Below are 57,671 nucleotides of genomic sequence, written 5' to 3'. Positions count from 1 at the left end.
TCGAATCCTTACCTTTCGGTCCTTCCCATGCTAGAAGTAGGAGGCATGCGAGAAGCATTGCACCAGGCGCCTGGATTGAAGGTGGCAGTCTCGCCCCTGATCGGAGGACGCGCGATCAAGGGTCCACTTGTGAAGCTAATGAGCGATCTCGGGGTCGGCTCATCGAACTCCGATATCGCCGCCAGCTACTCCGACTTGGTGAACGTATTCGTCCTCGACGAGGGCGATGCGCAAGATGCGGCAAACGTTTCGCACCGGTGCGCATTGCAGGTGGAAGCCATGCACACGCTGATCCCAGATGGAGCTCGTGCCGAGGTACTTGCCAGGCGACTCATCGCACTTGCGAGCACACGCCGAACAACGGGAGCCGCACGATGAAGACGGTAGTTGCGATCCCAATGAAGGGTCCGGCGGAGTCAAAGTCCCGGCTTGCAGAGGCCCTCTCGGCCGCTCAGCGCGAACAGATGGCTCTAGCGCTGTTCGGGAGGGTACAGACGTTCTTCGCTACGCAGTTTCCTGATTTCGAGCGTCTGGTAGTGACACCTTCACCTCGCATAGCCACCGAAGCCGCTGCGCGCAGCGCTGTAGCCCTGGTCGAAGAGAGCACGCGCGGCTTGAATAAAGCTGCCAAAAGCGCATTCATTTGGGCGAAGACGCGGAGGTATGACCGGCTCCTGATCGTCCCAGCAGACATCCCAGTATGGCTGCGATCAGAGCTCGATGAGCTATTGGATGAGGGACGACGCTTTGACGTAGTCGTCGCACGAGCTCATGATGGCGGCACCAATGCGCTGCTGATCGACCTGATGCGAACGGATCGATTCGACTTTTGCTACGGCGTCGATTCGGCCAGACGCCACGCCGACGCGGCTTCTGCCGCCGCCCTGAGCTCGATAACAAGGCAGTGGCCGTTCCTTGGCCATGACATCGACACGGTGGGTGACTGCCTGGTCCTGAGCCAGAAACTCTCCTCTATGACGGACGCCAGCTAGAACCATGCGACTTGAGCTCTTCGCGATTCCGGGCATTCCCGAGGTACAACCGGGCGATGATGTTGGCGCCATTCTAGCGCAGGCAGCGCGTGCCTCGGGCGAGGAGCTGCGCGAGTCCGACATCATCCTCGTCGCACAGAAGATCGTCTCGAAGAGCGAGGGACGCTTTCGCGTGCTCTCGGAGATCGTCCCCTCCGATGAGGCGCTCGATATCGCCAAGCGGTGCGGCAAGGACGCTCGGAAGGTTCAGGCAATCCTTGATGAGAGTTCGGCCATTCTTCGAGTTTCAAATGCGACCCCCGATGGAATCATCATCGCGCGTCATAAATCCGGTTGGGTTTCTGCCAACGCTGGAATCGATGAGTCGAACCTAGGCTCGACAGACGGTCAGTTGTTGCTTCTGCCGATTGATCCGGACGAGAGTGCGTCGCGGATCGCCGAAAGCATTCTTCGCTGCACTGGAGAAAAGCCCGGCGTGATCGTGACTGACACGTTCGGACGGCCCTGGCGCAAGGCCCTTGTCAACGTTGCTTTGGGCACGTCCGAGGTGCCTCCCATCATCAGCTGGGTAGGGAAGACGGACGCTTATGGCCGGCGGCTGAATGTGTCCGAACAGGCCTTGGCGGATGAGCTGGCTGCCGCCTCGGGGCTGCTAATGGTCAAGAACGCCGGTAAGCCGGCCGTGGTCGTTCGAGGATTGCAATGGGATCGTGCGAGCAGAGCCACTTGCCGCGAGTACGTTCGGCCGGTCGAGCAAGACCTCTTCACTTGATGAGACCTGATGATGCACACAGCTAAGGTAGGCGTTCGGGCCATTTCCCTCATCCCGCTCGACGGTCTGACCCGGCCGGCCAGGTTCTACACCTTCGACGGTCTGTCCCGGACCGATCACTTTGCGATCAAGGTCGGCGACCCTTCGGGCGTACCGCTCGTACGAATCCACTCGGAGTGTCTAACGGCGATGTCTTTGGTTCTTTGCGGTGTGATTGCGGCTCGCAGCTCAAGCGGGCACTGTCGACGCTCGATGTTGAGCAGGGATGGATCATCTACCTGCGCCAGGAAGGCCGCGGGATTGGGCTAGCGTCCAAGATTGACGCGTACGTCCTGCAGGAAGCTGGACTGGATACGTTCGCGGCAAATCGCATGCTGGGATATTCAGACGATGAGCGGGACTATTCCGATGCAGCGAGGATGCTCTCGGTTCTCGAGATATCCTCGATCAGGCTCATGAGTGCTAATCCCGCGAAGGCAGCGGCGTTACGCAGCGCTGGGGTACAGGTGACGGAATTGGTGCCTTGCGTCGGGATTGGTACTCCGTTCAACAGAGAGTATCTTGAGGCCAAGGCGGCACGTATGTGCCGCGATACGACGTGGCATCGGCGAGGTGCCGAACCGAAGACGGCAGCAACGCAGATATAGGAAAGCGCGACCTCGAGACCCGAAGCTGGAGTGATGGGGGGCGCCCGGTCAATACTTCCAAGCTGAACTTTGTGGCGCGGATGTTTCGCTGATTGCGTAAGCCAACGTCCTCTTCAATCGTACCGGCCTGCGATCGGGATGCTCGAAAGGAGATGGCCATTACGAGCTCTTGTTGGCGACGAGACGGTTAGCCTCGGCGCGCTCGTCGTTCTGATATCCCGATGACTCGCACGTTGGCACCGCCGCGGAATCTCTTAGACCCTGTTTTGCGACACCAACTGGGACATGCGGATCGCGGCAAGCGGACCGGGCCCAGCAGGCGGCATATGCGAGCGAGCGGCCAAAGAGTGCCCCTCAAGATCACGATTACATCGCGACTGCGTTGTGCCTCTCCGGTTGTCCGGTGGTGTTCGCGCTGAGCTACACCGGAACGCTATCGTCGGAGAGCAATGGGAGCCATCCCACGTGCCTTGCTCCTCCTCGACCATCGCTAGCAGGGCGGTTTGCGCGCTGATGTCCAATAACTGCTTGATCAGCGAAGCGTCACAGCGCATGGGCGCATCACCGGCTGGCTATGATAGGGCCGGATAGCCTGCAGGACCGCCAGCGTTTTTGCGCAGGTGGTGGGCGCGTCGATCAGCAGCCAGTCGAAGCCGGCGGTTACCTCATTTCGGTGAACGAGGGATTCGTCATGCAGAGCCACGAACCGATCTGCTTACGGCCCACGGTGCGGGCGACCTTGAATGGGATTATGGGGCGGGTCACTCGAGTGCATCCTGGCAGAGGTACTTGATGTTCTGGTAATCATCGAGGCCGTGCACCGAGCCTTCGCGGCCGTAGCCCGACTCCTTGACGCCGCCGAAGGGCGCGGCCTCCGCGGAGAAAACACCTTCGTTGATGCCGACAATGCCGCATTCGAGCGCCTCGGCCAAGCGCCAGATGCGCGCAGGACTCTCGGTGTAGAAGTACGCAGCAAGTCCGAATGGAGTGGCATTCGCCTGCGCGACCACTTCGGCTTCATCGCGAAAGCGGGTGACAGGTACGATGGGGCCGAACGTTTCTTCGCATGAGCACACCATCGACGGTGTTGCACCCACAAGGACCGTCGGAGCGAAGTAGGCGGCTCGCGGCGCGTCGGGATTGCGAATGCGCTCGCCGCCGACGACGATCCGCGCGCCCTGAGAGACTGCGTCTCGCACATGCCGCTCGATCTTCTCCACTGCGCGGTCGTTGATCATGGGTCCAATCTGAGAGGTCGGATCGCTTGCGGGGCCGACCTTCAGCGCACTGACGCGCTCCGCGAGTTTGGCCACAAACACGTCATGAACGACGTCGTGCACGTACACGCGATTCGGGCACACGCAGGTCTGCCCTCCGTTGCGGAATTTTGCGGCCATCAGGCCCTCTACAGCGGCGTCGATGTTGGCGTCATCGAAAACGATAAAGGGGGCATTGCCGCCGAGTTCGAGCGAGAGCCTCTTCAACGTGGATGCAGAGTCCCGCGCCAGATGCTTGCCAACGGGCGTGCTCCCCGTAAAGCTGATCTTGCGCACTCGGTCGTCGCCGAGCCATACGTCGACCACAGTGGGCGTACGTTCCCGCAGTGACGATGTTGATAGCACCGGGAGGGACCCCCGCCTCTTGCGCCAATTTCACGAGAGCGAGAGCGACGAGAGGCGTGTCTTCGGCGGGCTTTGCGATCACGGTGCAGCCCGCGGCGAGCGCCGGCGCGATCTTGCGCGCGATCATCGCGGCGGGAAAGTTCCAGGGTGTGACGACCGCGACCACGCCGACAGGATCGCGCACGGCAAGCATCCGCTTGTTGCGGAACGGGCTAGGGATCACTTCGCCGTTCGCGCGCGTCGCCTGTTCGCCGAACCACTCCACATAGCTGGCCGCATACAGCACTTCGCCCCGGCCTTCGGAAAGCGGTTTACCCTGTTCGCGCGAAATGAGGCGTGCCAAATCATCCCGATGCGCGAACGATCGCATCGTTCCAGCGCTTGAGAATCCCTGCGCGATCGCGCGCCGGCATCCCGCGCCACGCTTTGAAGGCGGCCTGCGCGGCATCGACGGCGGCCTTCGCCTCGGCCGCGCCGCTGTCGGGCACGTTCGAGAGCAGGCTGCCGTCGCTCGGGTCGGTGACGGCGAGCTGTCGGCATTCGACACCTTTGGTCCAGTTGCCATCGATGAAGTTGTGGGACTCGACCAAGTCGCCGCGCGAAAGTTCCAAGGAGATACGAGACACTGATCAGCTCTCAATTGCAGGCCGCCATGGCACAAAACGTCGCCGAGCAGTACGCTCCAAGTCGACTCGCCGACAGCATTCTGAAGGGGTGGGTCCGAAGATGCATTGGGGATATTATGGGCTTCGCCGAGTTGAATTTTGGCGAGGATCGCTGTTGGCCGAAATCCTGCATTTGTTTGAGGCCGGCGGCAGATTCGAGCATCCATGTTTCGGTCAGCAATCCCCGCGATACTCCGCCCTTGGGGCTTTTGCCGACCGGTGTGGACCTGCTCCGCCAATCTGGTCCCTGATTTCCGTCGCGATCCTGACGCCTGCACACTGGGGAATAGTGTCCTCCGATCCGGGATTTTTTACTTCCCGATTCGGCTCGATAATCTCTACATCTACCTAGCCGACGCTCTTGCGTTTGAAATCCGGCTCAGTAGCGTAAAAAATAGCTGAATTTCTGCGTAAAGCTCCAAGCTTGTCGCGCGTTCGCAGCGTGCGTCCGGACTATAATCTTCTCGAAAAGTTAGGAGATTACAGATGAAGGTCGGTGTTCCCAAGGAAATCAAGACGCACGAATATCGCGTGGGCCTGACGCCCGGTGCTGTCCGCGAATATGTGGCCGCCGGCCATAGCGTACTGGTCGAAACCAATGCCGGCGCCGGTATCGGTGCGGCCGACGACAATTATCGGAAGGCCGGCGCAACGATTCTGAGCTCCGCGCGCGAGGTGTTCACCTCGAGCGAAATGATCGTGAAAGTCAAGGAGCCTCAGCCGTCCGAATGGACCTGGTTGCGCGAGAATCAGATCCTTTTCACCTATCTGCATCTCGCGCCAGACCCCGAACAGGCGAAAGGGCTTCTGAAATCGGGGTGTACCGCGATCGCCTACGAGACAGTAACCGATGCGCAAGGAGGGCTGCCGCTGCTCGCGCCTATGAGTGAGGTCGCAGGCCGGCTGGCAATCGAAGCGGCCGGTGCGGCCCTACGGCGGTCTGCTGGCGGACGGGGGCTCTTAATCGGCGGCGTGCCTGGCGTCCAGCCCGCCCGTATCGTCGTGATCGGAGGCGGAGTCGTCGGTACGCATGCGGCGCGGATGGCGGCGGGCCTCGGTGCCGAGGTCACAATTCTCGATCGCTCGATTCCCCGACTCCGCGAGTTGGACGAGCTGTTTGAAGGTCGCGTTCGTACCAGGTTCTCGACAATCGATGCCGTCGAGGAAGAGGTATTCGCGGCGGATGTTGTCATTGGAGCGGTGCTTGTCCCGGGCGCGAGCGCGCCGAAGCTTGTCACACGCGGGATGTTGGGCTCGATGCGCAAAGGCTCCGTGGTTGTGGACGTCGCTATCGACCAGGGCGGATGCTTCGAGACATCGCGTCCCACCACGCACGCGGAGCCAACGTACGAGGTCGATGGTGTCATTCATTACTGCGTGGCAAATATGCCGGGAGCCGTCCCGCTTACCTCAAGCCAAGCCTTGAACAACGCTACGCTGCCGTTTGGTTTGGCGCTTGCCAACAAGGGATTTGGTGCCGTGCTGGTAAATCCGCACCTGCGCGCAGGTCTGAACGTCTATCGAGGCCGACTAACTTATAAAGCCGTCGCCGAGAGCCTCGGCCTGCCATTCTCACCGATCGAACAGGCTGCGGCCTGATCCCAGAGGCTCCCTAGTGGGGCGTTTCCTCCCTGACTTGTGGGGCCACTCTCTCGGAGTGGCCCCCCTTTTTCAGTGGGCTCAGCTCTGCTGAGTTGGATGGAACGCCAAGATCAAGTCGAGCAGGGGCCCAGACAGGCTCGACTCTCTAGGAGTGGAGCGCGCCAGACGGCCACCCTAAGGTGCAGGAACCTGTGCGCGTTTCCCGCTGCTCGACCGACGATCTCGCGCAGGCGTTAGGCCTGACTTACATTTCGGAACGCTACGTGAGCTGCTCGGACATCGATAAGGCCCTTTCTCGGCCGCAGGAGCGTCCGCTGGAGTCATCATGGTCGCCTCATCGAATCTACCTGGAGGTGTCCCTTAGCTGCGCCCGCAGCCAACTCAGAAAACTGCGGGCTCTTCTATTCAGCGATTTGCTCTTTGGCCACGCAACGTAGTGTGCGAGCTTTCTTTCGAAAGGAGCACTGAATAGCGGCACAAGCGTCCCACTGTTCAACTCATTCTTAAGAAGATGAATCTGTCCGATTGCAACGCCAACACCCTCGATGGCCGCCTGATAGGTCAGAACAGATGACGAAAAGCTGACTTCATTGTTGTTGGGCAGAAGGTCCGTGCGACGAACCGCCGCGAGCCAATCATGCCAATCGGTGCGGCGATAGTGCGAATGAAGCAGCTGTACGTTCTTGAGGTCATCCAATTCGGCAAGCCGAACCTTCTTTAAGAGTTTTGGACTGCAGACGGGTTGTATTAGGTCTTTGAACAAAAGTTCAGATTCGGCAGCGGGCCAACGTCCGCTCCCGAACTGAATTGCTAGATCGATTCTGTCCCTAGCAAAATCAACGGGCGCAACGACGTTGCTGATGTCCAATTTGATGTTCGGATATGCAACGTAGAATGATGGCAGACGTGGGATGAGCCACTTGGACGCGAAGGTCGTATACGCGCGGACTCTGAGAGGTTCGGTCTGTCGCATTTCGGTAAGATTTGTAGCTGCTCTTGAAATGATCTGGAATGCAGGGGTGATCTGGCGGTGAAACTGTTCGCCGATCGGCGTGATTCTCGCGCCCTGCCTGTCGCGATCGAAAAGCTGAACACCGAGAAAGTTCTCGAGAGTCCGGATTTGTCGGCTAATCGCTGGTTGAGTTACCCGCATCTTCTGCGCCGCTTTGGTAAAGCTTCCAAGGCGGGCGGTGACATCGAAGACATGGAGCGGATTTAGGGGCGGCATCAATTCGGTCATAAGTCCACCAAGCATTACTAAATGTTATTAGGACATAACCTTTATAGAGTTGCGGGTCAAACGAGCATTTGTGAAACCGGGGTCGAGCAGATCTGACATGGCAGGCTTAACCGATGAACCGCGACCTTACTGAAGAGCAGCTAGCCTTTGCCGACTCTGTCCGTCGTTTTGCAGAAGCCAAGCTTGCCGCCGGAGCCGTCCGTCGCGCTCACGATCCTCGATTTCCGTTTGAGGTGGCCCAGCTGCTCGCGAAACAGGGCTTGCTGGGAATTGCGTTCAGTGAGACTGACGGCGGTCAGGGCGGATCGCTCATGGATGCCGTTATCGCGATCGAGCAGATCGCTTCTGTCTGTCCGCGAAGTGCCGACGTCGTGCAGGCGGGAAACTTTGGCCCCATTCGCACATTCGTCGAATACGCAAATCCTGAACAGAAGCAGCGCTTTCTTCCCGATCTCTTGGCCGGCCGTACAGTCATCAGCCTCGGCATGACCGAGCCGGATGCCGGATCCGCCCTCACTGAATTGAAGACATCCGCGCGAAAGGATGGGGACCACTATATCATCAGCGGAACGAAGATCTTCGGGACGCACAGCCCCGACGCGTCGGTGTTTCTGGTCTATGTGCGCTTCGGGCCGGGTGTGGGCGGTATCGGCTCCGTGCTTGTGGAGCGGGGCACGCCAGGATTCACGATTGGCAAGGCTTCCCCGTTCATGAGCGGTGAGGAATGGAGCCAGCTCTACTTTGAAGAATGCCGCATCCCGGCCGAGAACGTCCTCCTCGGCGCGGGAGGCTTCAAAAAACAAATAGCTGGGTTCAATGTCGAGCGTCTGGGCAACTCGTCACGATCGCTCGCGCTTGGACGCTTCGCATTCGAGCTGGCGCGAGATCACGCTCAAACCCGAAAGCAGTTCGGTCGCCCCCTCTGCGAATTCCAAGGCTTGCAGTGGAAGTTTGCCGATATGGCGCTGAAGCTCGAAGCAGCACAACTTCTGCTTTATCGCGCGGCGCGCGTCCCCAATGGCTTGCCGAGGGCGTTAGATACGGCGCTGGCAAAACTTGCCTGCAATCAGGCTGGATTCGAGGTGGCCAACGAAGCCGTGCAGGTCATGGGAGGGCTGGGCTACAGCCAGGAGGCGCTCGCCGAATACTGCATGCGCAGAACGCGCGGCTGGATGATCGCAGGCGGCTCGACGGAAATTCTGAAAAACCGGATTGCGGAAGAGCTGTTTGACCGCAGGTTCGATCAGCGAGGGACACAGGTCCGTGATGCAGAATAAGGCGTCGCCAGATCCTGCTCCCCTCTACCGCGCGCTTTTAGCTCCGAAAAGCATTGCCATCGTCGGCGCGTCGGGCGATCGCACAAAGGTAACGGGGAGGCCGCTGCAATATCTCCGGCAGGCCGGGTACAAGGGAAAAATCTATCCCATCAATCCACGGCACGAGACGGTGTTTGGGGAACGGGCTTGGCCGTCATTGTCCTCGTTGCCGGAGGCGCCGGAACATGCATTCATTCTCTCGCCGACGCTCGATGTTATCTCAGCGGTAGCGGAGTGTGCGGCATGCGGCGTGCGCGTTGCCACAATTCTGGCAACCGGCTTTTCGGAAGGCGGGCCTGAAGGCCTGCGACGCGTCAGACAACTCCGGGACGTCGCGCAGACTTCCGGCCTGCGCATTCTCGGGCCGTCCAGCATTGGAGTCGTCAGCCTCCTCGATGGGGTTGCTCTAACCGCAAACGCCGCTTTTGCAGAGTCCGATTTGCCAGCAGGCGGTACCTTCGTTGCCTCTCATAGCGGCAGCATGTTGGGCGCGCTGGTTTCCCGGGGAAAAGCGCGTTCGATCGGGTTCGCTGGGCTGCTGTCCGTCGGTAATGAGATTGATTTGACCCTCGGAGAGATTTGCGCGGCGACGCTCGATAACCCCGCGGTGACAGGGTATCTCTTGTTCTTAGAAAGCCTGCGCCATGCCGAGGATCTGCGGAGTTTTGCCGTCGAGGCAGCCCGTCGCAAGAAGCCGGTTGTCGCATACAAGCTCGGCCGCTCCGAGCAGGCCGCGGAGCTCGCGCTATCCCATACCGGGGCGCTCGCAGGCGAAGACGACATTGCGGCCGCTTTCCTGGCTGACTGCGGAATTGCTCGGGTTGAAAATTTCGAAACGTTAATCGAAGCGTTGCCGCTTCTGAGTCGTGTTCCGATAGGGGCCGTTAGGAACCGGGCGCCGCGGGTCGGCGTGCTGACCACAACGGGCGGCGGCGCAGCAATGGTGGTCGATGGCCTGGCACTACGCGGCATTAATGTCGTCAAACCCAGCGAAGAGACGCTCCAGCAGCTGACGAATGCGGGCATTAACGTCGGTCACGAGCGGATCGTAGACCTCACCATGGCGGGGACGCGGCCCGACGTGATGAAAGCGGCCCTGGATACTGTGTTGTCTGGGCCGGAATTCGATCTCGTTGTCGCTGTCACGGGCTCTTCGGCGCGGCTCCAACCCGAACTTGCGGTCAAGCCGGTGATTGAAAGTGCAGCCGCCGGCAAGCCTCTTGTGTCATTTCTCGTGCCCGATGCTCCTGAGGCGCTTGCGATGCTTGCAAGAGCTGGCGTTCCGAGCTTTCGAACGCCGGAAGCTTGCGCTGACGCAGTAGCCGCGACCTTTGCCCGTCATGAGCCGAAGGCTGTGCTGGCGCGCCCTCGGGTTTTCAAACGTGCCGGTCCCGCCCAACTCAACGAATGGGATGCCTATAAGCTCTTCGAAAAGCTCGGCGTGCCTCATGTGACCTCTGCGGTAATCCCGGTCGACGCTGCAACAATCGATCTGCCGTTTGCCTACCCGGTGGCCGTCAAGCTTCTGTCTGACACGATTGCGCACAAGACGGACGTCGGCGGAGTCGTTCTTGGCGTCCAGGACGAAAACGCCCTGAGGGCTGCGATCGCATCCATTGTAAGAGAGGTCGCTAACAGGTGCCAGGACTCTTCCGTGACGCACGTCCTCGTCCAACCGATGACTTCGGGTCTCGGTGAACTTCTTCTTGGATACCGTAAGGATGCAGATGTAGGTCCAATCGTACTGCTCGCGGCGGGAGGGACCTTTACAGAAGTATATCGCGACCGAAGTATTCGCCTCGCGCCGGTGTCTCTCGAGGTGGCCCGGCAAATGATCGCGGAGCTTGCCATCTCGCGCGTTCTCAATGGCTATCGTGGCAGGGCAGCCGGCGACCTGGGAGCGCTTGCGAATGCAATTGTCGCCTTGTCGCGTCTTGCCATCGAGGAAGAGTACAGCGTTCTGGATGCGGAGATAAATCCACTGATCGTCCGGCGAGCCGGTGAAGGCGTTGTCGCGCTGGATGCGCTCGTGAGGCTGGATGGGGACAGCTAGCTGCATCATCAACCTGTCGGCCTAGTCAAACTCGGCAACACTTCCGTTTGCGGACAACTGCCCGTTGGTCCGAAACACTGAATATCATAGCGTACTCTGGTGCCCGAGACAGTTCTTCAGTATCCGAATAAAAGGAAAGGCAAATGGAAATGTCCAAGAGGATCGAAACACTAGGGTTCGTCGGACTGGGCGTCATGGGCGAGCCGATGTGCCTCAATCTTACGAAGAAGTCGAGAATGCCGGTCTATGCTACGGATGCCCGCCCAGACCCACGCAATCGTCTCGGCGAAGCCGGCGCGAAGCCCTGCGCGTCAATTGTCGAAGTCGCGGAAAATGCCGATGTTATCTTTCTGTCGCTTCCAAGCATTGCGGAAGTGGCGGAGGTCTGCTTGGGAAAAGAAGGCATCCTGGCGGCCAACCGACGGACCCATACCGTCGTCGACATGAGCACAAGTTCGGTCAAGGGAACGCGGGATCTTGCAGACAAGCTGCGTAAAGAGGGCCTCACTTTGATCGATGCGCCGGTCGCTCGAATGCGCCAGGCGGCCTGGGACGGGACCTTGAGCATTATGGTCGGCGGCAGTACTGAAGACTTTGATCTCGTCAGGCCGTTCCTGTCCCATATGGGGTCGGACGTGACTCATTGTGGCGGCACAGGTAGCGGACAGGTCGTCAAGATACTCAATAACATGGTTGTCTTCATGACCGTGAATGCTCTGGCCGAAGCGCTGGCGATCGGTCGCCGGGCTGGCGTCGATGGCGCTCTCCTTTTCGATGTGATGTCGAAGGGATCGGCGGACAGTTTTGCACTCAGAACACCGGGTCTGAAGGCGCTAGTTCCCGGAAACTTTCCGGAAAACACGTTTCCAACGGACTACGCTATCAAGGACATCAAGCTGGCGCTCGAACTTGCCGAGCAAGGCGGCATCGATGCGGCCTCAGCCGCCTTGACTTACGATTTGCTGCAGAAGACCAGCGCTGCTGGCTACGCTCAGAATTACTATCCAGCGATGATTAACCTCATCGAGGCCGATCGACGGTCGCACTAGTTGGCAAGTACCGCAGCCTCGCAGTGAGCAAATGAAGCTGGAGGGTTCGGTTCCGGTCCTCGGAGGGACCTTCAGAGCCGGTGGCCTTGACGCTGCGAGTTCGGTCGGCATGGGGAAACCGGGAATAGAGCTCGAGGATGGATGCCGGCAGCGCTTGTGTCGCTTAGTACGACAAAAGGCATCGTTGTCCACGAGTTCGACGAAGCGGCGTCGAGTGACATGCTAGTCGATGATGCCGTCCTGGACCGCAAGGTTCATTTTCCCGTGCTTTGAAAGGACGCTGCCGGTCGGCTTCATTCCATTCTCTGGAAGATCGACCGTTCCGACGCTGTAACGCCTTTGATCGACGCTGCCGCTCGCCAGGTGAGATAAGCCGTCATCATTTTCTGACAGTTGGAGATTCCATGCGATTCGAGTATCCCGCTCTTGAACTCTTGATTGCCGGTCGCCGGATCGGCGTAGAGGGACGAAAAACCGAACCTGTACTCAATCCGTCGACGGGTGAGGCGCTTGCGCAGTTGCCCCACGCAACTCGCAGCGACATTGAAGAGGCTGTCGCCGCCGCGGCGAAGGGTTTTCAACTGTGGCGTGGCGTGGCGGCGAATGAGCGAGCGCGCGTCTTGAGGCGCACAGCTGATCTGATGCGCGAGCGGCGCGAACTTCTTGCGCGCCTGATCACCTTGGAGCTTGGCAAGCCAATTGGCGAGGCCAGGCTTGAAGTCGAGCAGGCCGCCGGCATGTTCGAGTGGAATGCCGAGGAGGGAAAGCGGACTTATGGTCGCGTTATTCCCGCAAGGGCAGAGAACATACAGCAGATCGCAATCAAGGAGCCAATTGGGCCAATCGCCGCGTTCTCACCGTGGAACGCCCCGGCGATTACGCCCTCCCGGAAGATTAGCGGTGCGCTCGCTGCCGGATGTTCGGTGATTATCAAGCCTTCCGAAGAAACCCCCGCCACCGCGCTGGCCATCGGCGGGATGCTTCTTGAGGCGGGGCTTCCGGACGGAGTACTAAGCATTGTATTCGGCGACCCAATCGCCATCTCCCGGCAACTCATTGAAGCGCAGGCTATTCGCGGCATCACCTTCACCGGTTCGACCAATGTCGGCAAGCAGCTGGCCGCGCTCGCAGTTCAGGGCATGAAGCGCATGACGCTTGAACTCGGAGGGCATGCGCCTGTTATCATCTTCGATGACGTGGACATCGATGCCGTCGCCAAATCTGCCGCGATGGCCAAGTATCGCAACGCTGGCCAAGTTTGCACCTCGCCGACCCGATTCTATGTGCACGAGTCGGTCCATGACCACTTTGTGGAGAAGTTCGCCGAGCACGCAAACGGCATTAAGATCGGCGACGGCTTCGATTCCGCAACCGTAATGGGTCCGCTTGCGAACGCGCGGCGGGTCGAATCCATGGATGCGTTTGTCGGTGACGCGCGATCGCGTGGGATCCGTGTTGCGGCCGGTGGGGAGCGTACAGGCAATAGAGGATTTTTCTATCGTCCGACATTGCTTGCGAACAGCGACAACGATTGTATGGCTGCAAATATCGAGCCGTTTGGGCCACTTGCCATGACGGCTCCGTTTGGTTCGTTCGATGAAGCAATCGCCTTGGCCAATCGCTTACCATTTGGACTTGCGGCGTATGCGATGACCAAAGATATCACGCGCGCGAAAGCAGTCGCAGGGGCGATCGAAAGTGGAAATGTCATCTTGAACCATTGGCAGGTGTCCCTGCCGGAGACACCGTTTGGTGGACACAAGGAAAGCGGAGTGGGTCTGGAAGGTGGCGTCGAGGGGCTGCTTTCTTTTCAAAATACCAAGTTCGTTAGCCAGGCTAGTGTGTGAAAGCGACCATGCCTATTGCGTGCGTGCGCTTCGCAGCTCACAAAGTGTTAATCACTGATTTCCACTTGTAACACTTGAGCCCGCCTTCGTCACCAAAAGGGTCAAGGGTGCCTCGCAGAGTTCGCCGCACGGTGATTCCGCGCGCTGCTGCCGGACTGCCTTGCAGCCGTGCGGCGGCTAGTCGAGCGAGCGCCGATGTCATTGGCTTTCGTCGGCGTTGCTCGCTAGCTACCGCCGAGACAATGTCGCCGTCGTTACTTCCGACTTGTCCCGCTTTCGCGAAGAATTGCCCAACGATCACCGACCCAATCTGAGAGGGCGAGAATAGTTTGCAGCTCAGGGAGCCAACCATGTCGCGAATTTAGGCGATGATTCCGCCGCTGGGCAACTGAGCCGGGGAGATTAAGGAAAATGCCGCTGCGCGCGTGGCGCGGCAGCGCTGCTGCCCACGTGCATAGGGTCTCGAGCGATCACGCCGGCGATTTGCTGCATGACCGAGCTATCCCCGACATAACGGGTAACGCTCGACTCTGCTGATGCCCATCGAGCTTGGCGATCCAATCGCTGTCGTTCCCCTTCCTTATCGAAGCCAAGGCCAGCTCCCGGCGTCTAGTATTGAAACAATGCTTGCGGTCCACGAGAATGAAGTACGGCAAGTGGGGTGCTTTCATCGGACCCCTCCAGTCGGACAAGTGGAAATTGCTCATTAACATTGAAGCTGCGAAGCGCGCGTGTCGGACCATGCACGTATCCGGATCCACGAGGAAGCTGGAACGCGGCACGGTCCGCACACAGCTTGTCTCAATCAGCTTGCGTCAGATCGAAGTCCGCCGAGAAAGGCGACTTGGTCACCATCCACGGCGAACTTCGGTTAGCTGGCAATCCAGCCTGCCTCTTCCATCTGACTCGAGACAGTGTGACGGCGGGCGGCCGCGTTGGCTCTCACTATTCGAGCGGAAGCTCTATTTTTCCCGTGCCACTGCACTGCAGGAGACCATCCTGGTTAACGAGGTGGTAGCTCACATGAACCGTTCCGTGACCTGCAGGGCCCGGTGAAAGCTCCGTCACCTCAGCGTCGATATAGGTTACGTCACCGCTCCAGATTGAGCTATTGAAGCGCATCGTTAAATGACGCAGGAAGCCCCATTCGCCTGCCCAATTCGCAAAGTGATCAGTGCCCCAAATAGTCATGACGGAGCCGATCGCGAAGGAGCGGGGCAGGCCGCCGCGAATGGCAGCCTTATCATAGACATGTCGGCCGCGACCCTCGTTCATGACAAAGCGGGCTCTGTTGAGCGGCATCTCAGGAAGGTCAGGGATGTCGTAACCGAAATTTGAATTCCTAGGTAGGAGCGGCGGCTGATCGGGCACGTGCGTTAGTCCCCACACGTCCTCTGGGCAGCAGGCATCCGAGTAAAGGAACGTGAGACCTGTGTGGGGTCCGAGCACCGCACGTGGCAACTTGTCCCCGACTTTTACCGATTCAAATAGCCGCTTCTCGTGTGTCCGAAAGGTCCGAATGTACGCGAGCTTCGCTTCGCGCAACTCGTCGATTTGAGCGTCGGTCCACTCCGGCTCCGGCGGAACCGGGGCGGCAGTATCGAGCTTGCCTTTCCCAAGGACCAACCCGTTCTCCTTCGGATGAAGCATGACCGTAGACCGCTTCTTGACAACCATCCCGCGTTGCGTCGCGAAGGTGGTCCCGAAGTTGAGGAAAACGCTGGGGCCGTAACGCGTGTTTGTCGGGCGTGCCGACGAGAGCACCCGGTCGATGAACAGGCGGTCTTCCGCGTATATTCGCGGCCCGTAAAAGAAAAAGTCGTCGCTGACATGAAACCCCGCCATAAGGGTCTTGCTCATAAAAATTGCATCATCGCCAGCCGCACGGATACCCGTGAATGATTGAGGCGCGACGATCTGCTCAAATCGACTCGCCGCCGCCCAGCTCTCATCGAAATGGAGCGGATTGTAGTTGTCGGTGTGCGTGACCCAGCGCTGGAAATCCTGTTGGACGAAGGGCACCTTCATCTGGAGTCCTCCGTGCGGAACACCGATCCAGGGCTCGAACTCCTTCATGTCGATCTGGATGAGCTCGGAATGCTTTGAATCCTGCGTTCCTGACATTGCTTGAATCTCCTTCCTTGCGCTTATCGATTGCAAGACGGTGGTGTCTTGTAGGATGGAACTCCGCGAGAAAGCCCGCTAGACGTGTCGGCGCGGTTGTCCTTCGATCAATTCCTGCTGATTTCCTTACTGTAAAGACAGTCCAGTATCGATTGCTGCGATAAGCGGCAGTTTCCGACCGAATCCAACGGTCGGCGCCTTCTTTCCGACTTTTCTCACCTACGCGGCGATTTACGGCGTTCGGATGAGGATGATCTGTCCGCCGACGAGGCATTCGGAGCGGTACCTCATGAGCGCTTCGACGCGCTTACCGCTCCTCTTTCGCAGAATTGCTGCAGCCGCAGACCACACTACGCCGTCTTTAGGCACTCTGCCCATTCTAACTTTGACTGGCTCACCTTTAGCCCTCGACTCGCTTCGGTGGATTTTCTGTCGCGGCAAATCCAAAGTATGGCGGCGGTCAGCAAATCGAATCAACCAAATTCGAGGACATATCTATGAACGATTACGCGAAGCTCGCGGCCTCTCGTACTCAAATTGTTACCGAGGGCGAATTCAAAGGCTGGCGGTTTTACGACGATGAGGGCTTCGAGGTTAACGCAGGCCCCTTCTTTTATCGGCAAGAGCCGGATGGCAACATGCGCTGCGCCTTCCGAGTCGGAAAGAAGCACGTCAGAGATACCGGTATCGTTCATGGCGGCTGCCTGGTGGCGTTCGCTGATTTCTGCGCAGGCGTCATCCCCATTCCGGTGAAGCAAGGAGGAGACAGCGTGACTGTAACTCTCGGATGTGAGTTTCTAGATGGCGCGCGCGAAGGCGATCTGATCGTAGGCACGGGCGAAGTCACCCGCGCCGGCCGCTCGATGGTCTTCGTGCGGGGGCAATTGACGTCCGGAGAGCGTAAATTGTTGACCTTCTCGGGCACGCTTAAGCGGTTAAAGCCGAAGTCTGCTTAAGCTAGCGCTTAGCTCGCGGCCTTGGGGCGAATGCGCTCGCGAGAAGCATTAGACGAGGAAAGGCGTTCAGCGGCGAATGGTGCAGATCGTTGATTGGCTCACATCTTTGGGGTGATCCTCGCTAAACCAGATGCACCCCAGCTTTGCGCAGTGCGATGACCGGCAATGGGGCAGTCTTCGCACTGCCGGGGAAATCACTAAACTGCCGAAGGGTCCCGCAGAGGCGTGGCTCCGAAGCAAGGCCGCCGCAATGCGAGCATCTGCGTGAAGGCGGATGCATCCGATGCGAGGAATCGATGCTCACTGCGACCTGGTGAAGGTGTGCTTTCGTGGCCCGCAGTAGAACGCCGCACATCTATGCTCGCGAGCTTTCGATCGTCCTCCCGCAACTGACGTTGCTCTATGAGCTCATTTCTGACTCTCTCGAGTTCAGGATGCTCGCGCCTTTCGCGGTTAGAGTTGAGTAGCCGTTTTTACCACAGCCGGACCAATCGCAGGAGAGACACATGGGTACCGTCGTTACGTTCAAACGACCGGACGGCAAGGACGCGTCGGGCTATCTTGCAAATGCGGCGAGCGGCAACGCGCCTGGCGTGGTCGTCCTCCCGGAGTGATGGGGGATGTCCGACCAGATTCGCGGGCTGTGCGATCGCTTTGCGCTAGCGGGCTTTGATGCGTTAGTAGCGGATCTCTACAATGGCAAGGTGGTGCCGTATCACGACCCTGACTCCGCCGATCGCGAAAACAAGGCGCTCGACCTAATCGACGCGACCACCCAGACCGTGCGCGGCGCCGTACAATATCTCGCACGAAACGGGGCCAAAGTCGGCTTGACCGGTTTCTGCCTCGGCGGCAAAGTGACCATCGTCGGCGCGGCCACAATTCCTGAACTGGCCGCAGGTGTTGTGTACTACGGCATGGCGCCGGAGCACGCGATGAAGCCCGCTGATGTCCGGATTCCCTTGCCGGCGCATTTCGCCAATGTTGATGATTGGTGCACGCCGCAGGTAGTCAATGCCTTCGAGCACAGTATGAATGCAGCCGGCAAGTCACTGGAGCTGTTTCGCTATGACGCCGAGCATGGCTTCGTCAACGAACAGCGGCCGCAGCACGACCGTAAGGCAGCGGAACTCGCGTGGGGTCGCACATTGGATTTCTTCAGAAAGCACCTGCAATAGCTCACGTTCGCAACCGTCCTGTCGCTGGCTCGCGAGCTATCCACGTTCCGTGACCGCACGGAGCGCGCCTAAAGTCCCCGAGTTTGCAGGATTTCATTCCAATAACTGCGAATCTTGCAGATTGACGGCGCCCGCGCGGCTTACAAATGACAATCTCACCTAATACTCGAAAGGACGACATGTTCCCGCAGCCCCGTTCCGCGAAATCGACGCCGGTGAGCCAAAGCGCGCTTTCGGCACTCTTCCGACCGAATTCCGTTGCGGTGATTGGCACAAGTCCAACTTCGGATGTGCGTCGTACCCCCCTCGAACACTACAAGCGGATCGGGTACTCGGGAACAGTGGCTGCCGTGAACCCCAAGTACGAGGAAGTGGCGGGTTACCCTTGTTATCCGTCCCTCAAAGGCATGCCATTCGTTCCGGATGCGGTCCTCATCCTGCGAAACCGCGACGCAATTGTCGCTGCGCTTGAGGAGGCTGCAGAGGTTGGGGTGAGAGCTGCAGTGATTCCGGAAATGGGTTTTGCAGAAGCTGGGGCAGACGGGGCGGCAGCGCAAGCGCGGATCGCGGACGTTGCGCGAGCGTCGGGAATGGCCGTTCTTGGTCCGAACTCGGGCGGGATGATCAATTGGGCTGATCGCGTGCATCTCAACATGGGAGCGTTTGAGGTCCACCGCCCAGGTCACGTTGCCCTTATTTCGCAGGGTGGTGGAACGCGACTGGCTCTCTTGGGAACTGGACGCGGCGTGCGCTGGAGTCACGCCATCATCGCTGGGAATGAAGCAGTCACGGGCAGCGCCGATATCCTGCGCTATTTCGTCGACGACCCGAACGTGCGAGTCATCTGCGGTTTTATCGAAGCGGTTCGCGATCCCGAGCGCTTCTTCTTTGAGTGTGATCGGGCGCACGCGGCCGGCAAGCCCGTCATTCTGTTGAAGCCTGGACGTACCGAAGCTTCTCAAGAGCTCGCCACGGCCCATACCGGCGCGCTTGCCGCGCCATATCGGTTCTATCGGGAGTTGTTCAAGAAGCATGGCGTGGTGCGGGTTGACTCGCTAGAAGAACTGCTTGCATCCGCGATGCTCGCGCAAACAGGGCGGCCCGTGGGTGAAGGAAGGGTGGGCGCGGTCTGTCCGTCGGGTGGGCTGATTCAGATGTACGTGGACGAAATGGCGAAGTGCGAGGCGGTCCGTTATGCTGAGTTCCAGCCAGAGACGGTAAAATCAATTCGTAGCATTATTCCTCCCGAAATCGTCTGCAGGAACCCTCTTGACGCCTACTGGGGCTACGACGGCGCGGAGGAGAGCTCTAAGAAGATCTATAAGGCCATAGCAACCGACCGGAATGTCGATGTCTTCACGGTTCTGCACTTTCCTAACCTCAATGGCCCGGCCGGTGAGCTAGAAGACACATATGCAGCCTGCGCGGTGGAAGTTGCCGCGGCGACGGACAAGCCCGTCGCTCTGCTAACACCGGTGGATGGTTCGATTCCCCTTACCAAGGCCAATGATCTCCTCGACAAGAATATTATCGTATTGGGCCAGCGAGAGGCTTTCCGGGCTCTCGACCGTGCCGTGAAGTGGGCACGGCCTCTGCCCCCGATTTCAGAGGTGCCGCTGATCGACAGGGTCCGGATGGCGAAACAGCTGCACGATTTAGGGGATAAGCCGTTCTCCGGAAGGCCGGCACTCGATTTCCTCGCCGCTGCGGGCATACCGGTCGTGGAGAGTCGCTTCGTAACGAGCGTTGATGCCGCGATCAGCGCGGCAAACGAACTCGGATATCCCGTGGTCGCCAAGATCGGCGACACAGGCGTGCTGCATCGAACCGAACTGTCCGGCGTCGTTACGAACATCCGGGATGCGAAGGAATTGTCGCAGGCAGCGACAAAGCTCTTCGCGGCGGGCTCGCAGGTCCTCATCGTCCAACCGTTCGTGCGAGACGGGACCGAGATGATCCTCGGTCTGGAAACCGATCCTGTCCTCGGTTCGTTTATTCTGGTCGGTCAGGGTGGCATCTGGACGGAGATCATGGAAGACGTGGCTCTCCGTCCTGCCGGTCTAAGAGTCGGAGAGCCGGAACGGATGCTCGACGAACTGCGAGTCCAAAAGATCCTGCGCGGGTTCCGCGGCGCCCCTGCGCTGGATGTAGACGCCTTGACCGGTACGCTGACAAGGCTCGACGCGATCGCGCGTAGCCTCGGCGATCAAATTCGATCGATCGATATCAATCCCCTCATCGTACGCAAAAATGGCGCCGTCGCGGTCGATGCCCTCATCGTACCCGCAAGTAGGCGTAACGAATGAAGTATTGGAGATGCGCACATAGGAGAGCGGGCTGGCTTCGGAGCTTTGACTAGGCCAGAATAGTCGACCTGCGGCCAGTGCGGGGTTGCAGGGAAAGCGGAAGCTCACGTTCGTTCAACGCGCCGCGACGGCGCGATATACGGTCATGCGCGACCGACCAAAAGCCAATGCGATTGATTGAAGACGCATCGCAGCCGATGGAAACGCCTCCAAGGGATGCGCGACGACCTGGCGCTGCTCGTCGCTATCTTCAGCGCCGCCAGCGACAAGTTCATCGGCGGCACCGGCACCCTGACGGCGGGCAGTGAACAAAACGCCGAGGAAGACTGGGTGACTGGTACATTCGGCCGGCTGCGGAGACTGCGCTACCCGAACGAGCTCGCTAGCGCGGGTGTCAACGGCGTGTCGTTCGGTGGATTCGAGCTGGCGTTCTCCTAGCTGATCCATGCCCGAACGCATTCCCTATCGGACGGCAATTGAGCCGCTCCTCGTCGAGCGCTGGAAGGGAGAATGGACAAGTCGCAATCGACAAGTCAGAACTGGCTTCATCTCCTCGTAAGCAGTACAGGTCGATGACTAACGAGCACGCACCTCAATGCCCGGCGACGCGCTTGGACTCGAACGGCAGGATCTCGTTCGCATCACGGTCGGACACTCGTCCTTCCACCGCACCGATCCAAACGGGCGCTCCACCATGCGGCGGACGCGCACCGGGTCGGAGCTGACGTGGAACGCCTCTACCTGGTGGTCCAGCCCCCGGTCCGATTGCGCGGTTGCGCTGGCGCAAATAATCCAGTCATGCCGGGCAGCGATCGTGATCCGCAATGTTGCGCGCGATCGAGCCACCGTAGGCACCATTACGCTGACGGGACAGCTGCACGTCCTGCATCAGACTGCGAAATGCGCGCGCCCCTTCGGCGACGCGATATTCGATCTCGAGCACTAGCATGGCGCGCTTTAGGGACGCGCTCCCTTCCGCGAAGTTCAGTGCTGCGATGAGATATGCCGTATCTACTGCCTTCTCTTGCAGAAATTCGTCCAATTGTCCCAAACTCCGCAGTTTCCTGGCGCCGGACGCGTTCTACGTTTGGCCGCTTCCCACTCGAGGCAACCCACCAGCGAGACATCGGCGTTAAACCCATCTGGAGGCAGCTCATGGCGTACAGCACCATTCTCTACGAGGCGGATGACCGTGTCGCGTGGATCACATTGAATCGGCCAAATAAACGCAATGCGATTTCCACCGAGCTCTGCAACGAATTCCGGGACGCGATCGCCATCGCCGAGCGCGATCCGGAAGTACGTGTAATCGTAGTCAAGGGAGCAGGCGGCCGGGCTTTTTCCAGTGGCTGGGACATGGCCGAAGACAAATCAGAGTTCGGACCGCCCGAACGTGCTGAATGGACCTTCGATCATCTCGACAGGCTTTTTGATCACGCCTGCAAATTCCTGCAATCCGTGTTCCACTGCTCCAAGCCCGTCATCGCGATGATCGAGGGCTACTGCCTCGCTGGTGGCTTGGACTTGGCCATGTGGTGTGACATGCGCTACTGCTCCGACGACTCGCGCTTCGGCGCGATCGAGGTCCGGTTCGCAGCTGGCGACACGGAACTGCCGATCATGTCGCACCTGATCGGACAGCGTTGCCGCGAGCTGGTCTACACCGGGGACGTGTTCGATGCCCAGGAGGCGCACCGTCTCGGCCTTGTCAACCGCGTCTTTCCCAAGGCACGCCTCGAAGAAGAGGTCACGCGCATCGCGAAGCGCATATCCCGGGTCGCTCTGCCAACGTTGGTGTGGAGCAAGAGAGCACTCAACAATACGCTCCAAGCGGCAGGACTTGATTCTGCCCTACGATATAGCTACGCGTCCGACATGATTATCAGCAAGTCCGACTCTGAGTACAGGCGGTTCCGCGAGTTGCTCCGCACTGAAGGTGCGAAAGCGGCGTCCCAGTGGATTGAGTCAACCTTTGCCCCGTTCGAATCTCAGACGCCGGGGGTGTCTTCTCGAACGGCATCCAACCAACCGGCCAAGGCTGGGGATTGAGCGAGTTGAGCGGTATTTATTCGGACATTCAGTAGCGCGTGACGGATCTGCGCGGCGTCACGGTGCTTCGTCTCGAAGCATTTGAGCTCTGGCTTGAGCCAGCTTCTCGCATCAGCGCCGCCATCTCTCGTAGATCGAACGTGCGCGCTATAGAGATCGACGCGTTTTAAGGGGAAGATGGAATGGCTGACACTGTTGTCACGCGCCGCGAAGGCGCGATCCTCGAAGTCACGCTCGACCGGCCAAAGGCCAACGCGATTGATATGAACACGTCGCGGCTAATGGGGGAGGCGTTCAAGGGGTTCCGCGACGATCCGGAGCTGCGTGTTGCCATCCTCAAGACCGCTGGTGACAAGTTTTTTTGCGCCGGCTGGGACCTTAAGGCGGCGGCGGCCAGTGAAGAGGAAATCACTGCCTACTATGGTGTCGGTGGATTCGGTGGATTGCAGAGACTGCGCGACCTCAACAAGCCTGTGATCGCGTGTGTCAACGGCATGGCGGTCGGCGGCGGCTTCGAGCTAGCGCTCTCCTGCGACCTGATCTACGCGTCCGATCGTTCTTCATTCGCGCTGCCGGAGATCCGCGCTGGCCAGCTGGCCGACGCGGCAACGATCAAGCTGCCCAAACGCATTCCTTGGCACATAGCCATGGAGCTCCTGCTCATCGGTCGCTGGATGGATGCTGCCGAGGCGCATCGCTGGGGCTTGGTCAACGAGGTCCTACCGAGTGAGAAGCTCGAGCAACGCGTCTGGGAAATCGCGCGGCTGCTTGCCAGCGGACCGCCGCTGGTCTTCGCGGCCATCAAGGAAACCGTGCGCGTCGCCGAGACGCTTTCCTTCCAGGACGCCATTAACAGGGTGACCCGCCGCGAACTTGCGACGGTCGACAAGCTCTACGGCTCAGAGGATCGTCTTGAGGGCGCCCGCGCTTTTTCCGAAAAACGTGATCCGGTCTGGAAGGGAAGATAGGGACGCTGAAGATCAGGTTTGCGGGCGCGTCGGGTGAGGAATGCGTGTCCTGCTTTACCTGCGGCAGTACGACGGGTCGTCGATCATTTCTGCCGGGCTCCCGAGGATATCCGCCGTCGGTTACGAGGGGTGAGTTGCGCCTGCAATCGATGGCTGAACCGACAACGAACACAAGACGCGCCCAGGAAATCGCACGCTTTCGCGGACGCGTCGTGTTCGACCGGCCGATCGGGAAGCACCAGGCGATCCAGCATCCGCTCGCGGCGAATTGGGTGGATTTGGAAGCCGCCCATCTGCTGATGATGAAAGCCGCCTGGCTCTACGACAACGGGAAGGACTGCGGCGCCGAGGCGAACGCGGCCAAGTATTTTTCTGCCGAGGCGGGGTTCCGCGCGTGCGAGCAGGCGATCCTCACGCACGGCGGTATGGGCTACTCGAAGGAGTTCTATGTCGAGCGTTACCTGCGCGAGATCATGATCCCGCGGATCGCGCCGGTCAGCCGCGAAGTGATTTTGTCCCACATTACGCGTGCTCGGTCTCCCGAAGTCGTACTGAGAGGAAAACAGCGATCAAGATTTCGCTTACGAGACGTTCAGCATCGAGGCGCCCATGCTTGCTTTCTCCCTCGATCAAGAACTTCACGGAAGTGATGGCGTCTCTTGCCCGCAAGGTAGGCGCTGCGTCGCGATCGACAGTCGCCAGACGTGGCTTTCATCGTATCGCAAGCCGTATCAGTCTAACAGACCGTACCTCATTGCCCGGCGATGCGCTTGGAATAGAACGGCAGGGTCTCGTTTGCATCGCGGTCGGACACCTCTTCCTTCCAACGCACCGATCCAAACGGGCGCTCCAACATGCGGCGGACGCGCACCGGGTCGGGGCCGACATGGAACGCCTCCACCTGGTGATCCAGCGCCCGGTCCGATTGCGTCCCGCGGTTGCGCTGGCGCAAATAGTCCAGCCATGTCGGGCAATGATAGCGTTCGGTCCAGAGCTCGGGATCGGCGATATTGCGCGCAACCGACCACCCGTAAGCGCCGTTACGCTGGCGCGCCAGCTGTACCTCAAGCATCTTATTGTGAAAGGCGCGCGCATTCTCCGCCGCCACGCGATATTCGATCTCAACGACTAACGGCCCACTGCGGTCGGTGAGCGGCAGGCGTACCTCGGGATCCGCCAACATCTCGACGTCCTCGTCGCGTGAGCTGATGCGCGGCATGGGTAGCCACAGCCCGAGCAATGGCGAGAGCAGCATCAGCCCCGCCGAGACAAGCAGTGCCGTTTCAACCCCAGCGGCATCTGTCAGACGACCCCAACCCCAACTGCCGAAGGCGACGCCGCCGGCGTACGCAGCCTGGTAGGTGGCCAACGATCGGCCGGCCACCCAGCGCGGCGACGAGAGTTGCGCGCCGATATCGAGCAAAATGGCCACCACCGTCCACACCGCACCCGCCAGAATTAGCGCGGTCGCGGTCAGCGCCGGCTCGCGGCTAAGAGCCGCGGCCGTAGTCGCTCCGGCCATGGACAGCATGCAGGCACGCATAGCGGCTTCGCTGCTCATACGCTTGCGCACCTCGCCGACATAGATCGCCCCGATGATGGCGCCAAAACCAAAGGCACCGAGCATGATGCCGTACGTCTGTGGACCACCGCTCAAGATATCACGCGCGACCAGCGGCATGAGCGCGAAGATTGAGCTGCCGACCGCGCCTGTTGCCACGGCGCGGACCAGAACGATCTTGATAGACGGAGAATTCGTGATATAGCGCACACCCGAGACGATGGCCCGGCTCAGATGTTCGCGCGGCAGCCGCGACGGCTCGGCAACCCGTTTCCAGAGAAACAGCGCGATCATCAATGGCAGATAGAGCACAGCGTTGAGCGCAAAGGCCGCGACCGCGCCTGCGATCCCAACCACAATGCCACCGATTGCGGGCCCAAAACTACGCGCGATGTTGAAACTGATGCCGTTTAGTGTAACTGCCGCCGGCAGCGTCTCAGCCGGCACCTGCTCAGAGACGGAGGATTGCCAAGCCGGGGTCATCAATGCTCCGCCGCTACCAACAACAAAACAAAGGAGGAGCAACAAATCCGGCGTGATGAGACCCAGCCATTGGAACGCCGTTAGCGCGGTAACGCCGCAGAGCGCGATCGAGAGCGCAACCAGCGTCACTAGGCGGCGGTCATACATATCGGCAATGGCGCCGGCGGGCAACGCGATCAGCATCAGCGGCAGCGTCGTTGCCGTCTGCACGAGCGCTACCTTGTCGGCCGCCGATGTCATCTCTGTCATCGCCCAAGCTGCGGCAACCCCTCGGATCAAAATGCCGAGATTGGACAAGATGCTCGCGGCCCAGATGTACCGAAAGACGGCATAGCGCAGCGGCGCGGCGACGTTTTCGCCGCTAAACCTCGGGAGCTTAGGTTGGTCGGTCATAGCGGCTCGTGCGTAAACAATTGATCGACAGTGATAGGAATGACGTCCGCCAACGGAGTACGGCCCCACTTCATCACGCCGGCTTGCTCAGAAAGCGCAAATCTTCCCGGCCACGGTCTCGAACGCGACATCGCTACTGCCGCATCCGTCACACCGCGAAGCCACGATCGCGCTAATGGGGCTCTCATTTTGTCAGCCGCGCTCGATAGCCCAAGTTCGATTCGCCCCGCCTTTTATCCAGCACGCGCGCAAGCTTACGAAGCTTGTGATCTAATGATTGCATCAGTGGAATGGCAGGCTCGCTCGCTGGATACGTCTCGTGCTGCCGTAACAGGCCCGCGTTCGACACAACCTTACTGTCCGCTTGGGACAGGCTGGCAAATAAGCTCGGGGTAACCCGGCGCGACATTCGAATGTCTTAAATCTCTTCGGAACGCCGATCCCAAAAGAACCGGGCTCTAGCCAGCCTTGACAAGGCGATAGACTAGAGCAGTCGCGGCGCGGATTTCTTGCATTATGCGTGGGTCCGCGACGAAAAAGCGCGCAAAGTGTCAAGCTGGGCCGTGAGAGACTCGAATCAATCTGCCGACGGAACTTCAATGGGGACGGCAACGCCCGCCTATATCCGATCCGTTATGACCATCGCGCCGAAGCCCTTGATGCCCGGAATCCCACAAAAGAAGCGCTTGGTGAACCGCTCATAGTCCTCCCCAATGCGACCGGAACGTGTCCAAGCTTGAATATCTCGGAAACGATCTGCTGCGAGCAGAACACGAAGGCAAGCAGCGAGCCTTGCACGCTGCCGTCTGCGAGCGCATAGCCCCGCGTCTGGCGGTTGGTGACAGTCTGATGCAGTGCTGAGAGCGCTCTCAAGCGACGGAATCGGCGATCCACTTTCCTCGGCCTAGCTCGGATGGACACCTAAGACGGTACGCCGAGCGAGTTGCCGAGAGATCGGCGATGCGATGGCACCAAGTCACTGCAATTGCGAACAGTCGCGTGGCGTTCCGATGAGCAGGGATATCCAGGCTTTTTGCAGTCGGCCAGAACGACGAACCATTTGTACGACGCCGGATAGCATGTTGCCGGTCAGTCTACGACAAAGAAGAGAAAGCGCTAACACAACCTCGGGGCTGCGGCGGGTGCTGATGAAACGCAATTTGACCCATTGTTTATGAGCTCAACGCAATCGTACCGGCGCACAAAAACGCAGTGACGATTTCTGGCACTGTGTGGGCGAGCGTGCAAAATGCGCGACACACCACGTCAAGCCTCGGCGGGAGCATCAATTGGAATGGAGAATCCCGCTTTGACCCGATCCATTATAACCATTGTCTTAAATCCCTTGATGTCCGAGTTCTCATAGAAGAAGCGCCGAGTGAATTGCTCATAGTCTTCCATGGTAGGCGCGGTGACATAGAGGACAAAATCAGCGTCGCCTGTGACGTAGAATCCATTCACGACGTCAGCTGACGACTTAATTGCCTTCTTAAACTTGTCGATAATATCTGATCGCTCCCGCTCCAATGTCACCAAAACGAGCATCTGAATTGGTCTTCCTACTGCCTTCGGCGAAACAATTGAGACGTCAGCCTCGATGATCCCTTCCGACCGAAGTCTCTTCAGTCGTCGTTGACACGCGGTAGCAGAAAGCCCGGCCAGATCGCCGATAGTTTCGGAAGTTAGACGATTATTCTTCTGCACGATCTCCAGGATGCGTGCATCTGTCCGGTCGTATCGCATGGTCGGCTCCGTCATTAAGGCGAATTTCGCAGCCACATGGCCCCGCAGTGCAGGAAACCATCGTAGCGGCACGAAATCACGATGCAAATGTGCTCACAATAGCAGTATTATGAATGAGTAGGCAATTTCATCGACGCCTCGCGTTCGACAAGGGTCCGACGCGAGAGGCCGTTGTGTTGGCCCATAACCTCTCCCTGTGGAGAGGTGCTGCGCGCGTGCGCTCGGCTGTCGGCGAGGTGCAAGATGTCGTTGCCTATTGGCATAGCCTGCGTACGGAAATCGCTCGCCGCCGGGCCGCGGCTATGAATCTGGTGAGTGCGCAGAGCTATCGGTCCCAGTTTCCAACAGTGGAGACAAGGCGAACGCGCAGCGCGCTTGGAGCGCCAATCCTATTCCCCCGCTTCGAAACTCGTGCCGCTGCTTATGCGCGCCATCATCATCGTCGCAGCTTCATGACCGTTCGACGGCGGCGTCTCCCCAATTAGCGGGTTCTGGTTTCCTCGCACCCCTACATGGGGGCCTCGATGCGCAAAGACCCCTTCTGGCTCATGCCACAAGCAGCACACGCATGTACCCGGCCAGCCAAATTCACCGAAGACGGGCGCCAACGCGCTGGATTTGAGTGCCTAAGCCCTGCTCATTGCATCAATCGCGACTAGAGTCTCCATATGCTTGCCTCGGCGGCCCCACGAAGCTGCTGTTTAGTCCCGCTCGCGCCCTGAACGGCGATTTCACCATGATCTAGTCGAGCGACTAGACGTTAGTATCGAACCACGCGCGAGCTGACTTCTCTCGCGGACGACAATTTCTTCGAGCAATGAGACCGGTGGACGTGCCGGCCAAGGGAATGAAAGATGGCAGGTGAGCTCCTCGGCTTTGTTGGCGTCGGACGCATGGGTGGTCCAATGGCGTCGCGGCTTCTCGATGCTGGCTATGGGCTCTGTGTCTATGACGCGCATCCCGACGCGGTCGCTCCGCTGGTTGCCCGCGGCGCACGACTTGCCAAGTCTCCTCGCTAGGTCGCCTCCGCAGCTGAGATCATTCTCCTCAGCCTGCCAACGCCCGATGTGGTGAGGACGGTCACGCTTGGCGAAGACGGCATCGGGCGGGGCAACAGGGTCCGCACCGTGATCGATCTTTCGACAACGGGCCCCGGAGTTGCGGCGGCCGTCGCGCGCGGCCTTGGCGAGCAGGGCATGGCATGGGTCGACGCGCCGGTCAGCGGCGGCATCGCGGGCGCCAAGGGAGGCACCTTGGCCGTCATGATCTCCTGTCCACGCGAGATCTACGATCGCATAGTGCAGCCGATTCTGAAGACTTTTGGCAAGACTTTCTACACCGGCGACAAGCCCGGCCTCGCGCAGACGGCGAAGCTCGTGAACAATCTGCTCGCGGCAGCGGCACTCGTCATCAGCTCCGAGGGAATGGCCATGGGCGTCAAAGCGGGCCTCGATCCCAAGACCTTGCTCGACATCATCAACGTAAGCTCGGGTCGTAACAGTGCCACGCAGGACAAGTTTCCGCGCTCGGTGCTTCCCGGCACCTTCGATTTCGGATTCGCGACCGGATTATCCTACAAGGATGTCCGCCTTTGCCTTGATGAAGCGGAGGCGATGGGCGTCCCTATGATGATGGGCGCGATCGTGCGCCAGATTCTCGCGCTGACCCAGGCCAAGTACGGAGCGAACTCGGATTTCACGTCAATCGCCAAGCTGTCGGAGGAGTGGGCGGGCGTCGAGATACGGAGCTAGCGAAGAGCGTCTGCAGCCCAGCCGGCTGCAGACGGACACGATTGGACATCAACACGGGAAGAATCAACTATGAGCAGCAGCGAGTTGTTTGAGAAGGGCCTGAAGGTTCGGAAAGAGGTGCTCGGCGAGGATTATGTTAACAAGTCCATCGCAGGCGCCGACGAGTTCACACGGACGATGGCGGAATGGTCGACCGAATTTTGCTGGGGCGCATTGTGGACGCGACCGGGGCTCGACCGCCGCACGCGCAGCATTGTCAATCTGGCGATGATCGGTGCCCTTAATCGGCCGCACGAGCTGAAGCTGCATGTCAAAGGGGCCTTGAAGAACGGCCTCACGAAGAATGAGATCAAGGAGATCCTGCTTCAGGTCGCCGTCTATTGCGGGATTCCGGCAGGAATCGACGCTTTCCGAAACGCGCGCGAAGCCTTCAAGGAGGTGGAATCCCCTTGATCCCCGAGATCAGGCGTGCAGCGTGCAAGGTCGCAAGATCTGAGGTTGACGAGAGCCGATGACTGCGGTGGCGCGCTGAGCGTTGTCTCACGCCCGCGGGAGGGCTGGCTGCCGTCGCTTTGGCCACCCAGAATCGATGTTCGGCGATCGCCGAGGTGTCCAGCAGGACGCTGACGAGTTCAGTTGCGTTCGCAAACGGCGCCCGACTCGTCGCTAGTACGTATGCAGAAGTGGCCGACGATCCTGCCCGCGGTTCCGATCATAACTCATCGGCGGCCGCTGGCGCGGGTCGTTCTTCTCGTGTTTTCTCCATGAGAATCCGGGTAGGCTCAACCGTCTCGCGTGCCGTAGCGGACGTCGGGAAAGCCCTCTAACGCACCGAAGGCGATTTCACCGCCGGGCTCACCGTCAAAGGTCAGGCGCACCTCTTCGACGAGATCGTGGAAGTTGCTACCCTAGTTGTCCGTTTCGGCGATTCGCCAGCGGCCGGCGAAAGCGCCCCGCGAATGACGCACTTTGGCCATCAGCCGGCCTCGAGCGCTTCAAGTATGCCGCAGAAGGCGTTGAACGCGGAAGCCGCGGCCCTTTCGTCCAGCGGATCCCGGGGCGGAACGACATCCTCTCCCGCCAAGTCGGCACGTTCCCGGACCTCTCGCTTCCCGTGCGAGAGCGGATTGCGCAGGACATCAAGCCAGCCAGCGATATTGATCGAGTAGGCCAGCCGGCGCGCACTTGCGATGACCATGCCCGTGAGGGGGCAAGAGCTCCATCCAGTCGTGCCGCACTGCGATTACGATTCTGAGCTGAATTTCGCCGCCAAATGTCAGGCGACGCAGGAAATCGGCCGAGCAATGGGAAAATGCGACACAAACACGTTTGCCGCAGCGATATGTTGAACGCAGAGGCGGCTCAACAACCACTGCGCGAGACTCTGAAATGACCTTTCAAAATGTTCGGCACAAAAGCCCACATTTGACTGCTCTTGCTGCGATGCACCTGCAAGGTCTGCGGCGGCGCGATTTTGTTGCAGGGGCCGCGCTCATCGATGGCCGCTGGATTGCGGGCGAGCAGCGCGACGTCGTGATCGACCCGGCGACTGGAGAAGAAGTCGCTGACGTTGCGCGTTGCGGTGCTCCGGATATGGATCTCGCGATCGCGGCAGCTGAACGATCTTTTAGTGCGTGGCGCGAACTATTGCCGGCAAAGCGAGGAGAGCTTCTTAGGGCTTGGGCATCTTTGATCCGCGAGCATTCGGAAGAGCTCGCCATCCTGGTGACGGTCGAGCAGGGCAAGCCGCTCGCTGAGGCACGGTACGAAATTGGCTACGGTGCAGGATTTCTCGATTGGTTCGCTGCGGAGGGGGAGCGCACCTATGGCGAAACGATCCCAAGCCACAAGCCCGCCAGCCTCCTTCATGTGCGAAAGCAGCCGATCGGTGTCGCGGCAGCGATCACTCCCTGGAATTTTCCCGTCGCCATGATCACACGAAAGGCTGGAGCGGCTCTTGCCGCTGGCTGTCCGATTATCGTGAAGCCTGCTCCCGAAACGCCGCTCTCTGCTCTTGCTCTCGCCAGGTTGGCCGAAGAGGCTGGCCTGCCGCCTGGCGTGTTTCAGGTGCTCGTAGGCGATCCCGTCGCTCTATCGACGCCTCTTCTGCACGATACCAGAGTGCGCGCCCTCTCATTCACGGGTTCCACCCAAGTTGGCCGGCTTCTCTTGGGAGGGGCGGCGCAGACAGTAAAGAAGGTGTCGCTCGAACTTGGGGGCCATGCCCCCTTTCTCGTCTTTGACGACGTGGACGTTGACAGAGCTGTCACGGGTGCAATCGCGGCGAAGTTTGCAACATCCGGGCAGGATTGTTTGGCCGCCAACCGCATCTACGTGCAAAGGGGTGTCTATGGCACCTTCGTTGAACGGTTTGCATCGGAAATGGCTCGACTGAAGGTGGGGCACGGCTTGGAGCCCGCGACGGATATCGGGCCAATGACGAAGCTGTCGGTCGCCAATAAATGCAGAGCTCATATCGACGATGCTGCGGCAAAAGGAGCGCGGGTCATTTCCTCGAAACAGGAGGAGATATTGGGTCCGAACTTCGTTCCTCCAACCCTGTTATGCGACGTCACGGACACAATGCTCATTGCTCGTGAAGAGACGTTCGGTCCGGTAGCTGCGGTCCTTCCGTTCGATACGGAGGATGAGGTCCTCGCCAGGGCCAATGCGAGCGAAATGGGGTTAGCCGCCTACGTCTACACAGACAGCTTGCGTCGAGCGCTCAGACTTTCCGAGAACATCGAGTACGGCATGGTGGGTATCAACACAGCTTCGTTCACGGGACCGCCAATTCCGTTCGGAGGATGGAAGCAATCGGGGCTCGGTCGCGAGGGTTCGCGACACGGGATCGATGAATTCATGGAACTTAAATTCGTCTGCTTCGGCGATTTGGCGGCTTAGGAGATTTCGGAATGACTGCAGTTAGGACCATCGCTGAGCTCGATCGCTCGAGTGTCCTTCATCCCTTCACCCAGCTCAAGGACTATGCGAGCGGCAAAATCGGCGATCCCACGATCGTCGCCGGCGGCAAGGGCATCCGGATCGAAGATGCGCAGGGACATAGCTACATTGACGGCTTCGCCGGCCTGTATTGTGTAAACATCGGATACGGCCGGACTGAGGTGGCCGAAGCGATCGCGCGACAGGCCTACAAACTTGCATACTACCACACCTATGCGGCCCACACCACCGTAGAGCTTGCGACCCTGTCGGACCGTCTGGTGCGAATGGCGCCTGGCAAGCCTAGCAAGGTCTTTTTTGGCCTATCCGGCTCAGACGCCAACGAAACCCAAGCCAAGCTCGTTTGGTATTATAACAATCTGCGCGGCCAACCTAAGAAGAAGAAGATCATCTCGCGCGAGCGTGGCTATCACGGCTGCTCGGTCATCTCCGGCTCGATGACGGGTATGTCATTCTACCATGATCACATGGATCTCCCGTTTCCAGGTATTTTGCACACGGGCACACCTCACCACTATTGGGGCGCCGAACCAGGTGAAATGGAAGAGTCCTTTTCTCGCCGGCGTGCGGCCGAGCTTGAAGCGCTCATCGTGCGAGAGGGGCCCGAAACAATCGGTGCCTTCATTGCTGAGCCGGTGTTGGGCACCGGCGGCATTACACCGCCTCCCGCCGGCTACTGGCATGAAATTCAGGCCGTGCTCAGGCGCTACGATGTTCTTCTGATCGCCGATGAGGTCATCTGCGGATTCGGTCGAACCGGCGCAGACTTCGGCAGCACGCTATACGGGATGGAGCCGGATCTTGTGACAGTCGCGAAAGGTTTGACATCCGGATACATGCCACTCTCAGGAGCCATTGTCGGTGAGAGGGTCTATGCCGTTATGGAGGAGGCTGCCGAGCGAGTTGGATCGTTCTCGCACGGGTATACCTATTCCGGCCATCCGATTGCGGCTGCCGCTGCCAATGCCGTCCTTGATATTGTCGAGAAGGAACGACTCAGCGACCGCGCCAGGGTCGTCGGTGCGCATTTCCAAAGGCGGCTCAGCGAACGGTTCGCACAGCTAGAGATCGTTGGTGAAGTGCGGGGCGTGGGCCTACTCGGCGCCGTCGAATTCGTTGCCGATCGCCAGACGAAGCGTCGATTCGATCCGGATCTCAAGGTGGGTGCTCGAATCTCTAAGGCAGCCCGTGATCGGGGGCTTATTGCCCGCGCGATGCCGCATGGCGACATTCTCGGGTTCGCTCCACCTCTTGTGGTATCGGAGGCTGAAATTGACGAGATCGTCGATCTAGCCTATCGAGCGACCAAGCAGGTGATGGACGAACTCGCGAAAGGCACTTGATAAGATTCTAGCATCCCGCGGAGACCTGGAGCCGCGGACCGAGATGCGGCACTTTTGAACGGATGGCGGCCCTGTAAACCTAGAGACTTCGAAAGGAGGCGCGACAGCTCTGCTCTGAACTAAAGCACGTACGCTTAACGCGTTCGAGTGAAGCCGAATCAACTTGAGGAAAAAAGCGGCAAGCGCGTTCTAATAGCTCGCGCATGGTAAGGATCATAGACCGGCGGCAATTGGTCTTGCTCCTGCAGGAGAAAAGTGGATGGCCAAGCTCGAGTGCGACAGCGACCAACAGCAACTCCACGCGGGTGAGCGCTCGCTTAAAGGCGGGGTCGCGCTGGTCACTGGAGCGGCGGGAGGGCTTGGCAATGCCATCGTGGCCGAACTACGCGAACGCGGGGCGGACGTGCATGGCGTCGACATTGCTGGAGTCGACGTCTTCAATGTGGACGTTGCGGCTGCCAGTGGAAACCGCGATATGGTCGCCCATGTGCTAGCGGTCGCTGGACGCCTCGACATTCTTGTCTTGAACGCCGGCTGCCAGTTTGTCGCCGCGATCGATCAGTTTCCGGACCACGAATGGGAGCGTCTTCGGAGTGCGATGTTGGACGGACCATTCTTCGCGATGAAAGCGGCGTGGTCAGCCTTAACAGCGGCCCCCGGCGGCCGAATTGTGGTCACGGCATCCACTGCGAGCTTCGCTGGAGCACCCGGGAAGGCCGCATACACTGCTGCGAAGCATGGCGTTCTTGGGCTTGTGCGCGTGGCCGCATTGGAAGGGGCGGCGCATGGCCTGACTGTCAATGCGGTTGCGCCGGGCTGGATGGATACGCCGATGATGCGTGATCAGCTGGAAGTCCAGGCGGCTATCATGGGCGTGAGCACCGACGCGGCGGAGCGGTTCCGCGCGGCACAGCCAGCCAGACGTTTCGTGGATGTGCGTGAGGTCGCGGCAACGATCGGCTTTCTTGTGAGTCCGGGCGCGTCGGGAATTAACGGCGTTTGCATTGCTGTCACGTCGTAGCAAAACGCTTTGATGCGGTTGGAGAGAGCTGGATTGAGGCTCGAAAGCACCGACTCGAGAAGCTGCTCGACGAGTTCAAGTGATGGGCTCCCGCTCCGACGCGCTTTAAACCCGTGTACCTGCTAGCTAATTTAGGTCGTTACGAGAGCAAGCTGCACGAAACGGCCTTATCCGGCTCGCCCTAGCAAGGGCTAGGATCCGACGGCCAAGTGCAACAAATTCAACGAGCGGCCGTTGGGACTAGGCGTCGGCGCGACGGAAATGCACACACCTCTAGCCGCGGTGATCCGCGCAGATCTTCAATGCGGCGCCAGGAGATCAAGGAATCCCTCCAAGCGAGAATGTCCGAGGTCAAAGTGCCGACCTAACTGAGGAGGATCGTCGAGATGGCTGCAATCTGTACGCGACCGCGACGGCGGCAAATTAGTCTTGGCCGGGATCTCGGGTGCCGCCAATATGGAGGAAAATACGAATTCGCCTGGTCGAGGGTGTTCCCGACCAGGCGCCGTAGATCTCAGTATGGAAGCATGATGCTATCCACGCTTCACAACGCCAAGCATTTTCCGGGCCTCAGCCGGAGTGGCAACGCTGGCGCCCATGCGCTCAATGATTCCAAGTGCATTCTCGACCAGTTGGGCGTTCGAGGCCAGAACGCCACGTCGAAGGTAGATGTTATCCTCCAACCCAACTCGGACATGCCCGCCCAATGCCACCAGCTGTGCGACAACAGGCATTTCGTCGGCGCCGCAACCGAAACCGCCCCAAATTGCACCAGACGGCAAAATGTCTCGCATCGCCTGCATGGCAATCGGCACCGCAGGAGCGCCATAACCTGTGCCGAGGCAAAACTGAAAAAGCGGGGGGCCATCGATTTTGCCCTCTCTGATGAGGGTCTTCGCATTTTCAATGTGACCGAGATCGAAGCATTCGAGCTCGGGCTTGACGCCGGCGTCTCGCATGAGCGTCGCCATCTCTCGGAGATCGGACATCCGTGCAACGTACAGGGTCTGCCCAAAGTTCATCGTGCCGCAATCGAGCGTCGCCAGTTCTGGCTGGAGTTTGATTGCCTGCGCACAGCGGCCCACGGGGTTCTTGAGGGTGCTCGCCTTGCTAAGCTTTACCGGATCGAGAGATTCAAACGCCAGCTCTCCATCCATTCCGCAGGTCAAGTTGATGACGACGTCGGTGGCCGCGTCCCGAAGTTTTTTGACGACCTGTTCATAGAGGTCGAGCCGGTTCGACGGAGCCCCTGTTTCTGGATCGCGGACATGAATGTGAACGACCGCAGCCCCTGCTTTCGCAGCTTCTAATGCCGCATCTGCAATTTGTGACGGTGTCTTGGGAATATCCGGGTGCTTGGCAAGCACCGCGGAGCTCCCACCAGTAATTGCGCATGTGACGACGACTTTTTGAGACATCAGAAACTCCTTTGTTGATTTTGTGAGGCCGGCCCCGCGCCGGACTTGAGAACGCATGCCGTTGACTGTCGTGCGGCGCGTTGGAGAACCCCGCTCATCGACCCCACACTCCCGCTATGGCAACGCGCCACGAAGCCAATATTTGAGATGGGAACCCAACTTTGATCGCGCGGCGCTTCGACCGCCCTCCCTGCTCGCCACACCCGCGTTGAGATGCGGCCGGTCCGCCGTCCCGCCGACTCGGCCATATCCGTCGCGCCGGCCAGACTGCGACGAAGCAAATCTCGTGGACGTCGCTGTCGAGATCGGTGAACATGGATCGGCGTACCTCCAGATACGATGACCCCCGGTCCGGTGTCTCGACGGGCGAGATTGCGGCGATAGATCAGCACGGCTTTGTTTGGGCAATTCGGATAGCCACTTTAGACCCGAAATTCGCGGTGCGCCGGAGTCCGCTGGACCGACGTTGACCACTTTCCGGCACCCGCCAAGATAGCAATTTGCCTTCTGAGAGGTCCGCACCGGAACGCACACGTCAGATGTTTCTTGGATAGCACTTGGACATCAATTTTAGGTCGCTGCCAGCAGGGCGTGTGGTCAGCCTTCTCCGATCAACTGCTGGGCGGCGGCAATCTAGCTCGGCCCAAGTGCACGACGCCTCCTGGCCACGTGCGCCCGTGCGCACTTGATCCATCTCATTGACGAGGGCAAACGCACAAATCGCGGCCTTTCCCAGCGACCCCGGCCTTGGCCATATCAGCCCCGGACCATGTTCGCGGCCCAAAATTTCAACACAGCTTGCACGCAGCGATACCATCAAGCGCCCAAAACAATGAAATAGCATCACTTCATCCTAGCCACGTTTTGCAGCTGGATTTCCTCGAATTGAGATCAGTTTTGGCCGGAATTATGTGTTTAGTGGGCGAATTGCGAAGCTTCACAACGCTCAATGTGCAAACATGCCCGCCAAAATCGGGAAAGCCTGCCGCTCACTTTGCCGATTTTACGCACTATTGACTGGCATTCGCACCTTCGGCTTGAGAGTCTGCGCGTATTGTGACGGCGAGTTTAGGAAGAACAACACTTGGGATCGTGCTCGTCGGACAGTGCGACTCGACCTCGACGTGTTTGGTGCGCGCGCAGGCCAGATCCATTGCGGGTCGCACACCTGATGAGAAGGCGGAGGCAGTCAGTACACCGGCGGGTTTCGATTTCCCAACCGTTAGCTACGACGTCACCATCCCCAACGCGCGGCCCATCGTAGATGAACTGTCTTGAACAGAGCAGGCTTCATCCTGGTCCATAAGAAGCTGTCCTGCGTGAGTGAACGAGATCCGGCAACTCCCCGCAAGAGGTATTGCGCGGAAATGGCACCAATGGTCAAGGAATGCTTCAACGCGGCGACCATAGATTTCGCCGGCCTCCCCATTCGCTCGGGCGGAAGCGCCTTTTCCCCCTGGCAGAGCAATGCTAATTCGGTGATTACCACGCCTGGTACGCCCAGATCGATTAGTTGCCGACCGCCGCACAAGATTGCCGCGCGGGAAACCAGCTGCAAGGCGTCGAGATCCTCGGTATTCGCGCTCAATGATCATCCAATACCTCGAACATTGAAGGAGCTGATCTCCTGACACTCTCTTTCGAAAGCCTTCCGTCGGCGTCACGCCCGGACGCGAGTCCTTCGTTACAACCCGTTTACACCTCTACTACCTGCCTGATCAGACGCAGGGCAATGTCTACATACGGAAGGCCCACGAAGAGGTGGCGCCAATCTGTCGAGTTCGCAATACGCTGACAAACTCAAACTGCGGGATGCCATGCGTCACCTCAACCGCGCTGATCAGTTATGACAAGGGTAGGCAGCCAAACGGCCCGACCATCGCCAACTTCGTTGATTTCGGAATTCCTCGGTGAGGGCGAGCTGAGGATATCTTTCGACAAGGCGTTCGAGTGGGACTGATGATGACCTGCCACTGAACTTTCATCCAGCAGCGGTTAGAGTAGAGTCTCAGGTGCAGCGAGACCGAACTTTGGACCACCCAGAACTAGAGTTTTGCGCTCTGATCACGTTGGCGGGCTGGATGCGCCGACGTGGTTTTGCAGCAAAATCGGCGGCCGATTGCCGATCGCCCCGTGGGGCCTTTCCTCATTATAATATCTGCGCCAAGTCTCCACTTTTTCCTGGGCATCCGCAAGGGACAGGAACCAATGGGCGTTGAGGCATTCAGCCCGGAAGCGCCCATTGAAGGCTTCGATGAACGCGTTGTCGGTTGGCTTGCCGGGCCGTGAGAAGTCGAGCGTGACGCCGCGCTGATAGGCCCAAAGGTCAAGATCACGCGACACGAACTCACTGCCCTGATCGACGCGGATCGTCGCCGGGAATCCCACTTCCTTGCAAACCCTTTCCAGTACCGCCACGACGTCGCTGCCGCGGAAGGTGAACCGCGGCACCAGCGCAGGCGAGAAGCGGGAGAAGATGTCGATGACCGTGAGTACCCGGAGCTTGCCGCCGGTCGCCAGCTGATCATGGACAAAGTCCATCGCCCAGGTCTCGTTCGATCGCGTCGCCGGCCTGCGGTCATCGCGCAGCTTGGCCTTGACCCGGCGCTTGGGCGATTTGTTGCGCAATTGCAGGCCCAATTCGCGATAGATGCGACGTGTCTTGTTCCGACCGTGCCGCCAGCCTTCACGACGCAGCAGCACGTGAACGCGGCGGTAGCCGAAGCGCCGTCGCTCGTCGGCGAGGTCACGCAGCCGGCCCCGGAGAGCCGCGTCCGGAGGACGGCTAGACCGATAGCGGATCATCTTCCGATCCGCGCCCACGATCGAGCAGGCCCGCCGTTCCGACAGACTCATGACGGCCTGCAGATGCGCGACCGCGGCGCGCTTGGCGGCGGGCCCTACCATTTTTTTTGAAAGCAGCTCGCGAAGGGTAGCCGTATCGAGCATCTGCTCGGCCAGATGCTTCTTCAGCTTCGCGTTCTCCTCTTCCAGGGCCTTCAGCCGCTTCGCCTCGGAAACGTCCATGCCGCCGAATTTGGCCTTCCAATTGTAGATCGTCGCTTCGGAGATCCCATGCTTGCGAGCCAGGTCAGCCGTCTTCCCCCCAGCCTCATGCTCCTTCAATATCGCGATAATCTGCTCTTCCGTGAACCTTACTCGCTTCATCTGTCCGTCCTTCTTCGGGCCCGGACTCTAACTCCTTCTGGAGGAAATACTCAGTGGCAGGTCAATGACCGACGACGTTGCCGTCTAGGACATCAACAACGCGTCTTCCGTAAGTTCGACACGATCAAGAAGAAATGTCTCGGGTACCAGTTGAACGCCCGGCCTGCAGCGTCTCACCGATGGTCAGGTCCATCATGACCTCGATCAACAAGGGCCGCGTCTGTGATGCCCATCACAGAGTACATGCCCTTCGCACTCGTTTGAAACGCGCAGATCCAATAGGCAGCTGTCTCGGCCTTTCCCGCAAGCCGGCCAACGAAGGTGGCATGGGGTTGGCTGATCCTAACATGAAGCCGCACCATCCGACTGCACCTGAGCGCATGCCGTCTACTCTGATCAGCGGCTCTACCTTCTGGGCGGAAAAAGCGTGACGAGCTGCTATAGCGGTTCAATGTCTGGTTTACGAAGCGGGGCAAGGAAAAGGAAGCAAGATTACAAGTAGAGGTAGCCCGTTGGCACTCGTTGGCCGCGATAAGCCGTCCTGTTTCTCCTGCGGCGCCGCAGGGGCTACCGCCCAACTTTCGACCGTCGCGTACCAAGACGCGACTTTATGGCATGGCATAAAGCTTCAAATAATCCCGACTTGGCGCAGCATTTCGGCAAGGTTAGAGCTCACATTCATGGAATTCCGCTCTGCCAGCCCGATAAATACTGCCGTAAGAAACAAAGTTTCTGTCGCAGAAAATGAAAGTGGGAGGGACAATGCGTCATTCGATTAACCTCACGCGCCTCAAGCAAGCCGACGCACACGATCTTGACCGCGCGCGCGAGAAGCTGCAATCCGTGAAAAAACAACATGGTGATCTGGCGGTCGGCGGCGCCGCAACAGCGGGAGCAGCGCAAGGGCCGGGGAGAGGGTTAATGTCGGGGACGAACAGCGCCTTTGTGAAGTTTTCCGAGGTCCAGAAGACCTATGATGGCGACACGCTCGTCGTAAAGAATCTCAATCTTGACATCGCCCGGGGGGAGTTCTTGACCATGCTTGGCCCTTCCGGCTCGGGCAAGACAACGACGCTCATGATGCTCGCCGGCTTCGAGGTGCCTACTAATGGTTCGATCCTTCTAGAGGCGCGCTCGATAGACGCCATGCCTCCGCACAAGCGCGACATCGGCATGGTGTTCCAGAGCTACGCGCTTTTTCCGCATATGACCGTGGAGGAAAACCTCGCCTTCCCACTAAAAGTGCGCAAGCTCGGCAGGGCCGAGATCGAGCCCAGAGTCAAGCGGGCGCTTGAACGGGTCCGGCTCGGCGGTTATGGCAAGCGCCGGCCCGCACAGCTTTCCGGCGGCCAGCAGCAGCGTGTCGCGCTTGCCCGGGCCCTGGTGTTCGATCCCAAGCTCGTGCTGATGGATGAGCCGCTCGGCGCACTAGACAAGCAGCTGCGCGAGCAGATGCAGCTAGAGATCAAGCATATCCATGAGGATCTGGGAGTCACCATCGTTTATGTGACGCATGACCAGAGTGAGGCGCTGACAATGTCGGACCGCATAGCGGTGTTCGACGACGGAATTATCCAGCAGCTCGCCCCGCCCGCCGAACTCTATGAACGACCGCAAAACGCCTTCGTCGCACAGTTCATCGGCGAGAATAATCAGCTGCATGGCAAAGTCGTGGCGATGAACGGCACGACGTGCAAGGTGGAGATTGCAGGGGCGGGTAACGTGCAAGCACTTGCGATCAATGTCGACGCGGTCGGCCGGCCGACCGTGCTGTCGTTGCGGCCTGAGCGAGTGCAGCTGAACCCGACGCCGGGTACGCTGCCAAATGTCTTCAGCGCGGAGGTTGCGGAGGTGATCTACCTCGGCGACCACGTGCGCACCCGCGTCTCGGTGTGCGGCCATAATGATTTTGTGATCAAGCTGCCGAATTCCGAAGGCCTGGTGCGGCTCGAGCCGGGTGCGGCGATCACCGTCGGCTGGAAAACGGAAGATTGTCGGGCGCTCGACGCGAATTGACGACAGGCCGAAGCGTCGAGCACGGTCGGTTTTTGCCAACGCCGGCACCATGCTTGGCAGAGTTTTACATACTAAGGGAAGGGCAGACGATGAGGAAGACACGGTTGATGAACGTCGGTGCACTGGCCGTAATTGGCCTGGCCGTGACCGCACTCGCGCCGGCGATACCCGCCTTTGCAGGCGAACAGCTGACTGTTACCTCGTTTGGCGGGCCTGCTCAGGATGCCAACCGGAAGGTGATATTCGAACCCTTCTCGAAGGCGAGCGGGATTAAGGTCAACGAAGATGTGTTCAACGGCGAGATCTCCAAGATCCGCGCTATGGTCGAATCCAAGAGCGTGAGCTGGGACGTCGTGGACCTTTACCCCGGCCTAGCCGGACAACTGTGCGCTGAAGGCACCCTTGAGCCGATCGACTGGAAGAAGCTGGGTCTCGATCGCGCCAATTTCATGGAGGGTGAAACGACTGACTGCGGTGTGCCGGAGGTGGTCACTGGCAAGGTCATCGCCTACGACAAGGACAAGTTCCCAAGCGGCCCGAAGACCGTCGCCGACTTCTTCGACACAAAGAAATTCCCCGGAAAGCGTGGACTGCAGAGGCGCCCCGTAGAAAACCTCGAATGGGCGCTGATAGCAGACGGCGTTCCCCTCGAGGACGTCTATAACATCCTCGGTACCCCAGCGGGGGTCGAACGGGCTTTCAAAAAGCTCGACACGATCAAACAGGACATCGTCTGGTTCCAGACCAGCTCACAGGCGATGCAGCTTCTGGCAGATGGCCAGGTCGTCATGGCCGCGGCCTACAGCCACCGCATTGTCGATGCCGTCAAGAGCTCCGGCAAGCATTTCCAGATTATGTGGGATACCCAGCAGTTGAGCATGGGCGTTTGGGTCATTCCCACGGGGAGCCCGCATCGGGATGCCGCCTACAAGTTCCTTGCATTTGCGGGCTTGCCCCGGCCGCAGGCCAACTTCGCGAACATCATGCCTTGCGGCCCGACCAACAAGGAGGCATTGGCGCTTGTGGATTCGGCGATCCTGCCCGACCTTCCGAATGCCCCCGGCCACATGGCCAGTGCTCTAATGATTAACGCCGAATTCTGGGCCGAGAAGAGCGATGAGCTGACACAGCGCTTTACCGTTTGGGTCGCCAAGTAAGCACGACGAACGGCAGGGAGGGTTTGCGTCCTCCCTGCCTCGTAGAACGAACTCTAGGAGGTGAGTAGATGGTAACGATGGCCGTCCAAATCGCGAGGGGGCCCGACGGCATGCCGCTGCGAACCAAGCTGGCGCGGGTCGAGCGCCGCCGCAAGCTGAGGGCATTCACCCTCGTCTTGCCGCTGCTGCTGTTCATCCTGATCGGCTTCGTCTTGCCAATCGGCCGGATGATGTTCAACGCCGTCCATGACGATACGCTGCTGACGCTGATGCCGCGAACCACGGCGGCGCTAAGCGCCTGGGATGGCGCGGACCTGCCCGATGAGAGCGCATATGCCGCCCTTGCTGAAGATCTCAAGCAGGCCTGGGCGCAGAGGGCCACGGGAGCGATCGCCAAGCGGATAAATTATGAGCTTCCGGGCCTCGGCAGCCAGGTCACATCGAGCGCCCGAAAAGCGAGCACGCTTTCCGCCGGTCCCTACAAGCCAGCGCTGATCGAGATCAATCCGCTCTGGGGAAGGCAAGACGTCTGGAGCCTGCTCAAGCGCGGAAGCTCGGCCTATACGGCGTACTACCTGCTCCGTTCGGTTGACTACCAGTATGGTCCTAACAGTGAGATCGTCGCTTCGCCGCCGGAGAACGCGATTTTTTGGGACATGTTCCTGCGTACGCTGGGTATCAGCATCGGCGTGACCGCCGCGACTCTGCTGCTGGGTTTCCCGGTGGCCTATCTGTTGGCGACATTGCCGGCCAAGTATAGCAACCTGCTCATGATCATGGTCGTGCTGCCTTTCTGGACGTCGCTGCTGGTACGCACTGTCGCCTGGGTCGTCCTCCTGCAGCAGCATGGCGTTCTCAACGAGATGCTGTTGGGGCTTCATATTATATCACAGCCGGCCCAGCTCATCTTTAATCGGATCGGCACGGTGATAGCCATGACCCATATCCAGCTGCCCTTTACGCTGCTGCCAATATACAGCGTGATGAAGACGATCTCGCGCACCCATGTCCGCGCCGCCCGCTCGCTTGGCGCCGGGCCCTTCTACGCCTTCTGGAAGGTTTACTTTCCCCAGACCTTGCCGGGGATCGCCGCCGGCTCTCTGCTGACCTTCATCTTGTGCCTGGGCTACTATATCACCCCCGCGATGGTCGGAGGACCCAACGACCAGATGGTCGGCTCCTTTATCGCCCACTACACGAACGAGGAGCTCAACTGGGGCATGGCCTCGGCTCTCGGCGCCATCCTGCTCACCGCGACCCTGGTGCTCTACTACGTCTTCAACAAACTGGTCGGCGTTGACCGGATCAAGATGGGGTGAGAATGATGCCCGCCTCCACCTATGCCTCTCCGATGGAAAAGGGCTGGTACTATCTGCACCGGCTGATCTGCACCGCGGTGCTGCTGTTTCTGATCGCACCGATCCTTGTTATCATCCCGCTCTCGTTCAATTCCGTGCCCTTCTTCAGCTATCCGATGCCAGGGTTGTCACTGCGCTGGTACCAGGAATTCTTCCTGGGCAACCAGTGGCAGGTCGCGTTATACAACTCGATCTTCGTCGCTGTGTCTGTCACGCTGCTGTCGACTACTCTAGGCACACTTGCCGCGCTGGGGCTCAGTCGTCCGAACTTCCCCTGGCGTGCGGCGCTGCTGAGTCTCCTGATCTCGCCCATCATGGTCCCGGTCGTGATCACCGCGGTGGCCATGTATTTCTTCTATGCTGATGTCGGGCTGCTCAACACTTACCTGGGATTGATCCTGGCGCACACGACAATAGCCACGCCCTTCGTGGTCATCACCGTGACCGCAACCCTAACGGGTTTCGACCACTCACTAACTCGTGCAGCCGCCGGGCTCGGCGCGCCGCCGGTCACAGTTTTCTTCAATGTCACGCTGCCGCTCATCCTACCGGGCATGATCTCCGGTGCGCTCTTCGCCTTCGGCAGCTCCTTCGACGAAGTTGTGCTCGCTCTCTTCATAGCCAGCGTCGATCAGCGGACCTTACCCAGGACCATGTTTTCCGGCATCCGCGAGGAGATCAACCCGACCATTACTGCCGCCGCCACCATCCTGATCCTGTTCTCCATCGCCATGCTCACCACGGTCGAGCTGCTACGCAGGCGTTCGGAGCGCCTGCGCGGCATCCGCAACAGCTGACGCTTCCTATCGCATGTTGAGACCCTCATAACACCTTGGAAAGCCTGTGCTCAAAATGCCAACTCCAAGCGTCAATTCGCGTGTGTCGGATTGAGGAGAGGACGAGCCTGCCAAGATGAAACGCGTAACTCGGGTCTGTGACGACTCTGAGGGCGACTTGCGCGGTCGGCCTGTCAGGCCGCGGCTCGCTCCAATCCGCGCTTCATCGTCACCTCGCTCAAGCGAGCCGCGGCGGGCGCGCGACACCTCTACGAAGACATCTATTGCGCCCTCGGCGATATGGAGAACCGCACCGCATCAAGGAATGCCGGCTCGTTCTCTATGCCGATCGTACCTCGGCCGCCACCATGCGCGCCAACCAGCCTGCGCTTCGCTTCAATGACTATGTGCTAGTGTGCGCGCTGTGGGAAGATCGGCTTGGCCGAAACCAGCTTCGCCGACGCCACCTGCGGCACCATCGCCGTCCGCGCCGGCCCGTACTGACTGCGTCACCCAGCCAGAGAAAACCCCGTTCATTGCAAAGCCAGGTCTGCAGCGCGAGAAATGCGGGTTAGTTAGGCGGCATTCCGAGACGCGGACCAGATCTGTGTGGCTGCCAATGTGGCGTGTTCGCGGCTTTGTTGCGGAAGAATAACAAAAGCAGCTTCACGCTGAGCGTAATCACGAGCCGCCGTCTAGGATCGGCACGGGGTACCCCAGCAGATCGGCTCTTCAAGTTGTAGAGACGAACATGAGTTCTCGCACTCTGCCGAATCGGCGAAGAATTTCAGCGTACCGGAGGAATAAATCGATGAAAACAGGCTTCTGAAGTCGCCATACTTCCGGTGAACGATAAAAACGTTTCGACCGCAGATAGTCGCGAAGAAACGTAGATAGAGAGAAATGCGCCGTTCAGCTAATCTAATGCGCCTCATGGTCGACCGCACGCGCAAGAAGCTGCAATCCGTCAAGCAGGAACACGGTGGTCTAGGTCGCCGGCGGCGCCGCAGTAGGCAGGCGCGCCAGAGGCGGGAGAGGGCGATGCCAAGCACGGACAATGCCTTTCTGATTTTTCCGACGTCGAGGAGGTCCCATGAGGACGAACGGTGGCCGTCAAGAATGTCAACCGTACTGGGCCTCCGCCTCTGGCAAGACGATGTCGGTCATGATGCCCACAGGCTTCGAGGTGTCCCGGTGGCTCAACCCATCTGAAGAGGTGCTCGATCGACAATATGCCGCCGCACAAGCGCGACGTCGCGAGACGCGCCATTACGACGATCGAGGTTTCACCGCGAGCAAGGTAGGCATTCTGCTCATCTGGACAGGACATAACACAATAGGGGGAGAGTAGACGATGAGGAAGACATTAGTAGTGGTCGCCGGTACCCTAGCCGTATTTGGCTCGGCGGCGAGTGGATTGATGCCGGCAAAACCTGCTTACGCGGCTGATCCGCTGACGATCACCTCCTATGGCGGGCCGTCCCAGGCGAGCATGCGCAAGGCTTATTTCGAGCCCTTCTCGAAGGCGACCGGCATCAAGGTCAACGAAGACGTGTTCAATGGCGAGACCTCCAAGATCCGCGCTATGGTCGAGTCCAAGAGCGTGAGTTGGGACGTGGTCGACCTCGACCCCGGTCCGGCCGCCCAACTGTGCGCCGAGGGCGCGGTTGAACCGATCGACTGGAAGAAGCTGGGTCTCGACCGGACCAGTTTCGTGGAGGGTGAAACGTCGGACTGCGGTGTGCCGGAGGTGGTAACTGGCAAGATCATCGCTTACGACAAAGATAAGCTCCCGAATGGCCCGAAAACCATCGCCGACTTTTTCGACACAGAAAAATTCCCCGGCAAGCGTGGAGTGCAAAAATGGCCCCAGGAAAACCTCGAATGGGCACTGATCGCGGACGGCGTGGCGCTCAAGGACGTCTACAACGTCCTCAACACGCCCGAGGGTATCAATCGCGCGTTCAAGAAGCTTGACACGATTAAGAAAAACGCCGTTTGGTACGAGTCCAACTCCCAGGCGCCGCAGCTTCTGGCGGACGGTCAAGTCGTCATGACCTCGGCGATCAGCGCCCGCATCGTCGATGCCGTCAAGAACTCCGGCAAGCATTTCGAGATCATGTGGGATACGCAGCAATTGAACATGGGTGTCTGGGCCATTCCCACGGGCAGCCCGCATCGGGACGCCGCCTACAGGTTCCTCGCGTTCATCGGCTCGCCACAGCCGCAGGCGGACCTGACGAGGTACGTGCCCTACGGGCCCACCAACAAGGCCGCGATCGCGCTTGTCGATCCGACGATGCTGCCCCACCTCCCGACCGCGCCCGACCATATTGCTAATGCTCTGCGGAATGACCCTGCCTTCTGGACCGAGAAGGGTGATGAGCTACGCCAGCGCTTTACCGCCTGGCTCGCGAAGTGAGAACAACGAACGCGGGGAAGGGGTTGGCTTCTCCTCCCCGCCTTGAATGCAATGAGGAGCGCCAACTGACAGAAGCACCGATCAATCTCGGAGCGTTCAAAGCGCTCGCGCGGCGCGCCGGGCTCACACTGACGCCGGCCGAGGAGCGTGATCTCCACGGCACCTATCACTACGTGGCGGCGATGGCGGAGCGCGTGCGCGGGCGAGGACGCGCGCCCGGGGTCGAACCGGCTGTCGTTTTCGATCCGGATAAGGCCGCGCAATGACCCCGCCCCTGACAATCGCCCAGGCAGCGGCCCTCATCGCTGCGCGCAAGCTCTCGCCCGTCGAACTCGTACAATCATGCCTGGCGCGGATCGAGAAGCTTGATGATACGCTTCACGCGTTCATCCGGCTCACTCCCGCGCGTGCGCTTGCCGAGGCGAAGGCGGCCGAGGCACAGATCATGACGAGCGGCCCGCGCGGCCCACTGCACGGCATTCCCATCGCCCACAAAGATATCTTCTGCACGAAAGGCATCCCGACGACGGCGCATTCAAAGATACTGATCGACCACGTGCCCGCGGAGGATGCGATCGTAGTCCGCCGACTCGTCGAGGCCGGAACGGTTATGCTCGGCAAGCTAGCAACCCACGAATTTGCCACCGTTGGCCCATCTTTCGATCTGCCCTGGCCCCCGGCGCGCAATCCCTGGAACCCCGCGCACTTCACCGGCGGCTCGTCGAGCGGGACCGGCGCAGCGGTCGCAGCCGGTCTCGTTCTCGGGGGAACGGGTTCGGATACCGGCGGTTCGATTCGCTTGCCCGCCTCGCTCTGCGGTGTTGCCGGGTTCAAGCCGACCTACGGGCTCTGTCCGCGCACCGGCATCCTGCCACTCGCCTATTCGCTCGACCATGTTGGCCCGCTCGCTTGGACAGTCGAGGACTGCGCCATCATGCTGCAGCCGATGGTAGGCCCAGACGCCGGTGATTCCGCCAGCGCCAATGTACAGGCACCCGATTTCCGGGCATCACTCGGCGGCTCGATTAAGGGGATGCGCATCGGATTTGTCCGCCACTTCCACGAGCTCGACTGTTCGGTCAACGACGCGACCCGGCGGGCGCTCGAGGACGCAGTGTCTGTCTTTCGCGACCTTGGCGCAGAGGTCATCGACGTAACATTGCCGCCGCTCGCCGATTGGACGGCGTGCGGTGAGATCATTGTGTTGGCCGAGAGCTATGCCCTCCACGAGAAATGGATGAAGTCGCGACTGCAGGATTACGGTCAATGTTTCCGCGACTACGTTACCATGGGAGCGTTCCTCAGCGCCGGCGACTATGTGGAGGCGCAGCGCATGAGGCGCGAACTCTGCGCCGCCTTCGACGACACGATGCTCAAGGTCGATGTGCTGCTCTGCGCGACGACGCGAGCCGAGGCCCCGCCGATCGAGACGCAGACCAACGTGAACTGGTTCGAGCTCCCCTGCCTCACTGGCGCATTCAACGTCCGCGGCGCTCCGGCGCTCGCCGTGTGCGCGGGCTTCACCGCCGCCGGATTGCCTCTCGGCATGCAGTTGGTCGGCCGTCCTTTCGAAGATGCGACCGTATTGCGTGCTGGCCATCAGTACGAGAAGGCGACACCCTGGCGGAACAAGCGGCCGGCGCTTTCTGTGTAGCTGCTCACTTCTAGCGCTGCGCAAGGAGGAATCGAGCGGCACTGCGCAGTCGTAGTCTAAGAACACGCCGATTGCGGCGGCGAATGAGAGCCGGGAAGGGCGAACCAAGGTGATCGTGGCCCAGATTGCCATACCGGCGCCCGTGAGGCCCCCGCCTTGGAGAAGCTCCACGAGGGGCCGATTAACCGTGGAACGAGGTAACGGGCGTGCCGGTCAATTTGACAGCAGGGCGTCCTCATCCCATCGTCCTGGCTCGCGCGCTCGCAACGGCTAGCCCAATGATGCCGTACCCGCATGGTTGGCGCGGTGCACGCTTCGCAACACGCACGCCACGCTTCCACCGCACGCAACGACATTTTCCTCGATCTTGCCAGACTCGGCTCGCGGCGGATTCATCGCCGAATTCGCGAACGTTGCCTCCCTCGAGCTGCAGACGATCCTCGTCTCCTCAGCCCGCTCGGTGATCGAAGATCTTCGGCGAAGAGGGACGAGTCGGAAGTAACGACGGTGACATGTTCGTCCGGCGACATTTCGAGCGGACCTCAAAATGTTAGGTGAGTGCCCGCCACTATCCTAGCTCGGTAACGTCTTTGATGGTCGCTGGTCTTGGGATCTGCTTGCCGCTTGGCTTTGACGCGCCACGTGGAGCCGGCGGGGGTCATCCGCCGGCTCCATTGGCTGCGCAGGGGCCTTGGAGGAGTATGGCCTTCAGAGGCCCGCCCCCCCCCGCGCAGATGCTGCTTCAGCGTCAAGGAACGATTTTCCCGGTTCAACGCTCAGATGGCTGCAGCCTATGAAGTTGTTTGGGCGACCAAAACGTAACGTCGAGCTGGATTGGAGAAGTCCTGCAATTGCGCATTCTTGCCGAGAGCCTCGAGGCTGTCATAATATGTGCTGTGACCGGGTTCGCTAACCAGAAATGGCCGGGTTGGTTGATGGACGAGGCACAAAAAGGGCATGGTCTGGAAAGCTTCTGTCGAATCCTTGACCATATTCATCGGCGCACCAGCTGATAAAAACGCCGCGTCTTCTGTGCGTCCTTCGATGTTGCCCAGAACTGGAACATCATAAGATCCACGAGAGTGCCAGGCTTGGCAAGAACGGAATTAAACTCTTCTGGACTGCTGGTACGATTTCAAAGAGAGTCGCATACCTTCTTGATGGCAACGACGAAGTAGATTGCTTCCAACAACTGTCCCGGCACTGCACCGGAAATTCGTGGCCGCCACTGCTGCCCGGTGTCGGACAAATCAGCCTAGGTTTCCGCTACATTCTTCCAGATCGCCGGGAACCGACCGCTGCCCCGCAGTGCGGTGCTGCCGCCATCCAACCCACGTTTAACGTCAAGTATTTCGAGAAGTGTGGTAACTGCATTTCACGCACAAGATATACTCCCACCTTCGGTTGGATTCCGCCGAAATGTGCGTCTGTGCAGCAGAAGTTCCGCGCAAAATCGACAAATGCCGAGCCTCTCACGCGCTGTTATTTGCCCCTGATCCCGCCTCGGTCTCCGGCGTCTCCCAGTAGAGAGTGAAATCGAGCGGCATGGTTCGGCGACCAATAGACCTCGATAATGGCTAGGGGTCCAGGGCCCTCAATGGCCCGCTGCGTGAGCCCATGAAGTGGAAAGCACGGAGAATTTTCTCATGTGTAAGCGATGAATTGCAGGAATAGTGCGGATTTCCTCGAATAACGCAGGAGATTTGAGCTCGCGCAATTCTACAGTGGCGATGCGCTTCGGCCACAAGCGCGGTCCGCATAAGGAAGTACGCCGATGCGTCTGCCCTGCAGTGGCTTCGAAGCGTTCGCGGGCACGGTATGAAAGAGCATTTGCATTTCGATCGCGCCGGATTGGCTGACTTAAAGAGAGAGATGGTCCATGTTTCCATCCTTTTAAAAAAAAGCGAGCGGGCGCGCTCCGCGCCGCGCTTCAGGCCCGCTGTTCTGTCGGGCAACTATCATGCCCTCATCTGTCGCCTGGATTTGCGATGCAGTGGGAGAGCCTCCTCTCATAGGAGGCGTTTGTCTCTCGGCTGCCCACCCGAACCGGGGCGCCCCCAAACCTCATCAGAGGCCACAGCGACATCTGGCGCATGCCGGAAATCAGGCTCTGAGCGTACGAACGAGTCCTCGAGGAACCGATGTTTATTTACCGTTGCCAAGTTCGATCATCTTGGCTTGATGCGAACAGACATATGAATGCCCGCCGACATTTCGAGGTGTTTTCCGACGCTAGTGACCTCGCCTGCCATGACTTGGGACTGGGATTGTCTTATATCCAGGAAGGTCATTCAGTTTTCACGGGTGATTTCCACATCACCTACGTCCGCGAGATCCCTGCCGGAACGAGCCTGACGATCGCCACTCGTATCGTTGACCTCGACGCCAAGCGATTCGTACTCCACCAAGAGATGGTAGATGACCGCAACCAAATGCTGGCGGCGACAGCGGAGCAGCTCCAGCTCAACGTCGGCACGGCAAGTCGGAAGGTCGAGCCTTTCCGCACCGAGGTCTTCACGCGTCTTCGCGACGCGCAACATAATCAGGACTCAAGGCCGCCGCGGAATGTGGGGCGCGCGGCATCTCTCGCGGCAGGTGCGCCAGCGCGATGAGTATGGCCCCCGATAGTCAGCGCCGGTGGCGCAGCCCGGCCGAAGGATCAGCGGCAGCGTCTTCGTAACTCCGATGCCAGAGAAGGGTAAACCGATGGACATTCACGACACTAATGGGACTCTGCCGGACCGAGGCCCCACCACGAGCGCCTTTCGCGGGCCTGATCGCATCCGCCGGGTCGCATGCCTAGGGACGGGACTGATCGGCGGCGGGTTCGTCGCGCTTTTCCTCGCGCGCGGGCTCGACGTGATCGTGTGGGATCCGGCGCCTGACGCCAAGGATCGCCTCGATCAAATCCTTACGACCGCCTGGACGACCTTAGAGCGCCTCGGCGCACGTGCCGAGGATCGCGGCACCCTGAGCTGGGCGAGCACGGCTGAGGAAGCGGTGAAGACGGCAGACTTCGTGCAGGAGAGCGCTCCCGAGCGGCTGGAGTTGAAGCGAAATCTCTACGCCTCGATCGAGCTCGTGACGCCGCCCGATGTGGTCATCGCCACGTCTACATCCGGCTTCAGCATTGCCGATCTTCAGGCGGGGGGGAGCCAGTCTACACGTGTCATCGTTGGACATCCATTCAATCCCCCTTATCTCATTCCTCTCGTGGAGGTAGCCGGTGCAGTGCATACGAGTAGAGAGGCGCTCATCGCGGCAGAGGCGTTCTATCAGTCAATCGGCAAGGTCGTGATCCGCATGGATCACGAGATTCCGGGCTTCATCGCCAATCATCTGCAGGCCGCACTGGAGCGCGAGGCCATGCACCTCGTGGCTGAGGGGCACGCTACGCCCCAGCAGATTGATGCCGCGGTTGTACATGGTCTGGCTCCGCGCTGGAGTGCGATTGGCCCCTGCATGGTGCGCCACATGGGGAGCAGTGCCGGCGGTATCGGCGGCTATTTCGAGCGGTTCAATCTAGGCAGCGAGCGGTCTCTTTCCCATCACACGCCTCCAGAGTTCACACCTGAGTTTATCAAAGCCATGAGTGAGGGTTGCCGCACCATGGAGGCTGGTCGTGACAAAGCCACACTTTCGGCGGCACGTGATCGCGCGGTGATCGAGACGCTCCTTGCGCAGCGGCACGCGGGCGTTTCTCGACACGGCGTCTGAGCGGAGTTTTATCCCACGAGATGATCGGGATCTGCTCTGTAAGGGGTGGCAACAGGGTCGCGTGCCGCCCTATAAGAGCGCCGAGCCTTCCGAAAAGCGAGATCCGGTTTGGAAAGGTAGATAGTGGTATCGGCTGGACTGAAAACTGCGACTCTATGTTCAAGGGCTTTGGTGAGCTCCTACAGCTAAGACCTCAGCACATCATCCAAGGACGTATCTTCGCGTCGTTCGATTCTGAGAAGAACGACTGATGTCGTCGCGAGCCGGATCACCTATTCATGGCAGGTATAGCCACACGCTATAAGGAATGGGCATTTGCCCAGTTTAACTTGAGCTGTGTGAGTTCGAATGCCGGTCATCCGGTAAATTGCTGCTAGTCGGATCGGACCCACAAGGCAGTGCATCGTGGCAGGAGTCCGTAGTTGATGTTCTGAGCAAGTGCTTCAGCGGCCTCCCGCTAGCGAATACACAAAGCTTCGAATTTACCCGACTCGACGCAGGATTTCGGCTATTCGAGCCGCAACATACATAAAAACCGACTCTTGCTGCCGATAGTATCGCTGCAGTCGATAAAGTCAGGCTGACAATGAAGGCGGGGGTCAGCGGTGACGTCATGTTGCGGGATACCTGATGCGGGTCGGATAGCAGAGTTCTTCCTGCTTGGCCGAGGTGCAGCGGTTGGGCTGCTCGCCTTTGAAGACCCGGTACATGGTCTTATCGCGCCGCTCGCGCAAGTCGACGTGGACCTATTACCGGTTCGCGCGGCTGGTGATGAACTCGGCCTCAACGCCAACCTGGCTCCGTTCGAGCCATTTTCGCCCCACGACGCTGCTGCAATAGGTCAACCTCTGCTACGTTCCGTAGATAAGGGTTATCGCACTTTCGGAGGTTCAGTGAGCAGGTGCCGCGGTGCTGAGAGACTCCTCCACCCCGACGGAAGGTCATCGACCGCCCGGCCGTCACTTCATACTAGGCGCTCAGGAACGGCCACTTCCTCTCAATGGTTACGCGCTTTTTCCACCTACGACCCGTGGAGAAGAACCTCGCTTTCCCACTCAATTTGCACAAGCAAGGCAGGATCGAAATCGGGGCCAAAATGTAGTGAGCGCTCAAGAAGATCAGCTCGGCGGCTATGGCACGCGCCGGCCTCCTCAGCTTTTCCGGCGGCCAGCAGGAGTGCGTCGGGGGTGTCGCCGTGATGATTTTGTGATGAAGCTGCCGAATTCGGAAGGCCTGGTGCAGCTCGAGCCGGGCGCGGCGATCAGGTGGAAAACAGAAGATTGTCGGGCGCGTCAACACGAGGTGACGACGGACTGAAGCTTCGCCGTGAGCAAGCGCAGTTTCGGCAAGCGCCGGCGCCGTCGTGAGCAGGGGAATAACATAACTAGTATTATAACATAACAGAGGAAGGGCAGATGATGAGGAAGACATTATTGATGAAGGTCGGTGCACTGGCCGTAATCGGCTTGGCAGCGGGAGCACTCGCGCCGGCGAAATTCGCCTTTGCGGGCGATGAGCTGACGATTACCTCGTTCGGCGGGCCTGCCCAGGATGCCCTCCGGAAGGCGATGTTCGAGCCATTCTCGAAGGCGAGCGGTATTAAGGTCAACGAAGACGTGTTCAACGGCGAGATCTCCAAGATCCGCGCTATGGTCCAGTCGAAAAGCGTGAGCTGGGACGTGGTGGACCTTTACCCTGGCCTGGCCGGACAACTGTGCGCCGAAGGCATTCTTGAGTCCATCGACTGGAAGAAGCTGGGTCTCGACCGGGCCAGTTTCATTGAGGGTGAAACGACTGACTGCGGTGTGCCGGAGGTGGTCACTGGCAAGGTCATCGCCTACGACAAGGACAAATTCCCGAATGGCCCGAAAACCGTCGCCGACTTGTTCGACACAAAAAAATTCCCCGGAAAGCGTGGACTGCAGAAGCGGCCCGTAGAAAACCTCGAATGGGCGCTGATAGCAGACGGCGTGCCCCTCAAGGACGTCTACAAGGTCCTCAGTACCCCCGCCGGGGTTGATCGGGCCTTCAAAAAGCTCGACACGATCAAGCAGGACATCGTCTGGTTTCAGACCAGTTCACAGGCGCCGCAGCTTCTGGCAGATGGTCAGGTCATTATGGCCGCGGCCTACAGCCACCGCATCGTCGATGCCGTCAAAAAGTCCGGCAAGCATTTTCAGATTATGTGGGATACCCAGCAGTTGAGCATGGGTGTTTGGGTCATTCCTGCAGGGAGCCCGCATCGGGACGCCGCCTACAAGTTCCTCGCATTTGCGGGCTTACCCCAGCCGCAGGCCAACTTCGCGAACATCATGCCTGGCGGCCCGACCAATAAGGAGGCGTTGGCGCTTGTGGATCCGGCGATCCTGCCCGACCTTCCAAATGCGCCCGACCATATGGCCAGTGCCCTACTGATTAGCGCCGCGTTCTGGGCCGAGAAGGGCGACGAGCTGACACAGCGCTTTACGGTTTGGGTCGCCAAGTAAACACGACGAACGGCAGGGAGGGCTTGTTTCTGTTCTCCTTGCCGCCTCGAACGGACGAACTGAGAGGGAGTGCAATAGATGGTGAAGATGCGCAGGGTGGCGCGTGGTCGAGGATCGACTTGATCCACGCGCTGCAGACCGGCACGCCTTATGGTGCTATGCTGGACGTCTTTCAGCGATCGTTGACGCTAATGACTGCGCCACTTTACTAGTGGAACTTGCTTAGAGTCGGGCGCTGAGGCGAAAACCAAAAATGGATGTAACAGACCGCGAATGGTAACCCGCATTAAAGCGTCGCCATGGTCCCCTTTCACGCGCAATTTCCGCGAATAACGCGCGAGGATCGGAGAAACTGGCTTCTGTCTGAGCTATGATTACGAGCATTGCCTCGCAAACCTCGCGCTCACTGTGATCATTCCATCTCCAACGCGCCCAGCCGCTCCGGGGAAGTCTGCGTCTGATCCGCCGTCGAGTCCAGACAGTTTGACTTCACGATTGTTACGGGCGCGGGGACAACGGTCACGGTGCGGCGCCAGAACGCTGCGCGAGAGGCAGGTCAATCTGCGCTGGAAATGAAGGAAACGCCGCATGAGCAAACGCACCAATAACTTTCTCTCAGATGCCGAGCGCGAGGCGGTGATCGAGCTGCGCCACGCCATGCATCGCGAGCCTGAACTCTCTAACGCAGAATGGAAGACGCAGGAGCGCATTCGCGACATACTTCAGCGATTCGGCCTCGACGGTGCGAAAGCCTTCCACAATACTGGTCTCTATATCGACATCGACGGTACCGCCTCCGGCCCGAAGCGATCGATCGCGGTGCGCGGCGATATTGATGCTCTCCCCATTCAGGAGCAGCGCCAGGATCTCCCCTATCGTTCGCAGGTCAACGGGATTATGCATGCTTGCGGTCACGATGTGCACGCATCAATCGCGCTCGGCACCGCGCTCGCATTTCATCGGATGCGCGACAATTTCGCCGGTAAGGTGCGCGTGTTCTTCCATCCAGCCGAGGAGGCTGAGCCGCTCGGAGGGCGTACGGTGAAGGAAGAGCAGTTGTTGGACGGATTTGACGGCGCCGTTGGCTTCCACGTTAGTCCCGACATTCCGGCCGGCGTGTTCGACGCCTGCGAGGGCTCCATAACCAAATCCGCGGATCAATTTAGGATCAACATCACCGGTAAGATGGCGCATGGCGCGGCGCCACATAACGGCATCGACGCGATCGCCATCGCTGCTGCCTTCGTGAACGAGGTGCAGAAGGTGGTCTCCCGCGAGATGCCCGTCGATGACGGCGCCGTCGTCACGATCGGAACAATCCACGGCGGCGAGGCGACTAACATCATCTGTCCCTCCGTCGTCATGGAGGGGACAATCAGGACCCGCAGCCCGGAACGGCGTACGCTGCTATCCCAGCGCGTGCGCGAAGTGGCGGAAGGCGTTGCTGCGATGCACCGTGGCCGGGCCGAATGCATCTTTCGCACGGGCGAGCCGCCCGTGGTCAACGATGGCGAAATGGTGAGGCGCTTCCGGCAAGTCGTTCATGACACTCTCGGCCGCGACGCCTTGACTGCGAAAAAGCGAGCTGCAGGCAGCGATGACTTCGGCTTCTACGCAGCATGCGTGCCGTCGCTCTATTTCTGGTTCGGTACCCGCACGGCCGGCAACGAATCATTAGTGCATACGCCAACATTCGCAGTCGCCGACGATCTCCTCATTCCGACGACGGAGCTCGCGGTCAGGTATGTACTCGATCTAGTGTCTCCCTGAGAAAGGCAAAAGGCTCAACGGCATCGCCGTACCCGTCCACTTCGCTCGATTTCCCGGGAGTGAGATCGTCGCTGCGTATTCTTGATCTAGAGCATGATGTTTTTTTGCCGGAATCGGGATTCCCAGCGGGACAGATTTCTGATTCAAACTCCATGCTGGAGAACGGGGGCCAGCATGGATGACGCGACCCTATTCGGAAGACCTTCGCGAACGCGCTCTGGCGCGGGCTGACGCCGGCGAGACCGTCCGTTCGATTGCGGAAGCGCTTCAGATCAGTCCTTCCTGTGTGACGAAGTGGAAGAATCTGCGGCGGGAGACCGGAGGCGTTTCGCCCGGCAAGATCGGTGGTCACAAGAAGCCGGTTTTGTCCGGCGCTAATGCCGACTGGCTGCGCAAGCGCATTCGCTCGGGGCCATTCACCTTGCGGAAGCTGACACAGGAGCTGGCGGTGCGCGGGATCAAGACAGACGTCCGGGCGGTGTGGACGTTTGTGCACGCCGAAGGGCTGAGCTTCAAAAAAAACGATGCTGCCAGCCGAACAAGATCGTCCCGACGTCGCCCGTAAACGGACGCGCTGGAAGGCCCATCAGGGCAGGATCGACGCTTCGCGCCTGGTCTTTATCGACGAGACGTGGATCAAGACCAACATGGCACCGTTGCGCGGCTGGGGGCCGAGTGGGCAGCGTCTCCAGGCATCTGGCCCTTCGGACACTGGAAGACCATGACCTTCATCGCGGCATTGCGCCACGATCAGATCTGCGCGCCCTGGGTGATCGATGGCCCGATCAATGGTGAGCTCTTCACCCTCTATGTCGAACAGGTGTTGGCGCCCACTCTGACAAAGGGTGAGGTCGTGATCCTCGATAACCTCGGCAGTCACAAGGGAAAGCAGGCGCGCAACGCCGTCCGCGCCAAGGGAGCCCATCTGCTCTTTCTGCCGCCCTACAGTCCCGACCTCAATCCGATCGAGCAGGTCTTCGCCAAACTCAAACACCTGATCCGAGCCGCAGAGCCACGCGACGTCGAGGCAACCTGGCGAAAGGTCGGCGAACTCCTCGATCTCTTCTCCAACGAGGAGTGCGCC

Annotated in this window: 37 protein-coding genes and 7 pseudogenes (1 of these 44 running past the window's edge); 35 read left to right on the top strand and 9 right to left on the bottom strand. The window is 59.5% G+C overall.

Annotated elements, in window-relative coordinates:
* The 4 genes from cofD to ribA form a co-directional block, all read left to right on the top strand.
* On the top strand, positions 1–378 hold the 3' end of the coding sequence (gene cofD, locus AYJ54_RS00725) for a 2-phospho-L-lactate transferase (protein ID WP_082905388.1). Its footprint begins 639 nt before the window's first position; the window shows 378 of its 1,017 coding nt (coding positions 640–1,017); its start codon lies off the left edge, out of view; the stop codon is at positions 376–378.
* Complete coding sequence (cofC, locus tag AYJ54_RS00720) at positions 375–992, top strand: 2-phospho-L-lactate guanylyltransferase (RefSeq protein WP_063695985.1); 618 nt, start codon at positions 375–377, stop codon at positions 990–992. The genes cofD and cofC overlap by 4 nt, the downstream gene beginning before the upstream one ends.
* 4 nt (positions 993–996) lie before the next feature.
* Positions 997–1,764 carry a coenzyme F420-0:L-glutamate ligase gene (gene cofE / locus AYJ54_RS00715; RefSeq protein ID WP_063695984.1) on the top strand — a complete coding sequence of 256 codons (768 nt, stop codon included), beginning with the start codon at positions 997–999 and terminating at the stop codon, positions 1,762–1,764.
* A gap of 176 nt (positions 1,765–1,940) precedes the next feature.
* Positions 1,941–2,411 carry a GTP cyclohydrolase II RibA gene (gene ribA, locus AYJ54_RS00710; RefSeq protein WP_201724102.1) on the top strand — a complete coding sequence of 157 codons (471 nt, stop codon included), beginning with the start codon at positions 1,941–1,943 and terminating at the stop codon, positions 2,409–2,411.
* Positions 2,412–2,943: 532 nt separating this feature from the next.
* Here the strand turns inward: ribA and AYJ54_RS50460 are convergent.
* Together AYJ54_RS50460 and AYJ54_RS53815 are read right to left on the bottom strand one after the other, a co-directional pair.
* Positions 2,944–3,114, bottom strand: coding sequence for a hypothetical protein (locus AYJ54_RS50460; RefSeq protein ID WP_161491784.1), 171 nt, complete (start codon positions 3,112–3,114; stop codon positions 2,944–2,946).
* 58 nt (positions 3,115–3,172) lie between these two features.
* A pseudogene (locus AYJ54_RS53815) lies at positions 3,173–4,644 on the bottom strand (NAD-dependent succinate-semialdehyde dehydrogenase).
* 540 nt (positions 4,645–5,184) lie between these two features.
* Here AYJ54_RS53815 and ald point away from each other — a divergent pair.
* The gene (gene ald / locus AYJ54_RS00700; protein ID WP_063695982.1) at positions 5,185–6,297 is read left to right on the top strand and encodes an alanine dehydrogenase; all 1,113 of its coding nucleotides are present in this window, start codon (positions 5,185–5,187) and stop codon (positions 6,295–6,297) included.
* A gap of 346 nt (positions 6,298–6,643) precedes the next feature.
* Here the strand turns inward: ald and AYJ54_RS00695 are convergent, their stop codons facing one another.
* A complete protein-coding gene (locus AYJ54_RS00695; RefSeq protein WP_063695981.1) occupies positions 6,644–7,540 on the bottom strand; it encodes a LysR substrate-binding domain-containing protein in 897 nt (298 codons plus the stop codon).
* A gap of 113 nt (positions 7,541–7,653) precedes the next feature.
* On the opposite strand from AYJ54_RS00695, the gene AYJ54_RS00690 reads away from it, so the two are divergent.
* The 4 genes from AYJ54_RS00690 (at position 7,654) to AYJ54_RS00675 (ending at position 13,805) form a co-directional block, all read left to right on the top strand.
* Positions 7,654–8,817, top strand: a complete 1,164-nt coding sequence (locus AYJ54_RS00690) for an acyl-CoA dehydrogenase family protein (RefSeq protein WP_063695980.1) — start codon at positions 7,654–7,656, stop codon at positions 8,815–8,817.
* Positions 8,807–10,909 (top strand): acetate--CoA ligase family protein, encoded by a 2,103-nt coding sequence (locus AYJ54_RS00685; protein ID WP_063695979.1) that lies wholly within the window; start codon positions 8,807–8,809, stop codon positions 10,907–10,909. The genes AYJ54_RS00690 and AYJ54_RS00685 overlap by 11 nt, the downstream gene beginning before the upstream one ends.
* Before the next feature lie 143 nt (positions 10,910–11,052).
* The gene (locus AYJ54_RS00680; protein WP_245328830.1) at positions 11,053–11,958 is read left to right on the top strand and encodes an NAD(P)-dependent oxidoreductase; all 906 of its coding nucleotides are present in this window, start codon (positions 11,053–11,055) and stop codon (positions 11,956–11,958) included.
* Between the two features lie 404 nt (positions 11,959–12,362).
* The gene (locus AYJ54_RS00675; protein WP_063695978.1) at positions 12,363–13,805 is read left to right on the top strand and encodes an NAD-dependent succinate-semialdehyde dehydrogenase; all 1,443 of its coding nucleotides are present in this window, start codon (positions 12,363–12,365) and stop codon (positions 13,803–13,805) included.
* A gap of 945 nt (positions 13,806–14,750) precedes the next feature.
* Here the strand turns inward: AYJ54_RS00675 and AYJ54_RS00670 are convergent.
* Positions 14,751–15,929, bottom strand: a complete 1,179-nt coding sequence (locus AYJ54_RS00670) for an FAS1-like dehydratase domain-containing protein (RefSeq protein WP_063695977.1) — start codon at positions 15,927–15,929, stop codon at positions 14,751–14,753.
* 497 nt (positions 15,930–16,426) lie between these two features.
* On the opposite strand from AYJ54_RS00670, the gene AYJ54_RS00665 reads away from it, so the two are divergent.
* The 4 genes and pseudogenes from AYJ54_RS00665 to AYJ54_RS00650 all read left to right on the top strand — a co-directional run bounded on the left by AYJ54_RS00665 (position 16,427) and on the right by AYJ54_RS00650 (position 20,807).
* Positions 16,427–16,885 carry a PaaI family thioesterase gene (locus AYJ54_RS00665; protein ID WP_063695976.1) on the top strand — a complete coding sequence of 153 codons (459 nt, stop codon included), beginning with the start codon at positions 16,427–16,429 and terminating at the stop codon, positions 16,883–16,885.
* Between the two features lie 506 nt (positions 16,886–17,391).
* Positions 17,392–18,063: pseudogene (locus AYJ54_RS00660) on the top strand (dienelactone hydrolase family protein).
* Between the two features lie 179 nt (positions 18,064–18,242).
* A complete protein-coding gene (locus AYJ54_RS00655; protein WP_161491783.1) occupies positions 18,243–20,369 on the top strand; it encodes an acetate--CoA ligase family protein in 2,127 nt (708 codons plus the stop codon).
* A gap of 216 nt (positions 20,370–20,585) precedes the next feature.
* On the top strand, positions 20,586–20,807 hold the full coding sequence (locus AYJ54_RS00650; protein ID WP_063695974.1) for a Clp protease/crotonase-like domain-containing protein: 222 nt from the start codon (positions 20,586–20,588) through the stop codon (positions 20,805–20,807).
* 154 nt (positions 20,808–20,961) lie between these two features.
* Here AYJ54_RS00650 and AYJ54_RS48715 read toward each other — a convergent pair.
* Positions 20,962–21,315, bottom strand: a pseudogene (locus AYJ54_RS48715) (MFS transporter); the annotation flags it as partial.
* 209 nt (positions 21,316–21,524) lie between these two features.
* Between AYJ54_RS48715 and AYJ54_RS00640 the strand changes: the two are divergent.
* From AYJ54_RS00640 to AYJ54_RS00630, 3 genes and pseudogenes are all read left to right on the top strand, one after another.
* Positions 21,525–22,418: an enoyl-CoA hydratase/isomerase family protein gene (locus AYJ54_RS00640; RefSeq protein WP_063695972.1), complete on the top strand. Its 894-nt coding sequence runs from the start codon at positions 21,525–21,527 to the stop codon at positions 22,416–22,418.
* A 182-nt stretch (positions 22,419–22,600) separates the two neighbouring features.
* Complete coding sequence (locus AYJ54_RS00635) at positions 22,601–23,386, top strand: carnitinyl-CoA dehydratase (RefSeq protein ID WP_063695971.1); 786 nt, start codon at positions 22,601–22,603, stop codon at positions 23,384–23,386.
* Positions 23,387–23,562: 176 nt separating this feature from the next.
* Positions 23,563–23,941: pseudogene (locus AYJ54_RS00630) on the top strand (acyl-CoA dehydrogenase family protein); the annotation flags it as partial.
* 196 nt (positions 23,942–24,137) lie between these two features.
* Here AYJ54_RS00630 and AYJ54_RS00625 read toward each other — a convergent pair.
* Together AYJ54_RS00625 and AYJ54_RS00620 are read right to left on the bottom strand one after the other, a co-directional pair.
* Entirely contained in the window at positions 24,138–25,823 is a 1,686-nt protein-coding gene (locus AYJ54_RS00625) for an MFS transporter (protein WP_063695969.1), read from the bottom strand.
* 1,266 nt (positions 25,824–27,089) lie between these two features.
* The gene (locus tag AYJ54_RS00620) at positions 27,090–27,566 is read right to left on the bottom strand and encodes an Lrp/AsnC family transcriptional regulator (protein ID WP_063696002.1); all 477 of its coding nucleotides are present in this window, start codon (positions 27,564–27,566) and stop codon (positions 27,090–27,092) included.
* A gap of 854 nt (positions 27,567–28,420) precedes the next feature.
* Between AYJ54_RS00620 and AYJ54_RS51810 the strand changes: the two are divergent.
* The 6 genes and pseudogenes from AYJ54_RS51810 to AYJ54_RS00590 form a co-directional block, all read left to right on the top strand.
* Positions 28,421–28,891, top strand: a pseudogene (locus AYJ54_RS51810) (NAD(P)-dependent oxidoreductase); the annotation flags it as partial.
* Positions 28,865–29,317: an NAD-binding protein gene (locus AYJ54_RS51805; RefSeq protein WP_283808621.1), complete on the top strand. Its 453-nt coding sequence runs from the start codon at positions 28,865–28,867 to the stop codon at positions 29,315–29,317. The pseudogene AYJ54_RS51810 and the gene AYJ54_RS51805, both read left to right, overlap by 27 nt.
* 69 nt (positions 29,318–29,386) lie before the next feature.
* Positions 29,387–29,770 (top strand): carboxymuconolactone decarboxylase family protein, encoded by a 384-nt coding sequence (locus AYJ54_RS00610; RefSeq protein ID WP_063695968.1) that lies wholly within the window; start codon positions 29,387–29,389, stop codon positions 29,768–29,770.
* A gap of 936 nt (positions 29,771–30,706) precedes the next feature.
* The gene (locus AYJ54_RS00600; protein WP_063695966.1) at positions 30,707–32,221 is read left to right on the top strand and encodes an NAD-dependent succinate-semialdehyde dehydrogenase; all 1,515 of its coding nucleotides are present in this window, start codon (positions 30,707–30,709) and stop codon (positions 32,219–32,221) included.
* 11 nt (positions 32,222–32,232) lie between these two features.
* Positions 32,233–33,624: an aminotransferase gene (locus tag AYJ54_RS00595; protein WP_063695965.1), complete on the top strand. Its 1,392-nt coding sequence runs from the start codon at positions 32,233–32,235 to the stop codon at positions 33,622–33,624.
* Between the two features lie 259 nt (positions 33,625–33,883).
* Entirely contained in the window at positions 33,884–34,645 is a 762-nt protein-coding gene (locus AYJ54_RS00590) for an SDR family NAD(P)-dependent oxidoreductase (RefSeq protein ID WP_063695964.1), read from the top strand.
* Positions 34,646–35,178: 533 nt separating this feature from the next.
* On the opposite strand, the gene AYJ54_RS00585 is transcribed toward AYJ54_RS00590, so the two are convergent.
* Positions 35,179–36,063: a beta-keto acid cleavage family enzyme gene (locus AYJ54_RS00585; protein WP_063696001.1), complete on the bottom strand. Its 885-nt coding sequence runs from the start codon at positions 36,061–36,063 to the stop codon at positions 35,179–35,181.
* A gap of 2,064 nt (positions 36,064–38,127) precedes the next feature.
* A complete protein-coding gene (locus tag AYJ54_RS00575; protein WP_082905382.1) occupies positions 38,128–39,231 on the bottom strand; it encodes an IS3 family transposase in 1,104 nt (367 codons plus the stop codon).
* Between the two features lie 921 nt (positions 39,232–40,152).
* On the opposite strand from AYJ54_RS00575, the gene AYJ54_RS00570 reads away from it, so the two are divergent.
* From AYJ54_RS00570 to AYJ54_RS46435, 13 genes and pseudogenes are all read left to right on the top strand, one after another.
* Entirely contained in the window at positions 40,153–41,247 is a 1,095-nt protein-coding gene (locus AYJ54_RS00570; RefSeq protein ID WP_063695999.1) for an ABC transporter ATP-binding protein, read from the top strand.
* 107 nt (positions 41,248–41,354) lie between these two features.
* Positions 41,355–42,404, top strand: a complete 1,050-nt coding sequence (locus AYJ54_RS00565) for an ABC transporter substrate-binding protein (RefSeq protein ID WP_082905390.1) — start codon at positions 41,355–41,357, stop codon at positions 42,402–42,404.
* A 68-nt stretch (positions 42,405–42,472) separates the two neighbouring features.
* Complete coding sequence (locus AYJ54_RS00560) at positions 42,473–43,723, top strand: ABC transporter permease (RefSeq protein ID WP_063695962.1); 1,251 nt, start codon at positions 42,473–42,475, stop codon at positions 43,721–43,723.
* Between the two features lie 32 nt (positions 43,724–43,755).
* Positions 43,756–44,559, top strand: a complete 804-nt coding sequence (locus tag AYJ54_RS00555) for an ABC transporter permease (protein ID WP_245328833.1) — start codon at positions 43,756–43,758, stop codon at positions 44,557–44,559.
* Positions 44,560–44,748: 189 nt separating this feature from the next.
* A pseudogene (locus tag AYJ54_RS51800) lies at positions 44,749–45,027 on the top strand (transposase); the annotation flags it as partial.
* Positions 45,028–45,958: 931 nt separating this feature from the next.
* Positions 45,959–46,960 carry an ABC transporter substrate-binding protein gene (locus AYJ54_RS00545; protein ID WP_136623339.1) on the top strand — a complete coding sequence of 334 codons (1,002 nt, stop codon included), beginning with the start codon at positions 45,959–45,961 and terminating at the stop codon, positions 46,958–46,960.
* A gap of 23 nt (positions 46,961–46,983) precedes the next feature.
* Entirely contained in the window at positions 46,984–47,226 is a 243-nt protein-coding gene (locus AYJ54_RS00540) for a hypothetical protein (RefSeq protein WP_063695959.1), read from the top strand.
* Positions 47,223–48,614 carry an Asp-tRNA(Asn)/Glu-tRNA(Gln) amidotransferase GatCAB subunit A gene (locus tag AYJ54_RS00535; protein ID WP_063695958.1) on the top strand — a complete coding sequence of 464 codons (1,392 nt, stop codon included), beginning with the start codon at positions 47,223–47,225 and terminating at the stop codon, positions 48,612–48,614. The genes AYJ54_RS00540 and AYJ54_RS00535 overlap by 4 nt, the downstream gene beginning before the upstream one ends.
* A 2,141-nt stretch (positions 48,615–50,755) precedes the next feature.
* Positions 50,756–51,226 carry a thioesterase family protein gene (locus AYJ54_RS00525; RefSeq protein ID WP_082905381.1) on the top strand — a complete coding sequence of 157 codons (471 nt, stop codon included), beginning with the start codon at positions 50,756–50,758 and terminating at the stop codon, positions 51,224–51,226.
* Between the two features lie 94 nt (positions 51,227–51,320).
* Positions 51,321–52,331, top strand: coding sequence for a 3-hydroxyacyl-CoA dehydrogenase NAD-binding domain-containing protein (locus AYJ54_RS00520; protein WP_161491782.1), 1,011 nt, complete (start codon positions 51,321–51,323; stop codon positions 52,329–52,331).
* A gap of 1,436 nt (positions 52,332–53,767) precedes the next feature.
* Positions 53,768–54,817 (top strand): ABC transporter substrate-binding protein, encoded by a 1,050-nt coding sequence (locus tag AYJ54_RS00510; RefSeq protein ID WP_082905389.1) that lies wholly within the window; start codon positions 53,768–53,770, stop codon positions 54,815–54,817.
* Between the two features lie 588 nt (positions 54,818–55,405).
* The gene (locus AYJ54_RS00505) at positions 55,406–56,587 is read left to right on the top strand and encodes a M20 family metallopeptidase (RefSeq protein WP_063695954.1); all 1,182 of its coding nucleotides are present in this window, start codon (positions 55,406–55,408) and stop codon (positions 56,585–56,587) included.
* 178 nt (positions 56,588–56,765) lie between these two features.
* Positions 56,766–57,671 (top strand): annotated as a pseudogene (locus tag AYJ54_RS46435) (IS630 family transposase); the annotation flags it as partial.

Origin of the sequence: Bradyrhizobium centrolobii (assembly GCF_001641635.1) — a bacterium.
Classification (GTDB): Bacteria; Pseudomonadota; Alphaproteobacteria; order Rhizobiales; family Xanthobacteraceae; genus Bradyrhizobium; species Bradyrhizobium centrolobii.
The sequence above is the reverse complement of the archived record's forward strand: the minus strand, read 5'-3'. Positions and strand labels throughout refer to the sequence as shown.

What these genes read in the sequence shown, in the direction of transcription:
- cofC (WP_063695985.1), top strand. Translation starts at nt 375, where the DNA reads ATGAAGACGGTAGTTGCGATCCCAATGAAGGGTCCGGCGGAGTCAAAG.
- cofE (WP_063695984.1), top strand. Translation starts at nt 997, where the DNA reads ATGCGACTTGAGCTCTTCGCGATTCCGGGCATTCCCGAGGTACAACCG.
- ald (WP_063695982.1), top strand. Translation starts at nt 5,185, where the DNA reads ATGAAGGTCGGTGTTCCCAAGGAAATCAAGACGCACGAATATCGCGTG.
- AYJ54_RS00695 (WP_063695981.1), bottom strand. Translation starts at nt 7,540, where the DNA reads ATGACCGAATTGATGCCGCCCCTAAATCCGCTCCATGTCTTCGATGTC.
- AYJ54_RS00690 (WP_063695980.1), top strand. Translation starts at nt 7,654, where the DNA reads ATGAACCGCGACCTTACTGAAGAGCAGCTAGCCTTTGCCGACTCTGTC.
- AYJ54_RS00685 (WP_063695979.1), top strand. Translation starts at nt 8,807, where the DNA reads ATGCAGAATAAGGCGTCGCCAGATCCTGCTCCCCTCTACCGCGCGCTT.
- AYJ54_RS00680 (WP_245328830.1), top strand. Translation starts at nt 11,053, where the DNA reads ATGGAAATGTCCAAGAGGATCGAAACACTAGGGTTCGTCGGACTGGGC.
- AYJ54_RS00675 (WP_063695978.1), top strand. Translation starts at nt 12,363, where the DNA reads ATGCGATTCGAGTATCCCGCTCTTGAACTCTTGATTGCCGGTCGCCGG.
- AYJ54_RS00670 (WP_063695977.1), bottom strand. Translation starts at nt 15,929, where the DNA reads ATGTCAGGAACGCAGGATTCAAAGCATTCCGAGCTCATCCAGATCGAC.
- AYJ54_RS00665 (WP_063695976.1), top strand. Translation starts at nt 16,427, where the DNA reads ATGAACGATTACGCGAAGCTCGCGGCCTCTCGTACTCAAATTGTTACC.
- AYJ54_RS00655 (WP_161491783.1), top strand. Translation starts at nt 18,243, where the DNA reads ATGTTCCCGCAGCCCCGTTCCGCGAAATCGACGCCGGTGAGCCAAAGC.
- AYJ54_RS00650 (WP_063695974.1), top strand. Translation starts at nt 20,586, where the DNA reads ATGCGCGACGACCTGGCGCTGCTCGTCGCTATCTTCAGCGCCGCCAGC.
- AYJ54_RS00640 (WP_063695972.1), top strand. Translation starts at nt 21,525, where the DNA reads ATGGCGTACAGCACCATTCTCTACGAGGCGGATGACCGTGTCGCGTGG.
- AYJ54_RS00635 (WP_063695971.1), top strand. Translation starts at nt 22,601, where the DNA reads ATGGCTGACACTGTTGTCACGCGCCGCGAAGGCGCGATCCTCGAAGTC.
- AYJ54_RS00625 (WP_063695969.1), bottom strand. Translation starts at nt 25,823, where the DNA reads ATGACCGACCAACCTAAGCTCCCGAGGTTTAGCGGCGAAAACGTCGCC.
- AYJ54_RS00620 (WP_063696002.1), bottom strand. Translation starts at nt 27,566, where the DNA reads ATGCGATACGACCGGACAGATGCACGCATCCTGGAGATCGTGCAGAAG.
- AYJ54_RS00610 (WP_063695968.1), top strand. Translation starts at nt 29,387, where the DNA reads ATGAGCAGCAGCGAGTTGTTTGAGAAGGGCCTGAAGGTTCGGAAAGAG.
- AYJ54_RS00600 (WP_063695966.1), top strand. Translation starts at nt 30,707, where the DNA reads ATGACCTTTCAAAATGTTCGGCACAAAAGCCCACATTTGACTGCTCTT.
- AYJ54_RS00595 (WP_063695965.1), top strand. Translation starts at nt 32,233, where the DNA reads ATGACTGCAGTTAGGACCATCGCTGAGCTCGATCGCTCGAGTGTCCTT.
- AYJ54_RS00590 (WP_063695964.1), top strand. Translation starts at nt 33,884, where the DNA reads ATGGCCAAGCTCGAGTGCGACAGCGACCAACAGCAACTCCACGCGGGT.
- AYJ54_RS00585 (WP_063696001.1), bottom strand. Translation starts at nt 36,063, where the DNA reads ATGTCTCAAAAAGTCGTCGTCACATGCGCAATTACTGGTGGGAGCTCC.
- AYJ54_RS00575 (WP_082905382.1), bottom strand. Translation starts at nt 39,231, where the DNA reads ATGAAGCGAGTAAGGTTCACGGAAGAGCAGATTATCGCGATATTGAAG.
- AYJ54_RS00570 (WP_063695999.1), top strand. Translation starts at nt 40,153, where the DNA reads ATGTCGGGGACGAACAGCGCCTTTGTGAAGTTTTCCGAGGTCCAGAAG.
- AYJ54_RS00565 (WP_082905390.1), top strand. Translation starts at nt 41,355, where the DNA reads ATGAACGTCGGTGCACTGGCCGTAATTGGCCTGGCCGTGACCGCACTC.
- AYJ54_RS00560 (WP_063695962.1), top strand. Translation starts at nt 42,473, where the DNA reads ATGGTAACGATGGCCGTCCAAATCGCGAGGGGGCCCGACGGCATGCCG.
- AYJ54_RS00555 (WP_245328833.1), top strand. Translation starts at nt 43,756, where the DNA reads ATGGAAAAGGGCTGGTACTATCTGCACCGGCTGATCTGCACCGCGGTG.
- AYJ54_RS00545 (WP_136623339.1), top strand. Translation starts at nt 45,959, where the DNA reads ATGCCGGCAAAACCTGCTTACGCGGCTGATCCGCTGACGATCACCTCC.
- AYJ54_RS00535 (WP_063695958.1), top strand. Translation starts at nt 47,223, where the DNA reads ATGACCCCGCCCCTGACAATCGCCCAGGCAGCGGCCCTCATCGCTGCG.
- AYJ54_RS00525 (WP_082905381.1), top strand. Translation starts at nt 50,756, where the DNA reads ATGTTTATTTACCGTTGCCAAGTTCGATCATCTTGGCTTGATGCGAAC.
- AYJ54_RS00520 (WP_161491782.1), top strand. Translation starts at nt 51,321, where the DNA reads ATGGACATTCACGACACTAATGGGACTCTGCCGGACCGAGGCCCCACC.
- AYJ54_RS00510 (WP_082905389.1), top strand. Translation starts at nt 53,768, where the DNA reads ATGAAGGTCGGTGCACTGGCCGTAATCGGCTTGGCAGCGGGAGCACTC.
- AYJ54_RS00505 (WP_063695954.1), top strand. Translation starts at nt 55,406, where the DNA reads ATGAGCAAACGCACCAATAACTTTCTCTCAGATGCCGAGCGCGAGGCG.